At 58.4% G+C, this 57303-nt stretch carries 56 protein-coding genes and 1 pseudogene (2 of these 57 running past the window's edge); 10 read left to right on the top strand and 47 right to left on the bottom strand.

Features of this window, described 5'->3' with window-relative positions:
• The 3 genes in view from traG to traC are tightly spaced (at most 4 nt apart) and all read right to left on the bottom strand, a layout consistent with a single transcriptional unit that may run on beyond the window.
• A protein-coding gene (traG, locus tag IEI95_RS00535) for a Ti-type conjugative transfer system protein TraG (RefSeq protein ID WP_194415508.1) crosses the window boundary here: on the bottom strand, positions 1-477 show its start. The gene continues 1500 nt to the left of window position 1, outside the view; 477 of the gene's 1977 nt are visible here — the first part of the coding sequence; its start codon is at positions 475-477; its stop codon lies off the left edge, out of view.
• Positions 464-679 (bottom strand): type IV conjugative transfer system coupling protein TraD, encoded by a 216-nt coding sequence (traD, locus tag IEI95_RS00530; protein ID WP_194288292.1) that lies wholly within the window; start codon positions 677-679, stop codon positions 464-466. Before traD ends, traG begins: the two co-directional genes overlap by 14 nt.
• A 4-nt stretch (positions 680-683) precedes the next feature.
• On the bottom strand, positions 684-980 hold the full coding sequence (traC, locus tag IEI95_RS00525) for a conjugal transfer protein TraC (RefSeq protein WP_194415506.1): 297 nt from the start codon (positions 978-980) through the stop codon (positions 684-686).
• Positions 981-1237: 257 nt separating this feature from the next.
• On the opposite strand from traC, the gene traA reads away from it, so the two are divergent.
• From traA to IEI95_RS00500, 5 genes are all read left to right on the top strand, one after another.
• Positions 1238-4540, top strand: coding sequence for a Ti-type conjugative transfer relaxase TraA (gene traA, locus IEI95_RS00520; RefSeq protein ID WP_194415504.1), 3303 nt, complete (start codon positions 1238-1240; stop codon positions 4538-4540).
• Complete coding sequence (traF, locus tag IEI95_RS00515) at positions 4537-5064, top strand: conjugative transfer signal peptidase TraF (RefSeq protein WP_194415502.1); 528 nt, start codon at positions 4537-4539, stop codon at positions 5062-5064. Before traA ends, traF begins: the two co-directional genes overlap by 4 nt.
• Positions 5065-5080: 16 nt before the next feature.
• A complete protein-coding gene (locus tag IEI95_RS00510) occupies positions 5081-6250 on the top strand; it encodes a conjugal transfer protein TraB (protein ID WP_234934138.1) in 1170 nt (389 codons plus the stop codon).
• A gap of 13 nt (positions 6251-6263) precedes the next feature.
• Entirely contained in the window at positions 6264-6893 is a 630-nt protein-coding gene (locus IEI95_RS00505) for a TraH family protein (protein ID WP_194415500.1), read from the top strand.
• A gap of 525 nt (positions 6894-7418) precedes the next feature.
• Positions 7419-7727, top strand: a complete 309-nt coding sequence (locus IEI95_RS00500) for a transcriptional repressor TraM (RefSeq protein ID WP_068950872.1) — start codon at positions 7419-7421, stop codon at positions 7725-7727.
• A gap of 782 nt (positions 7728-8509) precedes the next feature.
• Here IEI95_RS00500 and traR (IEI95_RS00495) read toward each other — a convergent pair.
• From traR (IEI95_RS00495) to IEI95_RS00410, 18 genes and pseudogenes are all read right to left on the bottom strand, one after another.
• Positions 8510-9214 carry an autoinducer-binding transcriptional regulator TraR gene (gene traR / locus IEI95_RS00495; RefSeq protein WP_060716482.1) on the bottom strand — a complete coding sequence of 235 codons (705 nt, stop codon included), beginning with the start codon at positions 9212-9214 and terminating at the stop codon, positions 8510-8512.
• Between the two features lie 120 nt (positions 9215-9334).
• Entirely contained in the window at positions 9335-10801 is a 1467-nt protein-coding gene (gene gtfA, locus IEI95_RS00490) for a sucrose phosphorylase (protein ID WP_194415499.1), read from the bottom strand.
• Positions 10802-10965: 164 nt separating this feature from the next.
• Positions 10966-12000, bottom strand: coding sequence for an aldose 1-epimerase (locus tag IEI95_RS00485; RefSeq protein WP_194415498.1), 1035 nt, complete (start codon positions 11998-12000; stop codon positions 10966-10968).
• Between the two features lie 15 nt (positions 12001-12015).
• Complete coding sequence (locus tag IEI95_RS00480; RefSeq protein WP_194415497.1) at positions 12016-13686, bottom strand: Na/Pi cotransporter family protein; 1671 nt, start codon at positions 13684-13686, stop codon at positions 12016-12018.
• A gap of 359 nt (positions 13687-14045) precedes the next feature.
• Positions 14046-15020: a DUF4432 family protein gene (locus IEI95_RS00475; protein WP_234934137.1), complete on the bottom strand. Its 975-nt coding sequence runs from the start codon at positions 15018-15020 to the stop codon at positions 14046-14048.
• Positions 15021-15040: 20 nt separating this feature from the next.
• Positions 15041-15937 (bottom strand): TIM barrel protein, encoded by an 897-nt coding sequence (locus tag IEI95_RS00470; RefSeq protein WP_194415495.1) that lies wholly within the window; start codon positions 15935-15937, stop codon positions 15041-15043.
• 22 nt (positions 15938-15959) lie between these two features.
• Positions 15960-16544 (bottom strand): NUDIX hydrolase, encoded by a 585-nt coding sequence (locus tag IEI95_RS00465; RefSeq protein WP_371419014.1) that lies wholly within the window; start codon positions 16542-16544, stop codon positions 15960-15962.
• Between the two features lie 143 nt (positions 16545-16687).
• Positions 16688-17506, bottom strand: a complete 819-nt coding sequence (locus IEI95_RS00460) for an inositol monophosphatase family protein (RefSeq protein WP_153517137.1) — start codon at positions 17504-17506, stop codon at positions 16688-16690.
• Positions 17499-18299, bottom strand: a complete 801-nt coding sequence (locus IEI95_RS00455; RefSeq protein ID WP_194415494.1) for a glycerophosphodiester phosphodiesterase family protein — start codon at positions 18297-18299, stop codon at positions 17499-17501. The genes IEI95_RS00460 and IEI95_RS00455 overlap by 8 nt, the downstream gene beginning before the upstream one ends.
• A gap of 92 nt (positions 18300-18391) precedes the next feature.
• The gene (locus IEI95_RS00450) at positions 18392-19093 is read right to left on the bottom strand and encodes a glycerophosphodiester phosphodiesterase (protein ID WP_234934136.1); all 702 of its coding nucleotides are present in this window, start codon (positions 19091-19093) and stop codon (positions 18392-18394) included.
• 192 nt (positions 19094-19285) lie between these two features.
• Positions 19286-20161 (bottom strand): ABC transporter permease, encoded by an 876-nt coding sequence (locus IEI95_RS00445; RefSeq protein ID WP_041723951.1) that lies wholly within the window; start codon positions 20159-20161, stop codon positions 19286-19288.
• Positions 20162-20172: 11 nt separating this feature from the next.
• Entirely contained in the window at positions 20173-21099 is a 927-nt protein-coding gene (locus tag IEI95_RS00440; RefSeq protein WP_194415492.1) for an ABC transporter permease, read from the bottom strand.
• The gene (locus tag IEI95_RS00435) at positions 21093-21965 is read right to left on the bottom strand and encodes an ABC transporter ATP-binding protein (protein ID WP_012654932.1); all 873 of its coding nucleotides are present in this window, start codon (positions 21963-21965) and stop codon (positions 21093-21095) included. The genes IEI95_RS00440 and IEI95_RS00435 overlap by 7 nt, the downstream gene beginning before the upstream one ends.
• Entirely contained in the window at positions 21962-22822 is an 861-nt protein-coding gene (locus IEI95_RS00430; RefSeq protein ID WP_194415641.1) for an ABC transporter ATP-binding protein, read from the bottom strand. Before IEI95_RS00430 ends, IEI95_RS00435 begins: the two co-directional genes overlap by 4 nt.
• 10 nt (positions 22823-22832) lie before the next feature.
• Positions 22833-24392 (bottom strand): ABC transporter substrate-binding protein, encoded by a 1560-nt coding sequence (locus tag IEI95_RS00425; RefSeq protein ID WP_194415649.1) that lies wholly within the window; start codon positions 24390-24392, stop codon positions 22833-22835.
• Between the two features lie 189 nt (positions 24393-24581).
• Positions 24582-25355, bottom strand: a complete 774-nt coding sequence (locus IEI95_RS00420) for a DeoR/GlpR family DNA-binding transcription regulator (RefSeq protein ID WP_012654935.1) — start codon at positions 25353-25355, stop codon at positions 24582-24584.
• 486 nt (positions 25356-25841) lie between these two features.
• Positions 25842-27394 (bottom strand): annotated as a pseudogene (locus tag IEI95_RS00415) (ABC transporter substrate-binding protein).
• A 200-nt stretch (positions 27395-27594) separates the two neighbouring features.
• Positions 27595-28368 (bottom strand): DeoR/GlpR family DNA-binding transcription regulator, encoded by a 774-nt coding sequence (locus IEI95_RS00410; RefSeq protein ID WP_071208344.1) that lies wholly within the window; start codon positions 28366-28368, stop codon positions 27595-27597.
• 159 nt (positions 28369-28527) lie between these two features.
• Here IEI95_RS00410 and IEI95_RS00405 point away from each other — a divergent pair, with 159 nt between their 5' ends.
• On the top strand, positions 28528-28680 hold the full coding sequence (locus IEI95_RS00405) for a hypothetical protein (RefSeq protein WP_153517141.1): 153 nt from the start codon (positions 28528-28530) through the stop codon (positions 28678-28680).
• A 122-nt stretch (positions 28681-28802) separates the two neighbouring features.
• Positions 28803-29360 carry a P-loop NTPase family protein gene (locus IEI95_RS00400; RefSeq protein WP_071208345.1) on the top strand — a complete coding sequence of 186 codons (558 nt, stop codon included), beginning with the start codon at positions 28803-28805 and terminating at the stop codon, positions 29358-29360.
• 88 nt (positions 29361-29448) lie between these two features.
• On the opposite strand, the gene IEI95_RS00395 is transcribed toward IEI95_RS00400, so the two are convergent.
• Genes IEI95_RS00395 through IEI95_RS00370 form a run of 6 tightly spaced genes read right to left on the bottom strand, consistent with a single transcriptional unit; the run spans position 29449 to position 35503 of the window.
• Entirely contained in the window at positions 29449-30345 is an 897-nt protein-coding gene (locus IEI95_RS00395; RefSeq protein WP_194415639.1) for an ABC transporter permease, read from the bottom strand.
• Entirely contained in the window at positions 30342-31274 is a 933-nt protein-coding gene (locus IEI95_RS00390) for an ABC transporter permease (protein WP_153517143.1), read from the bottom strand. Before IEI95_RS00390 ends, IEI95_RS00395 begins: the two co-directional genes overlap by 4 nt.
• A 2-nt stretch (positions 31275-31276) precedes the next feature.
• Positions 31277-32002: a glycerophosphodiester phosphodiesterase gene (locus tag IEI95_RS00385; RefSeq protein ID WP_153517144.1), complete on the bottom strand. Its 726-nt coding sequence runs from the start codon at positions 32000-32002 to the stop codon at positions 31277-31279.
• Positions 31999-32838 (bottom strand): ATP-binding cassette domain-containing protein, encoded by an 840-nt coding sequence (locus IEI95_RS00380; RefSeq protein WP_153517145.1) that lies wholly within the window; start codon positions 32836-32838, stop codon positions 31999-32001. The genes IEI95_RS00385 and IEI95_RS00380 overlap by 4 nt, the downstream gene beginning before the upstream one ends.
• The gene (locus IEI95_RS00375) at positions 32835-33863 is read right to left on the bottom strand and encodes an ABC transporter ATP-binding protein (protein WP_071208349.1); all 1029 of its coding nucleotides are present in this window, start codon (positions 33861-33863) and stop codon (positions 32835-32837) included. Before IEI95_RS00375 ends, IEI95_RS00380 begins: the two co-directional genes overlap by 4 nt.
• Positions 33863-35503, bottom strand: a complete 1641-nt coding sequence (locus tag IEI95_RS00370) for an ABC transporter substrate-binding protein (RefSeq protein WP_234934143.1) — start codon at positions 35501-35503, stop codon at positions 33863-33865. Before IEI95_RS00370 ends, IEI95_RS00375 begins: the two co-directional genes overlap by 1 nt.
• A 216-nt stretch (positions 35504-35719) precedes the next feature.
• Here IEI95_RS00370 and IEI95_RS00365 point away from each other — a divergent pair, with 216 nt between their 5' ends.
• Both IEI95_RS00365 and IEI95_RS00360 read left to right on the top strand, forming a co-directional pair.
• Positions 35720-36367: a histidine phosphatase family protein gene (locus IEI95_RS00365; protein WP_153517147.1), complete on the top strand. Its 648-nt coding sequence runs from the start codon at positions 35720-35722 to the stop codon at positions 36365-36367.
• A gap of 23 nt (positions 36368-36390) precedes the next feature.
• On the top strand, positions 36391-37386 hold the full coding sequence (locus IEI95_RS00360) for a sugar-binding transcriptional regulator (protein WP_234903552.1): 996 nt from the start codon (positions 36391-36393) through the stop codon (positions 37384-37386).
• 34 nt (positions 37387-37420) lie between these two features.
• On the opposite strand, the gene traR (IEI95_RS00355) is transcribed toward IEI95_RS00360, so the two are convergent.
• The 17 genes from traR (IEI95_RS00355) to IEI95_RS00275 all read right to left on the bottom strand — a co-directional run bounded on the left by traR (IEI95_RS00355) (position 37421) and on the right by IEI95_RS00275 (position 53342).
• Positions 37421-38125, bottom strand: coding sequence for an autoinducer-binding transcriptional regulator TraR (traR, locus tag IEI95_RS00355; RefSeq protein ID WP_080868310.1), 705 nt, complete (start codon positions 38123-38125; stop codon positions 37421-37423).
• Positions 38126-38166: 41 nt separating this feature from the next.
• Positions 38167-38508: a hypothetical protein gene (locus tag IEI95_RS00350; protein WP_194415637.1), complete on the bottom strand. Its 342-nt coding sequence runs from the start codon at positions 38506-38508 to the stop codon at positions 38167-38169.
• A gap of 24 nt (positions 38509-38532) precedes the next feature.
• Entirely contained in the window at positions 38533-40095 is a 1563-nt protein-coding gene (locus IEI95_RS00345) for an ABC transporter ATP-binding protein (protein ID WP_194415635.1), read from the bottom strand.
• On the bottom strand, positions 40092-40907 hold the full coding sequence (locus IEI95_RS00340; protein ID WP_194415633.1) for an ABC transporter permease: 816 nt from the start codon (positions 40905-40907) through the stop codon (positions 40092-40094). The genes IEI95_RS00345 and IEI95_RS00340 overlap by 4 nt, the downstream gene beginning before the upstream one ends.
• Complete coding sequence (locus IEI95_RS00335) at positions 40904-41914, bottom strand: ABC transporter permease (RefSeq protein WP_194415631.1); 1011 nt, start codon at positions 41912-41914, stop codon at positions 40904-40906. The genes IEI95_RS00340 and IEI95_RS00335 overlap by 4 nt, the downstream gene beginning before the upstream one ends.
• A gap of 57 nt (positions 41915-41971) precedes the next feature.
• Positions 41972-43528 carry an ABC transporter substrate-binding protein gene (locus tag IEI95_RS00330; protein ID WP_420481783.1) on the bottom strand — a complete coding sequence of 519 codons (1557 nt, stop codon included), beginning with the start codon at positions 43526-43528 and terminating at the stop codon, positions 41972-41974.
• Positions 43529-43556: 28 nt separating this feature from the next.
• Positions 43557-44501 (bottom strand): homocysteine S-methyltransferase family protein, encoded by a 945-nt coding sequence (locus IEI95_RS00325; RefSeq protein WP_060718071.1) that lies wholly within the window; start codon positions 44499-44501, stop codon positions 43557-43559.
• 318 nt (positions 44502-44819) lie between these two features.
• Positions 44820-45881 (bottom strand): ornithine cyclodeaminase, encoded by a 1062-nt coding sequence (gene ocd, locus IEI95_RS00320; protein ID WP_070149162.1) that lies wholly within the window; start codon positions 45879-45881, stop codon positions 44820-44822.
• 28 nt (positions 45882-45909) lie between these two features.
• Positions 45910-46830, bottom strand: a complete 921-nt coding sequence (gene rocF / locus IEI95_RS00315; protein ID WP_070149163.1) for an arginase — start codon at positions 46828-46830, stop codon at positions 45910-45912.
• Between the two features lie 55 nt (positions 46831-46885).
• On the bottom strand, positions 46886-47230 hold the full coding sequence (locus tag IEI95_RS00310) for a RidA family protein (protein WP_070149164.1): 345 nt from the start codon (positions 47228-47230) through the stop codon (positions 46886-46888).
• Positions 47227-48735 (bottom strand): opine oxidase subunit OoxA, encoded by a 1509-nt coding sequence (ooxA, locus tag IEI95_RS00305; protein WP_070149165.1) that lies wholly within the window; start codon positions 48733-48735, stop codon positions 47227-47229. Before ooxA ends, IEI95_RS00310 begins: the two co-directional genes overlap by 4 nt.
• Positions 48732-49055, bottom strand: coding sequence for a (2Fe-2S)-binding protein (locus tag IEI95_RS00300; protein ID WP_071208361.1), 324 nt, complete (start codon positions 49053-49055; stop codon positions 48732-48734). Before IEI95_RS00300 ends, ooxA begins: the two co-directional genes overlap by 4 nt.
• Positions 49036-50151, bottom strand: coding sequence for an opine oxidase subunit OoxB (ooxB, locus tag IEI95_RS00295; RefSeq protein WP_070149167.1), 1116 nt, complete (start codon positions 50149-50151; stop codon positions 49036-49038). The genes IEI95_RS00300 and ooxB overlap by 20 nt, the downstream gene beginning before the upstream one ends.
• 73 nt (positions 50152-50224) lie before the next feature.
• Complete coding sequence (gene occT, locus IEI95_RS00290) at positions 50225-51055, bottom strand: octopine ABC transporter substrate-binding protein OccT (RefSeq protein WP_070149168.1); 831 nt, start codon at positions 51053-51055, stop codon at positions 50225-50227.
• A gap of 55 nt (positions 51056-51110) precedes the next feature.
• Positions 51111-51899, bottom strand: a complete 789-nt coding sequence (occP, locus tag IEI95_RS00285; RefSeq protein WP_070149169.1) for an octopine ABC transporter ATP-binding protein OccP — start codon at positions 51897-51899, stop codon at positions 51111-51113.
• Positions 51892-52629, bottom strand: a complete 738-nt coding sequence (gene occM, locus IEI95_RS00280; RefSeq protein ID WP_070149170.1) for an octopine ABC transporter permease OccM — start codon at positions 52627-52629, stop codon at positions 51892-51894. The genes occP and occM overlap by 8 nt, the downstream gene beginning before the upstream one ends.
• On the bottom strand, positions 52629-53342 hold the full coding sequence (locus IEI95_RS00275; protein WP_156538716.1) for an ABC transporter permease: 714 nt from the start codon (positions 53340-53342) through the stop codon (positions 52629-52631). The genes occM and IEI95_RS00275 overlap by 1 nt, the downstream gene beginning before the upstream one ends.
• Positions 53343-53491: 149 nt before the next feature.
• On the opposite strand from IEI95_RS00275, the gene IEI95_RS00270 reads away from it, so the two are divergent.
• Positions 53492-54394 carry a LysR family transcriptional regulator gene (locus IEI95_RS00270; protein WP_060718061.1) on the top strand — a complete coding sequence of 301 codons (903 nt, stop codon included), beginning with the start codon at positions 53492-53494 and terminating at the stop codon, positions 54392-54394.
• 22 nt (positions 54395-54416) lie between these two features.
• On the opposite strand, the gene traR (IEI95_RS00265) is transcribed toward IEI95_RS00270, so the two are convergent.
• The 3 genes from traR (IEI95_RS00265) to IEI95_RS00255 all read right to left on the bottom strand — a co-directional run.
• Positions 54417-55121 carry an autoinducer-binding transcriptional regulator TraR gene (gene traR / locus IEI95_RS00265; RefSeq protein ID WP_114387043.1) on the bottom strand — a complete coding sequence of 235 codons (705 nt, stop codon included), beginning with the start codon at positions 55119-55121 and terminating at the stop codon, positions 54417-54419.
• Positions 55122-55241: 120 nt separating this feature from the next.
• Positions 55242-56708 carry a sucrose phosphorylase gene (gtfA, locus tag IEI95_RS00260; protein WP_156538717.1) on the bottom strand — a complete coding sequence of 489 codons (1467 nt, stop codon included), beginning with the start codon at positions 56706-56708 and terminating at the stop codon, positions 55242-55244.
• Between the two features lie 44 nt (positions 56709-56752).
• Positions 56753-57303 carry the 3' end of a Na/Pi cotransporter family protein gene (locus IEI95_RS00255; protein WP_060718059.1) on the bottom strand. It continues 1111 nt past the right edge of the window, so 551 of the gene's 1662 nt are visible here — the last part of the coding sequence; its start codon lies off the right edge, out of view; its stop codon occupies positions 56753-56755.

Below are 57303 nucleotides of genomic sequence, written 5' to 3'. Positions count from 1 at the left end.
ATGCAAAGCCCGCTTGCCGCCGATCCGTTTGGGCGCTGTTGTTGCGAACGCGGCATTGCCCTTGATCGCGACACGCAGCGCGAACATTCCGCTGATGAAGGCAGTGCCTACGCCGATCATCGTCACCGGATCGGCATAGGCCAAAACCGATTGTTCGGCAGGCACCCTGCTTGCGATGCTATTCAGGCGAATTACCTCGCGCAGTGTTGCGATGGTGATGACCACGCCGTTTCCGGCCAGCACGCTCAGACCGGCGGCCTTGATGTTGGCCCATCCGTTCGCGGCGAAGAGGCCAATTATGCCGATCGCCACCGCAGCGATGTAGGGGAGCGCGAGCCCGGCGCGTCCCAGCATCAGCTTCGCCTGCGGGGACGTTCCGAATGCCGCCAGTCGCTGCTCCATCCCGGATGTCGCGAACATCGCCGCGAGCATTATGATTGCCGGCAGGATCAACAGCAAAAGCCTATTCATCGTCATGGCCGAACGCCTCCGCGCCGATGGCGGTCAAGCGTGACCGCTCTTCTTCGTCGCCCTTGAGCCGGCGGCCGCCGTCGATCAAGAGCCCGAGCAGCAGCGCCCGCTTTTCGTAGCGCAGCCCGGCTTTCACGATCAGCCCGCCGAGCTCGATTTTTTCGCGGGTGTCCTTCTTGCGTGCGTCTGACGTCATCGACTTTGCCATCCGTTCAAGCCTCGCCAGACCCGCCTTCATTCGCGCCAGACGCGAGCGCCGCGGACGGCTCGCTACCGGTCCGGCTTTCTCCGGCTTGTCTCTTTCCGGTCGCCGAGCCCTTGCCGCCGCGAAACCGTTTGGCGACTTCTTCGAAGGCTGACTGAAGCTCGGCCTCCTCGATCTCGATTTCCCCAAGCCCGGCCCTTAGCGCGATCCGGCCAATGCGCTCGGCCTCGCGTGTTTCGGCCTGTTTCAGCTGGTCCTGCAATCTGGCGATTTCTTCCCTGATCTTCGATGACGGTTTTTTCATTCCGGTTGGTTCTCCTTGAGATTCTGGCGTTGCACTCGCGACGTCAGAATTCCTCCGGATGTCATGAAAGGGAATGTGCAGATCTGCACATCGGCAGATTGCACGCTTTGGTGGATGATCCCAGCCGTTCCGAAGGAGCGGCTTCCAAGGGCGCAATTATACGTCGCTGATGCGACGTGCTTGCTTACAGCGCTGGCGGGGCCGGGCTGTGCCGCCACTCCCGACGAACGATGTTCGAACCTGGAGTTTCCTGCGCCGTGGCCATCGCCCACTTCTCAGCCAGCATCGTCAGCCGCGGCGGCGGCCGCAGCGTGGTGCTGTCGGCGGCTTACCGGCACTGCGCGAAGATGGAATACGAGCGCGAGGCCCGCACCATCGACTACACCCGTAAGCAAGGTCTGGTGCATGAGGAATTCATGCTCCCGGCCGATGCCCCGAAATGGGTCCGCGCGATGCTCGCCGACCGCTCTGTTGCCGGGGCCTCTGAGGCCTTCTGGAACAAGGTCGAGGCTTTCGAAAAACGCTCCGACGCGCAGCTGGCTCGCGACCTGACGATCGCACTGCCGCTGGAGCTTACACCCGAGCAGAACATCGTCCTGGTTCGTGATTTCGTGGAGAAACATATCCTTGCAAAAGGCATGGTCGCCGACTGGGTTTACCATGACAATCCCGGCAATCCGCATATCCATCTGATGACCACATTGCGGCCGCTGACCGAGGAGGGCTTCGGGCCGAAGAAGGTGGCGGTCATCGGTGAGGACGGCCAGCCGGTTCGCACGAAATCCGGGAAAATCCTCTACGAACTCTGGGCCGGGTCGACGGATGACTTCAACGTCCTGCGCGATGGATGGTTCGAGCGGCTGAACCATCACCTGGCGCTTGGCGGCATCGATCTCAAGATCGATGGTCGTTCCTACGAAAAGCAGGGCATCGAGCTCGAGCCGACCATCCATCTCGGCGTCGGCGCCAAGGCGATCGAGCGCAAGGCGCAGGAGCAGGGCGTCCGGCCAGAGCTTGAGCGCCTCGAATTGAACGAAGAGCGGCGGAGCGAGAACGCCCGGCGCATTCTTCGTCGTCCTGAGATCGTGCTCGACCTGATCACGCGGGAGAAAAGTGTCTTCGATGAGCGCGATGTCGCCAAGGTTCTGCACCGCTACGTCGATGACCCGGCTGTCTTCCAGCAACTGATGTTACGCATCATCCTGAACCCCGAGGTTCTCCGGCTGCAGCGCGACACAATCGATTTTTCCACCGGTGAGAAGGTGCCGGCCCGCTATTCGACACGGGCGATGATCCGCCTCGAGGCGACGATGATGCGACAAGCGTTATGGCTGTCGAACCGGGACGGTCATGCTGTCTCTGAAGCTGCTCTGGACGCAACGTTCCGGCGGCATGAGCGTCTCTCGGAAGAGCAGAAAACCGCGATTGAGCGCATCGCCGGTCCAGCCCGGATCGCCGCTGTGGTTGGACGTGCCGGTGCGGGCAAGACCACGATGATGAAAGCCGCCCGCGAGGTTTGGGAACTGGCCGGATACCGGGTTGTCGGCGGCGCGCTTGCCGGCAAGGCGGCCGAAGGCCTGGAGAAGGAAGCGGGGATCCAGAGCCGGACGCTCGCGTCGTGGGAACTGCGCTGGAATCGGGGCCGTGACGTTCTCGATGACAAAACCGTCTTCGTCATGGACGAGGCGGGCATGGTCGCCTCAAAACAGATGGCCGGCTTTGTCGATACCGTCGTCAGGGCAGGCGCCAAGATCGTTCTGGTCGGCGATCCCGAACAGCTCCAGCCGATCGAGGCGGGTGCTGCCTTCCGCGCCATCGTTGACCGGATCGGTTACGCCGAACTGGAGACCATCTATCGCCAGCGCGAGGACTGGATGCGCAAGGCGTCGCTGGATCTGGCGCGGGGCAATGTGGAAAAGGCGCTGACCGCCTATGATGCCAATGTCAGGATCACGGGAACGCGCCTCAAGGCCGAGGCGGTCGAGCGGCTGATCGGTGATTGGAACCACGATTACGATCAGACGAAGACAACGCTGATTCTGGCACATCTGCGCCGCGACGTGCGGATGCTGAACATTATGGCTCGCGAAAAACTCGTCGAACGCGGCATTGTCGGTGAGGGCCATGTCTTCAAAACGGCTGACGGCATTCGCCAGTTCGACGTGGGCGACCAGATCGTCTTCCTGAAGAACGAGACCTCGCTCGGCGTCAAGAACGGCATGATCGCTCATGTCATTGAGGCCGCACCGAACAGGATCGTTGCTGTCGTCGGAGAGGGTGATCAGCGCCGGCAGGTCATCGTCGAGCAACGCTTCTACAGCAATCTCGATCATGGTTACGCCACGACGATCCATAAATCGCAAGGCGCTACCGTCGACTGCGTGAAGGTGTTGGCAAGCCTCTCCCTCGACCGGCATCTGACCTATGTGGCGATGACCCGCCATCGCGAGGATCTGCAGCTCTATTACGGACGTCGCTCCTTTTCCTTCAATGGAGGCTTGTCCAAGGTACTTTCCCGAAGGAATGCCAAGGAGACGACGCTCGATTATGAGCGCGGTCGGCTCTACCGCGAGGCGCTCCGCTTTGCCGAAAACCGTGGCCTGCACATCATGCAGGTGGCGCGAACATTGCTGCGCGACAGGCTCGACTGGACGCTGCGCCAAAAAACAAAACTTTCCGATCTCGTTCATAGGCTTCGTGCGCTCGGTGAGCGCTTCGGCCTCGACCAATCCCCGAAAACCCAAACGATGAAGGAGGCCGCGCCCATGGTTGCAGGCATCAAGACATTCTCCGGTTCTGTTGCCGATACGCTTAGTGACAAGCTCGGCGCCGATCCTGCCCTGAAGCAGCAATGGGAGGAGGTCTCGGCGCGTTTCCGCTATGTCTTCGCCGATCCCGAAACTGCATTCCGGGCGATGAACTTCGATGCCGTACTGGCCGACAAGGACAGCGCTCGTCACGCCCTGCAGAAGCTGGAAGCCGAGCCGGCATCGATCGGGGCGCTGAAGGGCAAGACCGGAATTCTGGCCAGCAAGACTGAGCGAGAGGCACGCCGCATCGCCGAGCTCAATGTGCCTGCCCTGAAGCGCGACCTCGTGCAATATCTGCGGATGCGAGAGACCGCGACGCAGCGCATGGCGACTGAAGAACAAGCCCTGCGTCAGCGCGTGTCAATCGACATCCCGGCGCTCTCGCCGGCCGCACATGTTGTGCTGGAGCGCGTGCGCGACGCAATCGACCGGAACGATCTGCCGGCGGCCATGGCATATGCACTGAGCAATCGGGAAACCAAGCTGGAAATTGACGGGTTCAACCAAGCCGTCACCGAGCGCTTCGGCGAGCGCAGCTTGCTCACCAATGCTGCGCGTGAACCGTTCGGAAAGCTCTTCGACAAATTCTCCGACGGGATGCAGCCTGAGCAGAAGGAGCGTCTGAAGGAAGCCTGGCCGATCATGCGCACGGCCCAGCAGATCGCCGCTCACGAGCGCACCGTCCAGACCCTGCGGCAGTCCGAGGGTTTGCGTCTTAACCAGCGCCAGACGCCGGTGCTGAAGCAATGAGGCGGCGCGTCCTCCTGTTTCTGGCCGGCGCTGGCGGGGTGGTCACCGGTCTGGCGGCGATCGCATATATGGGCGGCTTTCGGTTGAACCTGACGCCGAGCGAACCGCTTGGGCTCTGGCGCATCGAAGCTCTCCATCGTCCGGTCGAAATCGGTGATCTGGTGTTCGTCTGCCTGCCGGTGACAGCAATCTTCGAGGAGGCCCGTCAGCGCGGGTATCTGCGCCGCGGGCTTTGCTCTGGCGGCTTTGCGCCGCTAATCAAGACAGTGGCGGCGCTTCCCGGACAGCATGTCGCGATCGGTGCGAATGTCGCGGTCGACGGCAGAATTCTTCCTTCGTCGCTCCTCAGACAGAGCGATGGCGAGGGCAGGCCGATCACACCGTTCGGAAGCGGCATCGTGCCGCCGAAAAATCTGTTTCTTCACTCATCCTTTGCGAGCTCCTATGACTCACGGTACTTCGGGCCGGTTCCGGACACGGGCCTTCTCGGCCTGGCGCGGCCGGTCCTCACTTTCGAACCGTAAACGGCAGAGCTCCTGCTTGCTCATCGCCGCATCTGTCGCCTGCGGCTGGATTGCCTGGAGCGGTCATGTGCTGGCCCTTCCGGTCGCGGTGCTGTTTCCGGCGCTCTGGGCGTTGTCGCCGTCGCGCCTGGCGGCAGGGCTCGTGTCGGCCGGATATTTTCTGGCTGCCTCGCGTGGGCTGCCGCAGGGTGTTGCCAATTTCTATGCCGCCGATCTCTGGCCTGGACTTTTGCTCTGGGCAGCTGCTTCGCTCTCCTTTGCCGGCGTGCATGCGGCGCTCTGGAAGGCGCGACCGGAAGGGAAGTCTCCGGGAAAAGGTCGACCGGGAATGGGCAGGGCGGCGCGTTATCTGGCGGCGGCGCTTCTCATGGGACTTCCGCCCCTCGGCATAACCGGCTGGGCACATCCGCTGAGCGCTACAGGCGTGCTCTTTCCGGGATGGGGATGGTGGGGGCTGGTCGCGATGACAGCCGGCCTGGCGACAATGACATCGCGATACTGGCCGGCTGCCGCCATTGTCCTGGGAGGATTTTGGCTCTGGTCCGCCGCTACGTGGACTTCACCGAATCTACCGGAGGGATGGAAGGGCGTCGACCTCGAACAGGGTCAGAAACTCGGAAGAGACGGCTCGCTTGGCTATCACCGTGACCTGATTGCAACGGTGCGCGCGGCTGCGGGTGAGAAAACCCGCTTTGTCGTCCTTCCTGAAAGTGCGCTCGGCTTCTGGACGCCAACGATCGAGCGCCAATGGCGAGAGGGCTTGGGCGGCGGCGACATCACCGTGATCGCCGGCGCGGCCGTCATCGGTCCGACCGGCTACGACAATGTCGTGGTGGCGATTTCGGCTGACGAAGCACGAATTCTCTATCGCGAACGCGTGCCGGTCCCGGTGTCCATGTGGCAGCCATGGCGGGCATGGACCGGGCAGGGCGGCGGAGCCCGCGCCAACCTCTTCGGCAATCCAGTTGTGCAAAGCGACGGCCAGAAGCTCGCCGCGCTGATCTGCTACGAACAGCTCCTCCTTTGGCCGGTCCTGCAGTCGATGCTGCATTCCCCGACCGCAATCGTTGCCCCGGGCAACGGATGGTGGACCGCGGGAACGTCGATCGTCGCCATACAAAACGCGAGCGTGATGGCCTGGGCAAAACTGTTCGGCTTGCCCGTCGTTACGGCGTTCAACAGATAAGGAATTATTCGCGATGGTCGATGCCGCTCTCATCAAGGAATGCAGCGATCCCGGTCTGAAACCGGCGATCGTCGAGCAGTTCATCGAGCGGGCAGGGGCACCGGACCCGCTTGCAGTCACGGTCCGCTCGGGCAATCGTGTCGTGCTCGTCCCGAAGCCCGCGACGGCGGACGAGGCAATGAACCTCATCGCCCAGCATGTCGGCCGAAACGTCGTGCGCGTCGGCGTCACGCAATATCCGGCCGGGCTCGGTGTCGTGGAAGCCGGCCAGCTGAAATCCGACATGGTGGATGCTTGCGAGAACATCCGGATGGGCACGGCGCTGTTCGCCAAGGTCTATCGCATCGTTACCAAATGGTACGGCAATCCGACCGACAAGGACGTTCTGCCGCAGGTGTTCGACGATGCGATCATTGCCTGGCAGACCGGGTATTTCGAAGGGACAGCCGTGTTCCGGGCAGTAGATCCGGGCGACGTGAAGCTGCCAGAGCCGGAACCAACGATGGAATCGGAAACGTCCGAAGTCGGCAGTTACAAGATGAAGGGCGGCAACGTCGATCCTGCACTTGGGGCGGAGCGGGTCGACCCGAACAAGGCCGGTATTCGGATCGACCTTTCTGGCATCGGCGCGCGCGAGAAGTGAGGAACAAGCTCCTCGCTTCTGCGTGGATGAACGCGGGTCAGGAGGAAAAAATTGTTCGGTGCGCGCGCCAGGCGAATCGCTCCTTAACGAGAGCATGGCGGAAAACAACCACGTGTCGCCACCCTCAACAATGCATTCTATCTTCGGTCGCAAGGAGCTATGATTTCTTCTTCAAAATTGCCGGCATTAGGGTATTTCGTGCCTTCCGTCGCCGCAGGCATGTGAAGATTTGCACCCTCAATCGGTCGTTCGGCGCTGGCATCTCTTTGGAATGGCTCTTATAAGGGGCGCGACGCAGTACGCGCTGTGTTGGGGCTTAGAATCCCCAGATGAACGGTTGGCGCTGACCGAAATGGCGCCAGGAACCCTCTGACCTTGTGGCCGGGGGCCTGCGACGCATGTCCAGGCGCCTCGGTGCTAAAGGTCTCAGGGCCGATTCATCTCGGATTCTAACCCCCGGCTTGGGTTCAAAGGGTTCAACGTCAGCGGGGGCGCACCGCAGACAAAACCAGGGTTAGGTCAGGAATGGAATCGGAAGATGCAACATTGACGAAGAAGGTCGAGCTTCGCCCATTGGTTGGGCTGACGCGTGGACTACCTCCAGCGGACCTGGAAGCAATCACGATCGATGCTATCCGGACACACCGGCAGTTGGTGGAAAAAGCTGATGAACTGTTCCAGGGTCTGCCAGAGACCTACAAAACCGGAAAAGAAGCCGGCGGCCCTCAGCATATCCGTTACATAGAGGCGAGCATTGAGATGCATGCGCAGATGAGTGCCGTGAATACGCTGATCAGCATTCTTGGTTTCATCCCCAAGGTCCTCGTGAACTGAATTGGTACAAGAACGCCGTTTAGACGGCCCATAACCCTCGGGCCGTCGCATCGTGCCCGAGTGCGTGACTGCAGTTCAGGAGCTCTGGTCGGCCGGGACAAATCACACTTGATTGAGCGGGCATGGAACCGGGACTAAAGCGCCCTCAGCCGGCCTTTGCCGGTCCGAGCGCTGAGCCCTGGGTCGCGGGAAGCGGGACCGCCCGGAGCCGTCGCCGGGCAGTCCCGTCGGCTGGGCGATGGTGCACGCAGTTGCTGGAGGTTGGCGCGTGCTTTGCATCATAGAACCCGAATTGCTCCAGCACTTCGAACAGCGCCGTGCTTCGCATGCAAGACTATGGCCCGCCGTCGTTTGCTCCTCGACCATGCCGTTTGCGCGTTCTCATATTAGTCGACGTTGTCGATGGTCTCGATGATTTCGCAGCTTTCGACGAGCGTCGAGACGCCCTGGTTCAGCAAGACAACCAGAACATCCGTCGTAGGCACGGCAATCTCGATGAGATTCGTCTCATCCTGATTGCCGCGCTACAAATCTCTCGTTTCTCAAGATACATAGGCTCCCACACGTGCTCAGGATCTCTCTTCACTTCGCGCTTGAGGTGGAGAACCGCCGGGCGGGCAGCCTCTGCAGTTCCATAGAAATGCCGTTGACCCCCGTCTTCGTGCCAGCGCTGCTTGTGCTGAGCGGTTGCCGGCGAATAACTGTACATTGTGCAATGCAATCCATCTGCCATTTCATTCCTCCGGGATCCCGAGTGTGCGGCGGTCAAAATCGCAATCCGTTCAGATCAGTTTTCTTCGAATTGCGAGCGCGGTGAGATGAGCTTTGCTGCGGACGTCGAAGCGCTTCATGGCCTCGCGAAGCTTGACGCGGACACTATTGTACTTGACCTCTTCCACGTCTGCGATCTCCTCCATCGTCTTGCCGACGGCAATCCATCTCAGATAGGTCGCCTCTTTCGGATCGAGCCATGCGGCATCTTCAGCGGTGGGCGTGATCCGAAGGAAGGAGATGCGGGCATGGAGCTGCCCGACGGCCGCCGCTGCTGCAACCGCATCGATCTCCCGATCAAGCGGGATTGCCGTCCTCTCCGACGCCAGCGTGAACATCGACATCGAACCGTTGGCGGTCCTGATGGGGATGGTGATGCCGGAGCGGATGCCAAAATCGGCCGCTTGTGCATAGAAGGCGCGTTCTTCCTCCGATAGCTTCGGCCTCTCCTGTTCGCCAGACCAGGCGAAGACCTGCTTCCTGGATCTTGCGCGTTTGACGACCGGGTCGAGAGCGTCGAATTTCTTGTCGAAGTAGAGCGACCGCCAATCGTGATGATAGTTGGTCACGGCGATGATGTGCTTGTGCTGGATGTGGAGATAAGCATAGCCGGTGAAGCCGAAATGGTCGGCGACGTCCGCCAGCCCTGTTTTGAGGATGCACCCATCGCCCTCAATTGCCGTAAGATCGGTCAGCTTGTCCAGCCAATGCTGCATTCTCTATCTCCTTCTAGGTGTCGCCAGTATCCTCGTCGTCGCTGTTCGTCCGACAGTATATCGAGGACATCGATGGCTGAACTTTAGATGGGATGTGGCTTCCCGGTCTCACCAGGTTGCTCATGCGATCGCTCCTGAGAATGTGAAATCGTAGCAGCCTGAAGCCGTGATCGTTGCCTTGCCTTGAGAGAACGAAACTACTAGTTGAGCAAACTCGGTGTTGAGATTCCAGCTTAAAACAAGGCTTCCGGTGTCATCGGTTGCTACCTCGAACGATCCATTGAAGGCCGGATGGGTGTTACGGAAGCGGATCAAGTCCGACAGTCGTTTGACGAGCGGCGATTCAAGAGCGAGATCAATTTCCCGGTCTTCGTAAAAGTGCCGATTGATGTCACGCCCGACGCCCGTCTTTCCCAGCAATTCCATGTCATTGATCCCGCCCAGGAGGCCGACGTAATAGACTTGCGGGATACCGGGTGCGAAAAACTGGATTGCGCGGGCGATGAGGTAGTCGTCGTCGTTACGGCCGAGCGCGTCGTAATAGGTGCAGTTCACCTGATAGAGGTCCAGGTTAGAGGCTGCAGCGCCTGTTGCCAAACGGCTCTGTCCCTCTGAGCGCCTGTGAATCTCCTCGACCAGATGGTCGATTGCCTGCGGTTCCAAAAGTCCGGGTCGGCCATCACTGTGCGCGCCGACATCGATGACGCCGATCCCGTCGTGAGTGTCGAGGACGGTGATTGCGTTGTGAGGGCTGATCTCCAGCCAACGCGCCAGCGCTGTCGCATCGCCCGTGAACAATGAATGCAATATCAGTGGCGGCAGCGCGAAATCGTAGACGCGGTCGACCTTTTTGGCGATTTCGATCTGGTCACGATAGTAGCTGTGAATTTCGACAAGAACCTCCATCCCGCGCTCCCGTGCCTTCTCGGCGAGCTTGGCAAGGAAGGCATAGGTTTCATCAATCATAAAGCAACTGGTTCCGGCCTTCTTGATCGCGTAGCCGGCGGCATCGAGGCGGATTGCCGTTACGTTGGCTTCAGCAAAACGATCGAGGATGGTCTCCAGGTATGAGGCGCCATGAGCACTGTGGATGTCGATGTCGATCTGGTGCGAGGTGAACGTGGTCCACAGCATCCGCTGGCTGCCATCTGCAAGCGTGACCTTTGAAAACGGCAGGCCAGGGCGCGGCCGATAGATATTCAGGAGGTTCTGTTCGCTGGCACCACTGGGAAAGACCTTGTCGAATGTCATGAACATGTCTGCAAATTCTGATTCAGGTCCCTTTGCGATGAAGTCCCGGAACCAGCTCGATTGCGCCGAGACGTGGTTGACGATGAGATCGGCCATGATCTCCACGGAACCGGACAGGGCGCGAACGTCATCCCAGCTACCAAGGCGAGGATCGACAATCGTGTGATCGGTGGGATCGAACCCGGCATCAGCGCCGTCGATCGGGTTGAAGAACGGCAAGGCATGGACGCCGCCGAACAAGCCTTGCAGCTTTCCGTTGAATAAGGCTCTCAACTCCGGAAAACCGCCACCGCTGAGCCGGTCGACATAGGTAATTAGCTGTACTTTATTTTGCATTTCGAAACTCTCGGTCTTTGGTCTGGCACGTGAGGGCACGTTGGCATTCTGGTTCTCGAAGTTGCCCGGTTTGAGGATGGTCGACTTTCTCCAGAACCGCTATCGATCCCGATCCACTCGTCCGAGGAATACAATTGAAAAGAGCCTCATTGATGCGCCTGCTGTCATGGTCTCTCGCCTTCCTCGTAGGTGAAGCCACACCGGAATGTTCGAGTTTTCTCCGGATCGAGAAGCAACGGATCGATACGGCCAGGCAGGTTGAAGGCGTTTGTCAGATCTTCGACGGGTTCGAGCGCGATGGAGCCGCGTCGATCCCTCGAAAGGGTGTCACCCGTAAAAACATGCATGTGCCCGCGCTCTTGCCATACCGACAATTGAGCCCCGGAGCCCGGATCGCCCAGGATCGTGGTGGAGGTTCCATCGTCTTTGACAACGAGCTTCGTAAAGCAGCAATCGAGAACCCGATCGCCAATTCTTGTTGGTCGAAGGAATGTATCATTGTCTCGAAGGTCCAACTCCCCGTTCGACGCGACTTTGGGAATTAGATCAATGGTTTCCACAACGGATCGCGATGGAACCTGCAAAATCAGGTCATCGATCGCGGTGGTTCCGGGCAATCTGAAATAGGGGTGCCACCCAGCAGCATAGGGAGCTCGCTGCTCGCCAAGGTTCGTGGTAGCGATCTGAAGCTCGACCTCATGTCCAGCGAACATATAGACAACGGAGATTCTAAGATTGTACGGGTAGCCGGTGGCGCCAACATCTGCCGTTTCATGGATGAGCTCGATCCGGAGATTGTCTCCGTAAGAATCGACCTGACCAAGCGCAAAAAGCCTGACACGTGCAAATCCGTGATAAACCTCATCTTCGCCTTCGGCGATCGGCGAAAGCTCGTGGACAAGGCCGTCGAAATAGAATCGGCCACCTGTGAGGCGATTGGTAAACGGAGCGAGGATTGCATTGCGGACGCCGTTTTGCGACTTCAGTTCGCGCAGGTCGCGATAGCCGTCAACGAGGCTTTCATCTTCCAGACCGTCGACGCTTCTTGGCCACCAGTCGAGAAGCGTGGCGCCTTGCAAAGCTATTCGGGCACGGTACCGGGGCCCTGTAACTTCGATCATTTCGATCCCCTGTATCGTCTTCGCCGATATCGTCGTATGGCTTTGTCCTGACTCCGTGCTGACCACCGTTTTCTCCATAATCGAGCCTTGGGCTCATAGATTGTTCCTATGCGCAGGTGCGGAAGTGCTGGTGAGAAGCCGGCTTTCTCCGAGCAGACCCTCCTCGTCCATGATTGGATGCGCCACCGAGGTGATGTGAGCATTGATCCTTTTGAGATCGCGAAGGATGTCGAGATGAAGTGAACTCGTTTGCAGGCTGTCAGCGCGCCCGTCGCGCAAGCGTTCCAGATGACGCTCCGAAGAGCGCTTCTCCATGCGGCGAACGTCGATCTTCCTTTCCATCAGCTGCTTGGCGAGTTTTATGTCGCGAGTAATCAGGATCGTTTGCGCGATCCTGAGGTTGTCGATCGTCAACTGGAAAAGCTGCTGGAGTTCCTCGAAACCATCGTCTGAGAACTTCAGGCCCTGCGCGACCTTTTTCGTGACTTCGGGCACCAGGCCTTTTTCGATGATGTCGCCGATGTGTTCGAGATTGATGGCGTAGTCGATGATGACAATCGATCTGCGCCCCTCTTCCTCCGACAGGCCGTTACGTCCCAGCTTTGAAAGATAGACTTTGATCTCCTGCTGCAACCGATCGACCTGACGCTCGAGAGAGGGAACGTCCGTCAGTCCCGTGGTGGTGTTCCGGTCGAAGGCATCGGAAACCTTCAGGAGCATCTTCTCGACAATATCGCCGACACCGAGCACCTCTCTCGCTGCACTGGCCAGAGCGACGACCGGAGTCGAAAGTTCGTCCGTGTCGAGGTAGTTGGGTGTGTTTTCCGCCTGGGTTTGATCCGGGATGAGAACTGCCATCCAGCGAGCGATAAGCCTTGAGCATGGCCAGGCGAGCGCCGCAAGCGCAAGGTTGAAGGCAAGATGCGCATCGACGGGAAGTTTCGATGGCGGGAGCGGTATCAAGGCGAGCCATTCAGCCAAGGGCTGGGCGATTGGCAATGTCAGCAAACAACCAATCGCCCGGACGATCAGGTTGCCGAGGGTCACACGCCTCGCGGCGCTTGATCCTGACAGCGATGCAATCACGGGCGGAATGGCTCCGCCGAGATTTGCACCAAGGACCAGTGCGACGATGAGGCCACCCGACAGCATGCCTGCAGACGTCAGTGACAGAATGAGGATGACGGCGGCGAGGCTTGACGATGACACGAAGGCAATGACGGCTGCGAAAATCATAGCCACCGGCCAAGCGTTGTCGAGCAAACCGATAAAGGCTGCAAGCGCCGGAGAATGCCGCAAAGGCTCGGTCGCAGTGCTCAGCAGATGGAGAGAGAGCAACATAAGGGCTATGCCGATCAGAGCCGCTCCTGCGCCTTGGCGAGATGCCGAGCCACTCCGATGAAGTATGATGCCAAGAAAAAGGAGAACGGGTGAAATCCATTCTATGCCGGTTGCCACAATCCATGCCGTGACAGCCGTTCCAACGTTGGCACCGAGCAGAACGACCTGCGCCATCCTAGGCTTGATCAGCTCCCGTTCCACAAAGGACGAGACCATCAGTGCTGTTGCCGTGGAGCTTTGAAGGGCGACAGTTGCGGCGAAGCCGGACAGGAATGACCGGGTACTGCTGCGCGTTCCCGTTGCGAGACCAGATCGCAATCTGGCTCCCAATGCGCGGGTCGCGCCGTCCTTCACTTGAGAGAGACCGAACAAAAGCAATGCCACGGCGCCAAGTAGATTGATCATGACGATGGTCGATTCCAACGGCTATTCCTTTCTCGATCGGCCGGGCACACCGCACGACTGAACGTTGACCGCTGAAGGTGACGGTTTGGTCGACGCGCGTCGCGCGATGAGGATCTTCACGTATTTCGTCGATCCAGCAGCTTGAAAAGGTCGGTAGGCAGCAAGGGAGGATCGCTGCCCACCGTTATCCTGCCGACTTTGCCACGCGGGCAGGATAAGTGTTTTGTGTTGGCGAAAGGCACTGGCCCTTGCGCGGGCGGCCGCGACGAGTTCGACCTTGCCAGTCCGTTGAGTCGCATCTGCAGACACTGGTCGCCGAGGAGCGCCGGCCGTCCTGCAAGCCTCCTCGCGCGAGGCTATGTGTTTCGTTCCCGCCGTCATTCGGGCGCAAAGCTCAGTTGCAGAGAATAGCTGCGGCTCTCACCCGGGCGGAGTTTTCCCCCTTCAGCCGGCCGAAGATCCGAGCGCGGCTCGATGCCAAGCGCAAAGACTCCTGACTGATATGCCCGCCATGCCGCGAACTTCGGAAGGGCGCTCCGGTCATACTTCAAAGAAACAGCAAATCCACACGTCGGGTTATGAAGTCTGATTGGCGTCTCGTGTGGAGTTATACGGAAATCGACATGGTCGACTTTCTCGCCGAAGTCGTCCTGAGCAACGGGGGGCCCGGAATTTATCTCAGCGAGGATCTGCTCCGGAAGTCCGGCGATCTTCAGGGACTCGTCAAGGAACGGGTAGCCGAAGTTCAGGTGATAGAGGATCGCATGGTCCGAAGGCCGGAAACTACGGTTTGCAATCGTGTCATCAATGATCAGCGTGGTTTCGAAAATGGGGACGGTGATCTTGCGATACAGCTCCAGAACCTCGCCAAAGACGCTTGCCTGGCGCACGGTCCCCTCGCACACGATATTGAAGTTTTCCGGTTCCACGCCATATCGATGCAGACGCGCTTTCTCAGTCGAGATCCTGCCATGTTGCGGCATCCTCCGGGTTGTCAGATTGGGATAGTTGTAGTGGCCGACATCGGCGTCATAAGGCCTGCTGTATTGATCCAGGCCGCATGTGATCATGAAGCCGTCGAAATTGCGAAAAAAGCCCAATCCTTCCTCGGAGTCGGGATCGTGGGTCGGAAACACCATTTGAGTCGGAGAATGCCATCCGACATTGGTGCCTCTGAACGACAGGCCCGAAACATCGAAGCCTCGATCGACCGCGATTTCGAATGCGACGCCTTTTGCATTTCGGCCGATCAAAAGTCGCTGGCCGCGCCCTGGTCCATCGTCCAGCGTCACAAGCCGAATATCTGCCAGAGCACGCAGATCTGCTGTTCGTCTTAGGAGATCAGTATCCATGTCGAAGCCCTCGGCCATCTTCATCGACCTCGATTTAAGTCGATCAGCTCATGGGCGCGCTGAAGGCAGTCCGGTTGTTCGCTGCGATAGCGAGAGTTGATCTCCATCATCAGGATGGTTTCCGGAAGGAAGTCGAGTTCGGCAAAGATTTCGTCGAAAGGGATATCGCCCCACTCGAGAGGCATGTGTAAGTCGCCGATACCCAGTGCCGTGTATTCCTGAGGGAAATGTCCCTTGTAGAATTCAAACGGTCGGCCAAAGGAATCGTGGACATGCAGATGACCAGCGACCGGGGCCATGGCGCGGAGCTGATCGCGAAAATCAAGGCCCCGATAGGTTGATTCGAGATAGGCGTGGCTGAAGTCGATCAGGGCTACGACATTCGGGTGGTTGACGGCCTTTACCGTCGCCGCAACCTCGGCCGGAGTTTGACGATACTGGCCTGGCTCTGTGGTAAAAATATTCTCGAAAGCGATGCGAACACCGTATCCTTTGGCATGCTCGCCCAATTCGGACAGGGCTTCGCGTTGGCGCTCGTCAGCGCTGGCGCGTTCAGCAACCTGGTCGGCGCGAAGAAACCCCGCGTGCTGGACGAGGACGCGCGCGTTAATGCTGTCGCATATCTCGACCAATGCCTTTGCAGCATCGACCTGATACCGGTGCGTGGCGGGGTCCATGAAGTTCGAGGACACTAGGCCGTGGACGGTATAGCGAAAGGAGAATGTCTGAAGCAGGGTCCTGAGCCGATTGGCGCGCTCTTTGATGATACGGCCGCCCGCGATCAGATCGAGGCTGGAAAGGGCCAGTTCGACCGTGTCGACGCCGATTGACTGAAGCCGGCGCAGATCTCTCTCGAGGCTGCCAAGCTCGCCGTCTGTCGATGCCGTATTGAAGCCGGTTGCAATGATATTGCTCATAGTGATTTCCGCTCCTCAAGTTTCAGCCCGCCTTGGAGGCGCCGCCTGCGGTCCGTTGCTTTTCTCGTTGTTCCAGCCTCGCGAAGAGGCCGCGCAGTTCCGGCTCTCCGACCGCAGATGCCGCCATGCTCGGGCTGAACCATTGAAGATCGCGCTGATGGCGCTCCGGAAAGTCGTCTTCCATTGTCTGGACATCGAGAAGATGAACCTGCACCATTGCCGGGATGAGGTCACCGTCATCGAGCCTCTTGACATAGGTGAAGTGGCCCCAAGCCTTTTTTCGGACGCGCCCCCGGACACCTGCCTCTTCCCAGGCCTCCTGGCTTGCGACCTCGTGCGGCTTCTTTTTCCCCATTGGCCAACCTTTGGGTATGACCCATCGACCGGTCCCGCGGCTGGTGATGAGAAGAATCTCAATTGGGCATGAACTTTCGCCGGTTCGCCGGTAGCAGATCGCCGCGTACTGGGGCCTGCTCTCTCTGTTCCAGAGCTTGTCTGCTACCAGGGTCAACCGCGTTAAAGCTGTTTGTCCTGCAGGTTCACCGGGCATGGCGTGATCCACCCTCAAATTGAGAAAGCGATGGCGGCCATCCTCGGTGAGGGGCACGCTCAACGAACTGAATGTTCCTTTCCGAAGCAGCATCGCCCTGAAACAAGGGACCGCGCCCGGCTTTTGAGGGGCGCCGCGACCAGCAATGACGCGGCGCCCGGATTGCGAAGAGGTGTCCAATCAAACCGCCAAGGCCGCGACTATGCAGCCGCAGAGACCTTTTCGATCAGCGGGCGCACCTTGCTGAGGAATTCCTCGCTTCCACACGCAAAGCGGAGCTTCGAAGAGAGATCGATGTTGTCCCAGTCGATCGTATTGGAGATACCCAGATTGCTGAGTATCGGCAGTGCTGCCATCACATCCCAGGTCGAATCCCCGAGCGACACGTAGCCGTCGGTCTCGCCCATCGCCACTTCGATCATCGACAGCGTCGCCGCCCCGCAGAACCGGAAGCTGATATTCAGGTCATCCGAAATAAAGCGAATGACCTCCAGCCGGTCAGCCGTCGATGCCGAGGGGTGATAGCTAAAACCGGTCGAGGCGCGCGACATATCAAGCGCAGGCAGCGGCTTGATCGGTTGACCGTTGAGTTGAGTCGGAACAGTCTTCCCGCCGACCAGAGTCAGATCTCGAACAGGCGCATAAATCACCCCAAATGATGGACGACGGTTCTCGTAAAGGCCGACCGAGATTGCCCAGTTCTGGCCGCCGCGGACGAAGTTGAATGTTCCGTCGATCGGATCGATGACCCAGACGCGACCGGAGGTACCAGCGATCTCGCCACTCTCCTCACCCATGATGCCGTCATCCGGGAATGCCTTTCGCAAGCTGGCAATCAAAAATTCCTCAACGTCCTTGTCAGCCTCGGTAACGAGATCGAGGTGTCCCTTTGTCTCTACCGGAAGGCTCGACAGGGAACGAAAGTGAGCAAGGGCGCGCTCGCCGGCTTTGCGCGCGATCTTCTCGACAATGGCCGCGGTATCTTGACCCGCAGACTTCGGATTATTCTGATCAGCCATTTGCTTCTTCTTTCAGCCTTGCAACCTGTGCGACGTCGTCTCCGAGTAGCTGGTCGAGCTGACCATCGCGAATCCCCTGAACGACCTGAGCTTCGACATTGACGCCGTACTGCATCAGCTTTTCGTGATGTCCGGCTGGCAAATAGCAGAATGCCGCGAAGCCCTCGTCCCGAAGCTGGCGCGCCTCGCCGCTGGCGAAGTGGTAGATCTCGATGTTCATCGCATCGAGATTGGCCTGGCGGGCAATAGCGGCAGGGTCGATCAGGCGGGAGTGCATGAGACCAACGGTCGGCACTTCCGGTATCGCTGCTTTCACGGCCTTCAGCTGGACATAATCGAACGAGGAGAACTGGAGAAGGTCGGCACAACCCAGTTCGTCGATGAGCGCTCTCAGCTTCGGGAAGAAGATGTCATTCTGGTCGTAGATCTTGAGCTCGAGCTGGTAGATCATGTCGAGTTCACGGGCGAGATGAAGGGCATCTTTCAGCAGCGGGATCCGTTCGCCGGCGAATTGTTCGCCGAACCAGCTTCCGGCGTCGAGCCTGGAAATCTCCGAATAGGTCATGTTCTGGACGAGACCGCGACCGTTGGTGGTCCGGTCTACCGTCTTGTCGTGAATGAGGACCAGTTCGCCATCGCGCGTGATCGAGAGGTCGGTCTCGCAGGTGACCTTGGGGCCTCCGAATTCGGATGCCTTTCTAAAGGCTGTGAGCGTATTCTCCGGAGCGCCGGCGCTGTGGCCGCGGTGACCACCAAGACGCAGAGTCTGTGGCGTCATTCTAAGCGGATTCATTTTCTTTCCTTTCGTTCAACCGAACTGCGCGTTGGGAGATCACGCAGGTAATTTCTGTCGGCATACAAAAACTGCCCATCTCCGGGCGGATGTCAGCTTGCGCTGCGCACGACGCGTTCGACCCAGGCGACGTCGTCGCCCAGCAATTGGTCGATATGTCCATCTGATATCCATTCGGCCACACGGCGTTCGATATCGTCGCCATAGGAGGCTCGACGCTCGATCTCCTTTTGGGTTGCGATGACGACGACAGTGGCTGCGATGCCATTCCTGTGGAGCTGGATTGCCTCCTCTGGCGAGAACCTGTGCCAATCGAACTGAAGCGCATCGAGATGCGCCTCTTTCGCAAGCGCGACCGGATCGATGAAGCTGGTGTGGCTGAGACCGACGGTCGGGACCTTCGGGATCTGTCTCTTTATGTCCCGAAGTTGCCTGAAGTCGAGCGACGAAAACCACACGACATCGTGGGCATCCAGCTCATCGAGCAACGCAGCCGTCTTCGGAAAGAGCAGGTCGTCCAGTCCCTGAACCTTCAGCTCAAGTTGCAGCAGCATCCCGTTCTCCCGGGCAAACACGATGGCCTCGCGCAATGTCGGTACGCGCACGCCTTCAAACTCCGGAGAAAACCAGCTGCCGACATCGAGCGCCTTGAGTTCAGCCAGCGTCATCTTCGATACGAGGCCTTTGCCGTTCGATGTGCGGTCGACCGTGGCATCATGGAAAAGGATCAACTCACCGTCGGCCGACAGGACCAGATCAGTCTCGCAGATGGTTGCACCGAGCTTCTTTGCCATGCGGAAGGACGCAAACGTGTTTTCAGGCGAAGCGACAAGGTGACCGCGGTGTCCGCAGATATGAACTGTCCCGGTCTCTGATCGTAAAATCGACATAGTATAAATCCTGTCACTGGCTAAGTACGCCGTCCGGACGCCGGTTGTGGACTATCTGGCCGGAGCGGGGAGTCAGACGAAATTAAACCGTTCCGGTCATTTCAGCGTGGGATCGAAGATGTCGCGCAACTGATCGCCGATAAGGCTGATGGTCAGTCCAAGTACGAAAATGACGACTCCGGGAACGATCGAAATCCACCATTCCGTCATGATGTAGTCGCGGCCCGCACCAACCAGCGATCCAAGGCTGACCATCGGTGGCTGCACACCGAGCCCAAGGAAGCTCAATGAAGATTCCAGAATCAGAACCTCGGGCATCACGACCGTGAACGTGACGAGCACGATGGCAAGAATGTTGGGAAGAACGTGCTTCACCGCGATACGGAAGCTGCCGGCGCCATTGCGATGCAAAGCAGCGATATACGGTTTTTCCAGTTCAAGACCGGCCATGGTCCGCGTCAGTCGCGCGAAACGCTCCCAGCCGAACAAACCAAGCAGGCAGATGAAGAGCGTCAGGCTGTTTCCGAGGAAGGCCAATACCGTTAGTGCGATGATGATAAACGGCATGGATGCCTGGAAATCGACAGCTACCCGGATAATGGCATCGGCGAGACCACGGCGGAAGGCGGCAATAAGGCCCAGCGTGGTGCCGATAGTCATGCTGATGATCGCCGCACCGAGCGATATCATGATGCTCATGCGCAGTGCATAGAAGATGCGGCTGAGGATATCGCGCCCCATCTCATCCGTGCCGAACCAGTGCACGGCGCCGGTCCCGACGTGAAGCGGCGGCATCTTACGCGCCTTCAGGTCAATCTGAGCAAATCCGTATGGTGCCAGTTTGTCGGCGAAGACGGCCAGGCAAATAGCTGCAACCATCACGAAAAGGCACATGGCCAGCAGAGGGTTGATGCGCGGCAGCTTCGAGACGAGGTCGGAGCTCTTCGGTGTAGCGGGCGTAAGATCTGTCATGGATGCCTCCTTCAAGACCGGTTCGAGTAGCGCAGGCGCGGGTCAGCCAGCGTCTGGAGGAAATCGACGAGCAGATTTGCACTGACCATGGCGATCGTGATGAGAATGACGATAGCCTGCACGACCGCGACATCGCGGGATGCCACGGAACTGATGAGGAGGAGGCCGACGCCGGGCCATGCGTAGACGGCTTCAACGACCGCCGATCCACCAATCATTCCACCAAGCAGAAATCCGAGCAGTGTCAGAAGTGGGAGGGCCGCGTTCGGCATCACATGCCTGCCGATAAGTCCCCACTCCGAGACACGACGCGCGCGCGCCGCGAGGATATAGCGTTGGCCCATGACCTCGAGGGCGCTGGAGCGAACGAACCTCGCGATGACTCCCGCGTTGTAAAGACCGATTACCAATGTGGGCATCACCAGGTGAGCGAGCGTCGATCCTCCGCCGGACGGCAGGATCCGCAATTTCACGGCGAAGAGCTGGATGAGGAGAATTCCGGTCAGAAAAGTCGGGACGGAATGGGTCAGCACAGCAAGGCCAATCACGGTCCGGTCGACGATACCGCCACGGTAACGTGCGGCCACGATGCCGAGTGGAACACCGACGACGAGAGCAAGTACAAGTGCTGCCGCCATGAGCTGCAAAGTGGCCGGAAGCTTTCCGAGGACTGTACCGAGCGCGTCTTGGCCGCTACGTAGCGACACTCCGAAATCCCCGGTCAGCATGCGCCCGATATAAGCGAAATACTGTTCGGTGACAGGACGATCCAGGCCCCATTGCTGGCGCAGCATCTCGATGACCTGGGGTGGGGTTTCGACACCAAGAAGCGAAGTCATCGGATCGCCGCTGATGCGAAGCATGACGAAGGTGAAGGTGATGACGAGCCAGACCGTTAAGATTGCGCGCAGGACTGCGCTGGTCATTGTGTTCAGCATGATGCAGCCTCCGTAGGTATCTGGCGGTTGGATGCGAAATCCGCCGAATTTGCCCGGCGCCTGCCTTTCGGGACGGCCGCGAGCAGTTTCACCGTGTAGGGATCGGAGGGCCCGGCAAAGACTTTTGCGGTCGGTCCTGTCTCCACCACGCGACCGGCCTGCATCACGACGACGCGATGCGACACATGCCGCACCACGCGCACATCATGGCTGATGAACAGGATGGAGAGACCGCGCTTCTCCTGAAGATCGAGCAGGAGATTGAGAACCTGTGCCTGGACCGACACGTCCAGCGCCGAGACAGGTTCGTCGCAGAGCAGGATCTTCGGTTCGGCAACGAGCGCCCTGGCGATGGCGGCGCGTTGCCGCTGGCCGCCCGACATCTGATGGGGATAGCGGTCCAGCATCGCGCTTGGAAGTGCGACTGCATCGAGCGCATCCCTGGCCATATCACGCCGATCTGTCTTGCGTCCGATCGAATGAATGGCGAGCACTTCCTCGATCTGGTGACCGATCGTATGGCGCGGGTCGAAAGCGCCAAGCGTATCCTGGGCGACGACTTGAAGGACACGTGCCAGGCGCCGACGGTTCGGCCGGAGATACGTTTTGAATGGCTCGCCGAACAGCTCCAGCGATCCGCTATCGGGATTGCGGTCACCGCAAAGAAGTGCGGAAAGGGTCGATTTACCGCATCCAGACTCACCGACCAGACCGAGCGTTTCGCCCTGGCCGAGGGTGAGGGAGACGCCGCGGACGGCATGGTGACCCTTGCGGCTATTCGGCAAAAGTGAAAAGCCGGATTTGTAAGTGAAATCGAGATCGCGGGCTTCGAGAACGGTCGTCCTGCCCAATGTTTCCAGACTCATGGCGAGAGCTCCGTTTCGTTTGTTGATGCTACGGCTTCGAGCCGCCAGTTCTGAGGCATTTCCACCAACCTGGTCAGCGGTTCGCCGTGTCCTGGCATCGCGTCCAGCAGGAGGCGTGTGTAGGGATGGCTCGGCCGCTCGTAGATATTCTCAGTCGTATCGATTTCCATGATTTCGCCGCCGTACATGACGACGATGCGATCACAGACCTCGGCGATTAGATCGAGATCATGGCTGATAAAGATCATGGCGATGCCGCGTTTACGGACCAACGAAACGAGAAGCGAAACGACCTGGGCCTGAACAGTAACGTCCAGGGCCGTCGTCGGCTCATCTGCAATGACCAGGTGCGGTTCAAGAGCAAGGGCCGTTGCGATCATGACGCGCTGGCACATGCCTCCGGAAAATTGCGAGGGGTAGTAGTGATAACGCTTTTCAGGCTCGTCGATCGCGACGTCCTTCAGGAGCTGCAGTGCTATCTTGCGAGCTTCTTCCGCAGAGTGTCCGGCACTTCTCGCGGCCTCGGCGATTTGTTCGCCAACAGTTCGCACCGGATTAAGACAGGAGACCGGCTCCTGGAAAATCATACCGATCGGTGGAAGCATTTTCGACGCAAGTGCCCCTGGCAGATCGGAGGCTTCAAATGCGTGGCCGCCGATCGTCAAAGTACCGGAAGCATGAGCCATAGCCGGCAGGAGGCCGGCTATGGCGAGGCAGGAGAGCGATTTTCCCGAACCGCTCTCTCCCACGATCCCAAGAATTTCGCCTTCCTTGACATCGAAAGAGACGGACTTGACTGGAGTCAGTTTCAAAAAGGAAATGCTCAAGTCTCGAATGGAGAGAACGGGTTCACTCATTGGCGCAACCTCATTTGGTGGTGTTTGCGAAGGACAGGCTTTGGGCGCCGAGGTCCATGGCGAAAGTCTGCTTAGGCTCCCACTTCACCTTGTTGGAAATCCCGTAGAAGACGGCGTTCTGGTGCAGGACGGTGATGCCCGGATCCTTTAACTCGATGATGTCCAGCATGTCGGAAAAGATCTTGGCGCGATCGGCTGGATCGATGGCCTGTTCGAGCTTCGCACCGAGGGCGTCGAATTCCGGGTTCTCCCAGATCTTTTGTGTACCCATCGTTGCGGTCTTTGCGAACGAAAGCGCGTACACGGATACATAAGGATCCGAAACGATGGCAGTGCTGGACCAATTGCCCGTCGCGCGAGCATTTGTGTTTTCGAATAATTTGCCGGCTTCGACAAATTCCAGCTTGGCATTGATACCCACGGCCTGCCACATAGCGACAATGGCCTCGCTGACCGGGTTTTCTGCCGTGTAATAGTTGTTCTGCGACCGGATCGTGATCTGCTCGCCGTTATAGCCGGCGTCCTTCAGGAGCTGCTGCGCCTTTTCTGGATTGTACTCGGGCTTTGGACGATCCTTCAGGTAGATCGGTCCGAATTCCTTGAACTGCGCGCCATTCGGGACGACGGTTTTTCCATCCCAGATGGAGTCGACGATTGCCTGTCGATCAATGGCCAGGCTTAGCGCCTGGCGAACGCGCGGATCCTTGAGCACAGGATTGTTCTTGTCGTAGAACAGGATCCGATTATTCGGAACCGGACCGCCGACGATCTTCGCCTCAGTTGATTTGTTTACAACGTCGAGCTGGTCCGGCGGAAGATCGGTGACGATGTCATAGTCGCCCGCGAGAAGACCGGCGATGCGCGACGAGACCTCCGGCACCACTTTGAAAGTAACGGTTTTAGCATTGGGCTTACCGCCGAAATATAGATCGTGAGCAGCCAGCGTGACATGATCGTTCGCGATAGACTCAACGACCTTGTACGGGCCCGCGCCGATTGGCTTCTGCTTCCACTTGACCCAGTCGCCGCCCATCTTCACCCAGGCGTCCTTGCTGATGACAACGGCGGAATAGTTCGCCAGACGCTGCAACAAGACGGGATCCTTGAACTTCGTGACGAAGCGCACTGTTTCCGGATCGACAACGTCGACATGATCAAGGCTGCTAAAGCTTGTCAGGTAGGTTGGATATCCAGGCGCCTTTGGATCAGTCAAGCGTTCCGGGCCAAACGAAAATGCCACGTCGTCTGCGGTCATTTCACGGCTGTCGTGGAAGATGACGCCCTTGCGAAGCTTTATTTCCAGGGTCGTGTCGTCGATCCATTTCCACGAGATCGCAAGGTTCGGCCGAACCGTGTAATCGTTCAGGTCGAGCTTTAGCAAAGTTTCGTGGATCGATGGGTTATTGCGGAACGCGGCGTTGGATGCCTGGTCGACCGGCTCCTGGGTCTCGGGGTTTTTCTGAACTGCTATTCTCAAGTCGCGACGATTGTCCTCCTGAGCGACGGCTGCCCCGGCCGCCAGCGAGGCAATGACGAGTGCCGTCGACGCAATGAATGTTCTTCTCTTCATATTCTCCACTCCCTGACGAGGCCGGTCAGCTGGGCTGTACCGAGCCGGTGCTTCTTGCTTTCACTCCCTGTCGCCGACGCTATGTTGGCGACTTCCCCCACGCTTTGATCCGGCGAGAAGAGACCTGAGACGGGCAATCAATGCCCATCGAACTCTGTTCGAGGATGGACGCACACCGAGCGTGGACCCTCACGTTGCAATCACGAACTTCTTGCGCAGCTTCTCTGGAGCGGTGTCGATCATCGACTTGGCGCCCGCATCGGTGACGATGACGCCGATGTCTTCGATCTTTGCTGCCACCGACAGACTGGACTTTGTGAACTTCGAATAATCCGCCACGACGATGACACGCCGGGAAACCTCGATCATGGCGCGAGCGATACTCGCGTTCACGGGCGTTGAGGTGCAGATCAAACCACGATCTATGTCGATCGACGCCGCGTTAAGGATAAGCTTGTCGACATTGAACTGGCGAATGAACTGCTCCGCCAGCGGCCCCCGGAAAGAGCGGTTCGCTTCGGAATATTCGCCTCCTACCGAGTAAATGCTCTGCCTTTCGGCACGCGTCAGTTCGGCAACAATGTCGAGGCCGTTGGAAATAAATGTGAGGGTGTTGCGTCCAGCGAGGTGCTTGGCGACTTCCAATGCTGTCGTGCCTGCATCAAGAAGAACAGTGTCGCCATCGACAACCATCTCAGCCACGGCAGCGGCAATGGCCGCTTTCTCGGTCTGGTTTGAGACGGCACGGGCCGCGTTGGATGCGTCCATCGCGACCTGGTTGATATTGACGGCGCCGCCGTGCGTCCGGCGCACCAATCCGGCCGCTTCCATCTCGCCAAGGTCACGGCGGACAGTCGCGACCGAGATGTCGAGGTGCTCCGTCAGTGTACGAATATCCACGAAATTACGCGTCCGCAGCAGGTCGACAATTTTCGCTTGGCGATCTTCCGCTTGGGTCAACACGCGTTTCCTCCTCGTCCGTATGTGATGCTTATCGATCAATCGTGAGCGATATCTACCTCCCGTAGATGACAGCTATATGACAGCTTTCTTGGCTTTTGCATAGTAAATCTGCTGACGAACTGAATTAATTGTGTGCTGCATCGCACAAATCCTGCTGTATGTTGAGCGAAATCGATCATAGGAAAAGGCAAATCAGGCTGATGGTGGTTGTGTCGTCAGGTTGCCCGAGATCCAAAGCTTCGGGGCAGCACCCCGGGATTGACGCCGACGCGTCAGCCAATCAGGTGAAACAGGGCCCGAAACCGCGGATAGGAGGCTCGCATTGTCGACAGAGCTGATTTTGCTCTTGAGCCCCCGCATGATCCTGGCTTGACCGTTGGGCGTGGTCTCCCCATTCGCCTTGAAAAGCAGTGGCCATGGCCGGCACAATACCGGCCACGGCAAGGCATGAAAGCGGCCGCCGAGAAAAGCGTCCGCTCGCAGACTTTACCGGGTGTTTCCGAAGGAGAGGCTCAGGGGGCCAAGGTCCATGGCGAAACTCTGCTTCGGTTCCCACTTCACCTTGTTGGAAATCCCGTAGAAGACGGCGTTCTGGTGCAGGACGGTGATGCCGGGATCCTTCAACTCGATGATATCAAGCATGTCGGAGAAGGTCTTGGCGCGATCGGCTGGAGCGACGGCCTGTTCGAGCTTCGCACCGAGGGCGTCGAAATCGTCGTTGATCCAGATCTTCTGCGTGCCCATCGTCGCGGTCTTTGCGAACGAGAGCGCATAGATTGAAACATACGGGTCCGAAATGACTGCGGTGCTCGACCAATTACCGGCTGCACGGCCATTGGCATTGTCGAACAGCTTGCCGGCTTCGACAAATTCCAGCTTGGCATTGATGCCGACGGCCTGCCACATGGCGACTATCGCCTCGCTGACCGGGTTTTCTGCCGTGTAATAGTTGTTCTGCGAGCGGATCGTGATCTGCTCGCCCTTGTAGCCAGCGTCCTTCAGGAGCTGCAGTGCCTTTTCCGGATTGTACTCGGGTTTTGGGCGATCCTTCAGGTAGACCGGTCCGAATGCCTTGAATTGCGCGCCATTCGGGACGACGGTCTTTCCATCCCAGATGGAGTCGACAATCGCCTGTCGATCAATGGCGAGGCTGAGCGCCTGACGGACCCGCGGATCTTTCAGCGCCGGGTTGTTCTTGTCGTAGAACAGGATACGGTTGTTTGGAACCGGGCCGCCGACAATCTTGGCGTTGTCCGATTTGTTGACGACGTCGAGCTGATCCGGGGGAGATCGGTAACGATGTCGTAGTCGCCCGCGAGAAGGCCGGCGATACGGGACGAAACTTCAGGCACGACCTTGAACGTGACGGTCTTTGCGTTCGGCTTTCCACCAAAATACCGGTCGTTGGCAGCCAGTGTGACATGGTCGTTCGCGACAGATTCGACCACCTTGTACGGCCCGGCGCCGACGGGCTTCTGCTTCCACTTGACCCAGTCGCCGCCCATCTTCACCCAGGCGTCCTTGCTGATGACAACCGCCGGATAGGCGGCGAGGCGCTGCAACAGAATAGGATCCTTGAACTTTGTCACGAAGCGCACGGTTTCCGGATCGACAACCTCGACATGATCGAGGCTGCTAAAATTCGTGAGATACGATGGATAACCGGGGGCCTTCGTGTCGGTCAAACGTTCCGGGCCGAAGGAGAAGGCGACGTCGTCAGCGGTCATTTCGCGGCCATCGTGGAAAATGACGTCCTTGCGGAGCTTCAGTTCAAGGGTCTTGTCATCGACCCATTTCCTAGAGATTGCGAGGTTCGGTTGTACCGTGTAGTCACCGTTGAGGTCGAGTTTCAACAGGGTCTCGTGGATCGAGGGATTGTTGCGGAAAGCAACGTTCGATGCGGTATCCACCGGTTCTTGCGTTTCGGGGTTCTTTTGAACTGCAATGCGCAGGTCCGGACGCGTCTGAGCGAAAGCGATTCCACTGGAAAGCGATACGGCAATCGCAGCAGCCGTACCGATAAAGGTTCTTCTCTTCATTGAAGCCACTCCTTGAGAAAGCGGGCTGGTCTTGCCGTACCCGCGAATGATCTTGTTTCACCAACCACAACCGCCGGTACGGCGGTGTCTTCCCTCATGCACAGATCTGCGACGGGGAGATTTGAGCGAGCAGAACCGTGCCCGGATTGCTCCGAGCCGTTTCAGCTGGGTATTTCTGTGTGTCGTCCTGGTGCGGGACGTCAGCTCGCGATGACGAACTTCTTCCGCAGTTTTTCCGGAGCCGCTTCGATGATGGACTGAGCACCGGCGTCGGTCACGATGACGCCGATGTCCTCGATCTTTGCGGTGACCGACATGCTAGACTTTGTAAACTTGGAGTGGTCCGCCACGACGATCACCCGGCGAGAAACTTCGATCATGGCACGCGCGATACTCGCGTTGACCGGCGTCGAGGTGCAGACAAGTCCGCGATCCACATCGATGGACGCGGCATTGAGGATGAGCTTGTCGACGTTGAACTGGCGAATGAACTGCTCGGCTAACGGGCCACCAAACGAGCGGTTCGCCTCAAAGTATTCCCCACCGACAGAATATAAGTTCTGCCCCTCGACACGGGTCAGTTCCGCCACGATGTCGAGGCCGTTTGAGATGAACGTGAGGCTGTTGCGTCCGACCAGCGCACGCGCCACTTCCAGCGCCGTCGTGCCGGAATCGAGGAGCACTGTGTCGCCGTCGACAACCATTCCAGCCACGGCAGCAGCGATTGTGACCTTCTCTGCGTGCTTCCACACGAGCCGGGCCGCGTTCCCCGCATCCAGCGCGACCTGGTTGATACTGACCGCGCCACCATGCGTCCTGCGCAAAAGTCCAGCTCCTTCGAGTTCTCCCAAGTCGCGACGAACGGTTGCGACGGAGATATCGAAGCGGTCCATCAGCGTGCGAATGGCGACGAAATTTTGCGCTCGTACCATGTCCATGATCTTCGCCTGGCGGTCTTCGGCCTGTGTCAGCAAGGGCGCTTCCTATCCTTCTAATGATGTTCATCGAGCATTTACGAGCGATATCTATCTTCGCCAAATGACAGTCGTATGACGATAAAGCTGAAGCCGTGTACCACGGATTGGTAAGGTTTCATCGGATCGACATCCATTGTGACGCGAGCGGAATGCAAAATGAGCGAGATCGATCAATTTGGCATTGCCGTGGCCTTTGATCTCTGCCAATCCAGTAACGTCACCCAGGTTTTCAGCGCCTCGTTTATCCAGCGGTATCATTTCATGTCACCATCGCTTCCAAACCGACAGCCGGACGGGAGCGTGATATGATTCATAATTGCCACCGCCGACTATTCCCGTGCAACACCCCAGTCCAATTACGGTTATCTCAATGGAGAGATTTGAGGGGCTGTTACTGTCAAGCTGTCTCGGTCATTAATGAAAGGCAGAAAATGAAACGCGTTCTGATTGTTGGCTGCCCCGGTGCCGGAAAGTCCACGCTCGCGAAGCAACTGGCCAAGGTCACGGGCCTTCCTCTCGTACACCTTGATAAGCTCTATTGGCTACCGGGTTGGCAACGGCCGGACAGCGCGACGTGGCAAAAGACAATCGAGGGCTTGGTCTCGCGGCGCGCGTGGATCATGGATGGCAACTATAGCGGTACACTTGAGCAACGGCTAGCATCGGCAGATACGCTGATCCATCTGGATTATCCAACCTGGCTGTGTCTGTGCAGGGTGATCCGCAGAACCATAGGCGGCTTGGGCCGCAATCGGGATGATGAACTTGCGCCGGGATGCCCCGAACGCTTCGATTGGTCATTCCTACGCTTCGTCATTAATTACCGGAACGACCAAAGGGAGAGGGACTTGGCGCGAATGGCAGGCTTTCCTGGCCGTGTTTTCCGCTTCTCGTCGCCGTCCCGCCTATCGTCGTTTGTTGCTGCGATTGAATTAGCTGCCGATAAAAGATCACGTCAGGACACAGGCACCAACAGCCGATCGTTCTAAGTCTGATAGCGCCGCTTGAAGTCATTCGACCAGCCCACAGTTGATTTTCGGATGCCCAGTCATCTTGGGCAACGTGGTGTGCTGAGAGCTATGAACCCGACAATTGAAGCGTTGGATCCAGTTTGTCGCGCAACCAGTCTCCCACCAGGCTGATCGATAGCGTCGTCAGGAAGATGACGATGCCAGCTGGAATGCCGGTCCACCATGCCGTCGCGAGATAATTTCGCCCCTCACCGAGCATCAGGCCAAGGCTCGTTTGGGGTGGCTGAATGCCAAGGCCGAGAAAGGAGAGTGCCGTTTCCACAAGGATCAGTTCAGGAAAATTTAACGTCACCTGCACGATCAAAACGGGAAGAATATTGGGCAGGATGTGCCGGGCGTAGATGCAGAACGGGTGAACACCTAGCGTGCCGATCGCAAAGGCATAGCCCTGGCCCTTTGCCTGCAGCACGAGGCTGCGCGTCAGACGAGCGTATACTTCCCAACCGTAGAGACCGACAACGACAAGGAAAAGCTCGAAATTGTTGCCGAAGAACGCGAGCACCGCGAGTGCGATGATGAAGAACGGCATGCTCGCCTGGAAATCAACGAAGACCATGATGATGTCTTCAATCAATCCGCGAAAATGTGCCGCCAGAAAACCGAGTAGAGTGCCGACGGTCGCGCCGATCATCGAACCGACGATGGCAATCAGCACGCTCATCCGCATTGCGTAAATCAATCGGCTTAAAACGTCACGACCGAGGCCGTCCGTACCAAGCAGATACTTTGGATCGCCGCCGAGGAATGCCGGCGGCTTCAGACGGTTGAGGAGACTCTGTTCAGTATAGGCGAAGGGTGCCAGATAATCAGCGCCGAGCGCGACAACCAGCACGAGGATCAGCCAGGCGATGCAGAGCATGATCAGGAAAGGCAGGCGATGAATGCTTCCAAGGCTAAGCCAACGTGAGCGGGCAGCGGGGCCGGATTGTTCGATGCTCATCATGCCTCCTTGCTTCTGCGATTCTCGATACGGGGATCGAGCCAACCATACGTGATGTCGACGATGAAGTTGGTGACGACCATTGTGAACGCCACGAGCAATACAATCGTCTGGACCACCGGCAGGTCGCGCTGGCTCACCGCATTGACGAGCATCAGCCCAATACCCGGCCACGCGTAAACAGTTTCAATTACGACCGAACCGGCGATCAACCCGCCGAGACGCAGGCCGAGAACGGTCACGATCGGGATCGCAGCATTGGGGATCGCATGCGACATTATTCGCCGGGTCAATCTTAGCCCCTTGGCGCGGGCGGTACGCATATAGGGCTGATGCAAGACCTCAAGCATCGAGGAACGGGTAAAACGGGCTACCGTGCCGGCATTGATGATTCCGAGGGTCACCGCCGGTAAGACGAGATGCCACCATGTTGTTCCGCCCGAACTCGGCAGCAAGCGCCACGACATCGAAAAGAGCATGATCATCAGGATGGCGAGGAAGAAGTTCGGTATGCTGTGCCCGAAGATCGAAAAGGCCATAACGACATGGTCGACGCTGGTGCCGCGCTTCAAAGCCGCCGCAATACCCGCGAGCAGTCCGACAACAACGGTAATAGCGAAACTGGAAAGACCGAGCAGCAACGTCATCGGTACCCGTTCGACAACAACCGTCACAGCCGGTCGATCGTCGCGAAAAGAATACCCGAGATCGCCATGTAAGGCGGACCAGATGAACCGGACATATTGCTCTGGCAGTGATCTATCGAGACCCCATGCTGCTCGATATTCTGCGACGATCTCCGGCGGGGTGTCGTCCGGTAGCATCATCGAAACCGGATCGCCCGACATCCGCAGGACGACGAACACGAAGGTAACTGCGAGGAGCAGGGTAAGGAAGGCCCGTGACAGCTTGATGAGGATAAATTGAGCCATTGCTACTCCCCGGCGGCGTCACGAAAGACTTGTCTAGCCGAAACCGGGTCGTTGACCGAAAATCCGGTAGCGCCTTCACGGAACATACGCAGCAACTCGTCGGAATTGTATTCTCCCGTGCGTCGGCCTGTGCTGCCGTCCCCCGTGGAGATCCACACGGGGCGGCCGCGACTGACATGCGATGCAATGCGACCTTCGGCCGTATCCCATTCCCATATGCGAACGATGTCGCCGCCCGCGTTGAAAAACGCCTCCTCGTCAGCGCTCGTGACCAATCCGAGGATTTTGCGGGACCAACCGGCGTCGCGCGCACATCGGACGGTGGCTGGATCGTGCAAGGCAAGAACAAGTTCGCGGCCAGGCTCTTGCGCCAGCGCGGTCAGCAGGATGTCGAGCGACCTGGGTTGTTCATCCTTGACGTCCAACAGGATAGATTGATTCCTGGGTACGGTCTGAAACAGCAACCGGAGCGATGGTACCGCTGGAGACCCATCAACCTCTATTTTCGCCAGTTCCAGATCTGTCGAGCCTGAAACAGTGTCGCCACGGCCAGTCAGACGATTCAGATCGTTATCATGAGAGCAAACGATCTGGCCGTCCCTGGTTATCCGGACGTCCACCTCGATATGATCGGCGTTTGCCTCGATAGCTCCGGCCCAGGCTGCAGGCGAGTTTTCGCGGTAGAGAGCCGAATATCCGCGGTGGGCGATGATGGATGGCGTTGTCATGATAGCGTCCTTTGTTTTTTCGATGTGTGTTCTCTAGGGCGGCGTTCGCCGGGCATCGCCGCCGGAACTGCCGCCAGCAGCGAGCGCGTATATTCGTGCTGCGGGTTGGCGAAGATTTCGGCCGCCGGACCGGTCTCGACGACCACGCCCCTCCGCATGACCGCGATGCGATCGCTGATATGCCGAACGACGCCAAGGTCGTGGGAAATGAACAGGTAGCCCATCCCGAACTTCGCCTTGAGGTCGTTCAGAAGATTGATGATCTGCGCCTGGACGGAAACATCGAGAGCGCTGACCGCCTCGTCGCAGACGACGACCTTGGGATCGAGGACGAGCGCACGGGCAATGACGGCGCGCTGTTGCTGACCGCCGGAAAGCTGGTGAGAGTAACGGTCACCCATGCCGGGCAGGCCGACCAGTGACAACATCTCTTCGCGACGCGCTATGCGGTTCACGTTCGTGATTCCATGCGCCTGCATGGCTTCGTCGATCTGGGCACCGATCGTCATGCGCGGATCGAGCGCCTTGGACGGGTTCTGGAACACCATCTGCACGCCGCATCGTTCCCGCCGCCAGGCGGCAGAGCCGATCCGGGCATAGCACTTCCCTTCCAGGGTAACTGTGCCGGAGGTGGGCGCTTCTATGCCGGCGGCGATGCGCCCGAGCGTCGACTTGCCGCTCCCGCTTTCTCCAACGATGCCGAGCGTCTCTCCGGGCTCTAGCGTCATGCTGACTCCGCCGACTGCGCTCACAACTGCTTTGCCTCCGAAGAGATGGCCCCCGGAGCCATAGAACTTGACGATATCCTGCAGGACGAGCCTGCCTTCGCCACTCATGCAAAGTCTCCTGCGAAATGACACGCTGCCCGGTGATCGCCGACAACAGGCAAGAGCGCCGGCAATGAGCGGCAAACGTCCTTTGCGAACGAACAGCGCGGCTGGAAACTGCAGCCCTGCGGCCTTCTTGCCGGACTCGGAACAGTGCCCTCGATCGCGGCGATGCGGCCGTGGCTCGGTGTTGCCGCGTGCAGGCGGCATGCCATCAGGCCGCGTGTGTAGGGATGCAACGGGTTTTCGAACAGTTCGTTGACTGTTGCGGTTTCGACAACTCGCCCTGAATACATCACCGCCACCCGGTCGGCGATTTCGGCGACAACACCGAGATCGTGGGTGACGAAAATCATTGCGGCGCCGGTCTCGGCCTGTAGTTCTCGCATTAGCCGGAGGATCTGTGCCTGCGTCGTAACATCGAGGGCGGTCGTCGCTTCGTCGGCGATCAATAGCTTCGGCCGACAAGCGAGCGCCATGGCGATCATGATGCGTTGACACATGCCACCGGAAAGCTGGTGCGGAAAGGCTTTCGCACGCGTGTCCGGTTCGGAGATGCCTACTGAGGCAATGAGTTCAACCGCGCGCCGCTCTGCCTCTCTCCAACTGAGGTCGCGGTGCACGACCAGCACTTCGGCAATCTGCGTGCCAACGCGGCGTACCGGATTGAGGGCAGCCGTTGCATCCTGAAAGATCATTGCCATATCGCGGCCGCGGATATCGGCAAGCCGGTTCTCACTGAGTGTTGTGAGGTCCTGTCCGAGGAAAGAGATTCTGCCGCCTTTGACTACCAACGGCTCGGACGTCAGCCCCATGGCCGCAAGACAGGTCAAGCTCTTGCCACAGCCACTTTCCCCAACGAGGCAAAGTGTCTCGCCAGCCCGGACCTCGAGTGAAACATCGATGACGAGATCCAGGTGGCTAATCCCGACTGTCAGGCCTTCCACTGAAAGTGTGGCCTCGGCCTGGGGGATGGCACCGTTTCTCCTCCGATCAGAAACCGCGGGGTGGGTGTCGGTGAGGAGGGCCGTCATTAACGCTTGGCCCCAAACGAAAGATTATAAGGGCGAAGGTCCATGTAATAGGACGTATAGGGCTTCCACTCGACTGACTTGTTGACGCCATAGGTTTCGAGCGGTTGATACAGGATCGTTCCAGGCGCTTCGTCTTCCCATACATCCAGCATCTTCTGGAAGACTTCGCGGCGTTGAGCGATATCCGTCGTCCGGTCGAGTTTTTCTCCGAGCTCATTAAATTCGGTCGGCTGCCAGTCTTTGGTCATCTGGATTTTGTTGTAGGGACCCCAAAGGTTCCAGAGGCCGCCGGCGGGATCCGGATAACGGATCGTGTTCGAGTTCGTGATGACGCCGCGCGCGTCACCCGAGACCTGGTCAACGTTTTCAACGATATTGAGTTGGCCGTTGATGCCAACTGCCTTCCACATTTCCATGATGGCCTGTGCGGCCGGTACTGCATTCAGATAATAGGCGGCATGTGTCGCGTAGTGGATCACTTCACCCTTGTACCCCACCTCCTTTAGCAGCCGTTTTGCCTTTTCTGGGTCATAGACGAGACCCGCGCGATTTTCGTCGTACAAAGCTCCGTATTCAGGAAACTGATGGCTTTTCGGCACGACGGCTTTGCCGTTCCAGAGAGCCTCCACCAAAAGCTGCCGATCGATCGCAAGGTTCATCGCCTGACGAACGCGCTTGTCTTTGATGATCGGGTTCTGTGTATTGTAGACGAGCGTGTGAACGTTACCAAGGACAACGCTGCGTGCTTCGACATCAGGGTAGCTGTTGATCTGGTCAATCTGATCCGGTGCAATGTTCGTGGCTATATCGAACTCGCCGCTGACCAGGCCGGCGATACGTGTGGCCTGCTCCGGCACGTTACTGAAAGTCACCGAAGCGGCTGTAGGTCTGCCGCCGAAATAGTCGTCAAAGGCGACGAGCTTGACCGACTGATCTTGCTTGTATTCTGAAAGTTTGAATGGACCGGTCCCGACCGGAAATCTCGGGAACTTGCCATTGGCATGTTCCAACCAATCCTTCTTGTTGACAATCCAGGCTGCCCAGGAGGCCAGCCGCTGTTCCAGGACTGGGTCGGGGTTTTTCGTGGTGAAGCGTACAGTCAGTGGATCGATCACCTCAACTTCTTCGAGAATGCCAAAGTAGGCCGGACCTTGCTTCATCACGGCATTCGCCCCGCTTAGCCGTTCGGGCGAGAAGGTGAAGGCGACGTCGTCAGCGGTCATGACCTCGCCGTTGTGGAACTTGACCTCGGGGCGCAACGTGATTTCCAGCGTCCGGTCGTCGATCCGCCTCCAGCTTTGAGCCAGCGACGGCACCAGTTTGGCTCCGTCGCCGTTCGGTGAGGACAGAAAGTCGCGGCGGATCAGTGTATCGAACATCGAGTAGGTGATCCGCACGGTCACATTCCCTAGCTGGTCGGCCGGTTCAAGCGTGGGTGGCAGAGCTGCGACTGCCACGGACAGATCCGGACGGTCTTGCGCGAGGGTAGGAAAGCCGGACGCAACAGAAATGAGGCAGGCGGCGAGCGCGGTGCGAGAGATACGGAAGAATATCTCCTGGGCGTAAAGCTTGTCTCCTTGGGGCGCGCGTCGCCGGCTGCCCGACCATGGCCTGGCAAGCTCAGTGTGTGTCTGTGGCATTTCCATCCTCCCAAATGGTGCGCTGGTCTTTGGGCTCTTCCCAAGTGCGTCAGCTCTATCGTTAGTTCTAACAACAAAAATAAACTTTTGACAAATTGTTTTTCAGATGTTCAATTCCGGTTGTTACAAATTTGTCATATCCGGCGACGGATTCCGGTTCGCGTAAGCAGTGATCTGCGTGCTTTCGCCTCATCGGCAACATACTAGGGGTATTCCATGACACACACTGGCGCCGATTGGGCATTGACTATCGAGAGCGAGCTGAAAGATGCCCTTATCCAGCGCGCTGCGTTTTCCGTGAACGCGCAAAGCTTTTTGTTTTTGCGCCACGGTCGAACCAACTCGAACGTCAAGGGCATCATCCAGGGTCAGCTCGATGTTGCGCTGGATCAGGTGGGACGCGAGCAGGCAACACATGCCGGCGTGCTCCTCAAGCGTTCCGGCGTGACCAGGATCGTATCAAGCGACCTGTCCCGAGCCCTTGAGACAGCAAAAATTGCAGCGAGGGAAATTGGTATTAGCGCCCCGTTGGTCGACGCCCGGCTGCGTGAGCGGAGCTTTGGCGCTCTTCAGGGAAAGATCAAAACTGATCTTGCCTGGCTCTCGGGGGACCGAAGTGTCGAGACAAGCGCTGTGTTCGCAAACCGAACACTCGACGGAGTCGAGGCCGCGGTGCTCAATTCCACGACCCTCATATGTGCTCACGGGGGCAATCTACGCGTTCTGGCCGCAGCTCTTGGACTGACGCTCGGACAGTCGCTATACGAGAATGCAACGCCGTTGCTGTTCAGGCTTTCCGATGGAAGGTGGTCTTGCCAACGGTTGATTGATATCGAAACTATCGCAATCCCTTTGAACGCATGAGCTTCAGGGCAAGGAACAGACGGATGAGGCGGACAAAAGACGAGCCGAATGAGGATAATTGGGAGCCTCCCGAGTCGTTCGCCGGGGGGCGCGAGCAATTGCTGGCGCGCGTGGCCTGGCTTTATCATGTTGAGGGCCTGACCCAGCAAGAAGTTGCCAGCGAACTCGGCATGCACCGGCTAAAGGTAAACCGCCTTCTCGCCCGGGCACGTCAGGATGGCATTGTCCAGGTTAGCATCAGGTCGCCATACGTTAGCAGCCCGCTGCTGGAAAAAGAGCTTGTTGCAAAATTTGACCTTCGCAAAGCGGTCGTGGTTCCGGCTCCTGTTCGGTCCGATTCGACTCCTGAGGCGGTCGGAGCTGGCATCGGCCAATACCTTAATGCTCGTCTCTCCGATCAGATGAGTTTGGGAATTATCTCGGGGCGGACTTTCCATGCCGCCCTGTCTGCACTGGAAGCGCGGGCAATACCGGGCCTCTCTATTGTTTCGATGATTGGCGGACTGACTGTGAAGGCGGCAATGCGCCCCTACGAAGTCGCTCATCAGCTCGCGCAGATCTATCAAGCGGAATGCTACTATATGCCGGCGCCAACCTACGCCGAGTCCAAGAAGGCGCGGGATGAGTTTCTAGCGCAGTCACTTGTTCAGGAGATCATGCGACGAGCTGCGGCAGTGGATATTGCTATCATCGGAGTGGGCCGACTGACCGAAGATGGTGTGATTCGCGCCTATGATCTCTTGCAGGAAGAAGAGATGGATTCGCTCGTAAAAGCCGGGGCTGTAGGTTCGTTTGTCGGCTGGTTCATCAACAAGGATGGGACGCTCGTCGATCACGCCCTTAACGATCGAGTGATCGGCCTGCCGTTGGACCGCCTCAAGGACGTGCCAGAAGTTGTTCTTTGCGGAGGTGGGATCGGGAAGGCACAGGCCCTGGCGGCCGTTCTTCGAGCTGGATATGCCGACGTGCTCATCACGGACGAAGCTGCCGCCAGACGATTGGTCTCCAGCGATTTCTAGCTGGCACCAAATTGAATGCTCGACCGCTATTCGTTCAGATCAGTTTTCTTCTGATCGCGAGCGCGGTGAGATGAGCCTTGCTGCGGACGTCGAAGCGCTTCATGGCCTCGCGAAGCTTGACGCGGACACTGTTGTACTTGACCCCTTCCACGTCCGCGATCTCCTCCATCGTCTTGCCGACGGCAATCCATCTCAGATAGGTCGCCTCTTTCGGATCGAGCCATGCGGCATCTTCCGCGGTGGGCGAGGTGCGAAGGAAGGAGATGCGGGCATGGAGCTGCCCGACGGCCGCCGCTGCTGCAACCGCATCGATCTCCCGATCAAGCGGGATTGCCGTCCTCTCCGACGCCAGCGTGAACATCGACATCGAACCGTTGGCGGTCCTGATGGGGATGGTGATGCCGGAGCGGATGCCAAAATCGGCCGCTTGTGCATAGAAGGCACGCTCTTCTGTCGATAGTCTCGGGCGCTCCTGCTCGCCAGACCAGGCGAAGACGTGCTTCCTGGATCTTGCGCGTTTGACGACCGGGTCGAGAGCGTCGAATTTCTTGTCGAAGTAGAGCGACCGCCAATCGTGATGATAGTTGGTCACGGCGATGATGTGCTTGTGCTGGATGTGGAGATAAGCATAGCCGGTGAAGCCGAAATGGTCGGCGACGTCCGCCAGCCCTGTTTTGAGGATGCACTCATCGCCCTCAATTGCGGTAAGATCGGTCAGCTTGTCCAGCCAATGCTGCATTCGTCGTCCTCCGTCTGGCGTCGTTGATATCCTTGTCGTGGCTATCTGCCCGGACAGTTGGCAAACTCGAACGGTAACCAGACGGTGGTCTTCAACTCCTTTGTCAATTTAATCTGTGCAGTCGATTCGAAGCGCAACAATCCGCTTTTTCTATCCGCAGCGTTGGTTTCGATCTCGATTGGGCGAAGTGCCGTTAAAATTTGCCGCCCGGACCTCATAGGATTGTCCTGCAGGATGCAAAAATGTGAATATTCCCTGGATCTGATGAAAAAGAGGACTGCAATCACCGCGTTTGTGATTGAAAACACATAGTCCCCAGCAGCACCGGGCTTGCTCTCCGCGTCGTTGATCGCCGCTCGGTCGTTCTGGACTTGCGTAGCCATATCGATATCCTCGCTGTCTCCGGCTCAAGGGAACCAAGGGATAGACTCGACGAGCGCCGCTGCATGTGAATCAGAGGGCTGGCGAAGCACTTCGGCCGTTGCCCCTGACCGCACGATTTGGCCGTTGTCCAGAACGGCAGTGCGACCGGCAATGGCGCTGACAATGTTCAAGTCATGGGTGATGAAGAGGCATGCGATGCCTTCGTCCGCCTGCAGGCGCATGAGAAGTCCGAGTACCTCGCGGGCCACCAGTGCATCCAGCGACGACGTCGGCTCGTCGCAAACAAGCATCAGAGGACGGGCGGCAAGCGCTCGCGCGATGGCGACGCGCTGTTTCTGTCCGCCGGATAGCTCGGCTGGGAAGCGCCCCGCCATACCGCGGCCAAGCTCCACCTGGTCGAGCATCTCCTCGACGCGACGATCGCGCTCCCGGCCGCGCAGACCCTCGTAGAGGGCAAAGGGTCGACCAATGATTTCTCCTACGCGGTGCCTCGGATTAAGCGCGGTGTCTGGCGTCTGGTGAATGGTCTGGATGGCCCTGCGGTGTGCAAGGGGGCGGTCATGGATAGAGGCGGCGAGGGGTTTTCCTTCGAACAATATCTGGCCGGAGGTTGGAAGGAGCAGCCCGTTTACGATCCGACCGAGCGTCGACTTCCCTGATCCCGATTTCCCGACGAGCGCAAGCGTTTCTCCCCGGCAGACACTGAGCGAAACGTCATTTACTACCGGCCGCGTTCTGTTGTAGCCGGCAGTAACGCCCTGCACTTCCAGAACCGACTCGCTGGTCTCGGGAGGCGCGGTAAAACTGAGAGTTCCTGCTGAGAGCAAAGCCCTGGTGTAAGGGGCAGACGGGTTGCGGATGAGGGTTGTCACCGGGCCTTCCTCGATACTTCGTCCCCGGCGAAGGACGTGCACGCTGTCGGCGATCTGTGCGACGAGCGGCAGGTCATGACTGATATAGATAGCCGCTGCCGATTCGAGCGCTATTGCCTTGCGGATCGCGCCCAAAACCTCCCGTTGCGTCCCAACGTCCAGCGCGGTGGTGGGTTCATCGAATACGACAAGATCCGGCTTGGTGCAGAGTGCCATCGCTGTCATGGCACGCTGCAGCTGGCCTCCCGAGACTTCATGAGGAAACCGGACCGCAATTGCCTTTGCATCGAGGCCGAGCACATCGAGCAGGGCAAGGGCGCGGTCGGTCGCTGCCGCCTTACTGAATCGGCCGCTACGCAGGCTCGATTCTATTATCTGGTCGATTAGCCGAAAGGCTGGGTTGAACGACGCCGCAGCCGACTGTGCAACATAGGCGATCCGCTGGCCGCGCAGCGCCCGGCGCTGCGGCTCAGGCAGGCGGAACAGGTCGATCCCGTCGAATTGCACCGATCCACCGATGCGTTCGGTTCCGGGTCTCACATATCCGAGGGCGGCAAGGCCAATGGTGGACTTTCCTGCGCCGGATTCACCTATCAGGCCGAGAACGCTACCGCGTTCGATGCGGAGCGAGACATTCTCCACGATCAACGCCGATACTGAGCTGCCGGTGGGTCGAATGGTGAGGTTGCGAATGTCGAGAAGAGTGGGGTTCATGTTTTCGGCCCACCATCGCGCCCGGCCGAGACCCAATCCACCACTGAGCTGACGGCAATGGCGAGCACTGCGATTGCCGCTCCCGGTACAAGGGCTGCCGTGACCCCGAACAGCAGCCCGTCCTTGTTCTCTTTGATCAGGCTTCCCCAGTCGGTTACCGGCGGTTGGACGCCCAGCCCCAAAAAGGACAGGGTGGACAGGAAGAGAACTGAGAAGACGAAGCGCAGGCCAAGCTCGGCCAGAAGTGGCGCCATGCCGTTGGGAAGGATCTCGCGCAGAATGATCCAGCTCGTTTTCTCGCCACGTAGATACGCTGCCTCGACATAGTCGAGAGCCGCTGTATCAGCCGCGATCAACCGTGCCAGGCGAAAGAAACGGGTCGCCTCCACGAGCGCTATGATCGCCACGATGAAGAAAACCGAACGCGGCAGGATGGTGAGAAGCACCATTGCCAGAATGAGTGTCGGCATCGCCATAACGAGATCGACGAATCGCGACAGCACCATGTCAAGCCAGCCCTTGCGCAGCCCCGCCAGAAGGCCGAAGCCGGTACCCGCCACAAAGGCGATGAGGACGGCGGCAGCTGCAGTCAGTACGGTGACGCGAGCGCCCCAGATGAAGCGTGACAAGAGGTCTCGGCCGATCATGTCAGTGCCGAACAGATGGGACGCGGACGGTGGCTCCCAGCCGGGTCCAACGATCTCGTTCACGCCGTGGGGCGCGATGAAGGGCGCGGTGAGGGTAACGAGGAGGCAAACCCCAATCGTCAGGAGTGACAGGATGACGGAAAGTGGAAGTTTGACGGCGCTCACGATTGAAACCCCAGACGGGGATTGGCGAGCACGGAGAGGACATCCGCGCAGAGATTGAGCCCGATATAGACACTGGCGAACAAAAGTGCGGTCGCCTGGACAACGGGCACGTCGCGATTGACGACGCTGTCGACCATGAACTGGCCCATGCCGGGATAGACAAATATGACCTCCACCACGACGACACCGGCGACGAGATACGCAAGATTGACCAGCACGACGTTGATGATTGGCGAAAGAGCGTTCGGTAACGCGTGGCGCCAGACCACCGTGCCGTGCGGCACCCCCTTCAGCACCGCCATTTCGATGAAGGGCTTCTCGAGAACATCCAGCACCGAGGCGCGCACCATTGCGGCGATATGGCCGGTGACAACGAGGACGAGCGTTAGGCTGGGCAGCGTAATCGCGGCGATACAGTTGCCAAGGCCCATGTTCGCGAACACCGTGCTGCTGCTCGCGAACCATCCGAGCGAGATCGAAAGCACATAGATAAGCAGGTATCCGATGAAAAATTCCGGGAGCGCCACGAAGGCGCGCGTCAGGAGCGAGATCGTCCTGTCGATGATGCTGCCACGATATCGAGCAGCCAGAAGTCCGAGGAGCACGGCGAGGGGCACGGACATGAAGGCTGCGGTCCCGGCGAGGAATAGCGTATTGCCCAGTCTTGCGGCGATGCTTGCGGCGACGCTCCTCCCGTTGAGGAGGCTTGTGCCGAGATCGCCGTGAACGAATGCGTTCAGCCAGGAGAGATAGCGGATGGGAAGAGGCTGATCGAGGCCAAGCCTTTGGCGTAGTTCTGCGACCGCTGCAGGCGTGGCCGAGCGTCCAAGAAGTGCGGTTGCCGCATCGCCAGGCAGAAGCTCGCTGCCGACGAACACCAGGCTCGACAGCACAAGCAACAGGCCGATCCCTGCGGCGAGGCGCCGCAAGATATAGGCGGCGAGCCCGCGTCGCCTTCTGTTTGTCTGCTCGGTCGCCAAGGCGTCGTTGGGCTCGGCAATGGTCATCAATCTGTCTCCATGAGGGGAGCCGGCAGGAAAGTCAGCCTGCCCGGAAGCTCTTGCCTATTCGTCGAACCAGACCTTTTCGGCGGTGCGCGGCCCGATCTGACCTGGGATTGCCTTGAACCCCTGGAGGTTGGAGACGGAGGCGCTGATCTGTGCGGCATAGGCCGGGATGACCGAGCTGTTTTCCTCGACGATCAGCACCTGGGCATCGTGGTAGAGCTTCTTGCGCTTGTCCTCATCAAGTTCGCCGCGGGCCGCAAGAACCAACTCGTCAAAAGCGCTGCTCTTCCAGCCGGACTCATTCCATGGGGCGTCAGACAGATAGATCAGCGACAGCATAGCGTCCGCGGTCGGCCGCGCGGCCCAGCCGGAAGCGACGAAGGGATGCTTCAGCCACACATCATTCCAGTAGCCGTCGGCTGGTACGCGATTGACCTCGAAAGGGATGCCGGCCTTTTCAGCCGACTGCTGGTAGAGCTGGGCTGCATCAACAGCGCCGGAGAAAGTCGCACCATCGGCCGCCGACAGGACGATCTTTCCGTCAAAACCCGCTTTTTTCCAATGGAACGCTGCCTGTTCCGGGTCGTAGGCGTGCTTCGGCACGTCGTTCGTAAAATAGCGATTGGAGGGGAAGATCGGATTGTCGTTTGAGGCCGTCCCGGCTCCATTGAGGATGGAGGATACGATCTGTTCACGGTCGATGGCGTATTTCAAAGCCAGCCTGACGTCGATATTCTTGAAGGGGTCGGCGTCGGCGCGACCGACAAACAGGACGATCGAGGAGTCCGCTTCTGTTTGGAGCGTGATGCCCTGGTGTCCCTTCAGGCGCTGTGCGACGCGGGACTCGACATTGTTCACTACATGCACCGACTTGCTGAGCAGTGCGGCGACACGCGCGGATTTGTCGTTGTAGGCGACAGTCTCAACGGAATCGACGTGTCCGCGTTCCGGATCCCAATAGTTCGGATTGCGCTTGGCCAGTGTGCGTACGCCGGGCTGGAAGTCCTCCAGAATGAAGGCTCCAGAACCTATGCCCTTGTCGAAATTCTCACCATCCGGCGTAATGCCGAAATGTACGTCTCCCAACAGATAGGGGAAGTCGGCGTTCGCGCCGTTGAGCTTGAAGGTGACTTCATTCGGTGCTGACTTTACGATGTCGGTTACGCTCAAAAGATAGCCTTTGCCAGCCGATTCCGATTTCTCGCCGCGGTGATGATTGAGCGAATAGATGACGTCCTCTGGCGTCAGTTCCTTGCCGTTGTGGAACTGCACGCCCTTGCGAAGCCGGAAGATCCATTCGCTACCGCCCTTCGCAGGCTCCCAGCTTTCGGCGAGACCAGCGCGCAAGCTGGAATCGTCGTTGAGGTCGGTCAACGTGTTGAAAAGCTGGAGGCCCACATTATAGGTATAGGCTTCGAAATAGTAGGCCGGGTCGAGGCGGTCGGAGGTCGAGGCGTTGTCGATCCCGAGGATCAGGTGGCCGCCTTTCTTCGGCCCGGCGGCGCGCGCCATGCCGGGAAGGAGCAATGTGCTGGCAGCGACGGCGGCGCTTGCCTTGAGAAAACGGCGGCGGCCCAGTTCCAGAGGGGCGCTAAGATGCGGGTGCTGTGTCATGATCGGCTCTCGAAGAGGGGGGTGAAGGTCAGGCGGCGACTGGCCGCGGATCGAAGGTTTGACGGAGTTCTGCGATATGTTCCGGGCCAATGCCGCAGCAGCCGCCGACGATCGTGGCGCCGGCCTCGACCCAGCGACGAGCAAACAGCAGGTAGCCGGGAGGATCGAGATCGTCGCGGAGACCGCTCAAGCCAGCATTGGCAGGCAATGTCGCGTCTGGTTCCGGTTTCGGCACGAAGGCGTTGGCATAGACGCCGATCGGCGTTGAGTAGCCGCTAGTATTGAGTGCCCTGCGCGCAGCTCTGATTGCTGCCTCCATGATTTCCGCCTGGCTGCAGTTGAACAGCAGCGCGCCGGCGCCAAGTTCCACTGCCTTTACCGCCGCATCGGCCACGGCTTCGCCAGATCGAAGCGTCGGTAGACTGCGCCCGGAAATTACATCCTCGACCCCCTTGCCATCCTCAAGGGTGAACGAGAGCCAGAGCGGACGGGTGTCGTTGCCCAGAACCGCGCGGATTGTTTCGACCTCGCGGAGTGAACCCTGGGTCTCCGCCAGCCAGAAATCCACGTAAGGGCCTAGCCCCTGGACGAGGACGCTGAGAATCTCTGGAGCCTTGCCCGGATCGAACAGATCGGGACGATAGGAGCCAAAGACCGGGGGCAGCGATCCGGCTACACGAACGTGGCCGCCAGACTTCGCGGCTGCTGCGCGAGCGAGCTTTCCAGAGAGGCTTACAAGCGCAAGGCCATCTTCGGCGAAGCGTTTGTCACCGACGTGGAAGGGCACCACGGCATAGCTGTTCGTGGTAATGACATCCGCGCCTGCTGCGACGAAAGCGTCATGCGCCTTTTCGACGAACTCCGGGGCTTCAATCAGCGCAAGCGCGGACCATTCGGGCTGTCGAAACGGCGCGCCGCTGCGCAGCAATTCGCGACCCATACCCCCGTCTAGAATAGTGACTTTTGATGACATACAGGCGCCTTTCATGAGTTCATAATTGTAAGCTGCGTCGTTTCGCAATGGCGCTATATGACCTTGTGCCTTCAATAAAGAAAAGTGCATTTAGCCTATAGATTTGATGTATTTTAGAAAAAGACACCTCATTTAGATTTATGTGTCCAATATTCATTGTATATCCGTAAAATTTTCAGACGTTTATTCTAATTTGCATCGTTGTTATTAGACAAGCAGCAGCATTCTCTTGAAAAAGCGGCGGGTCACTGTCCATGTGCAAGAAGAGTTTCCTCATTCTCCTATACAACATGGCTGATTTTCTGGCCTCAATTGGGCCTATGCCAGCTCGAGCTTCTTCTCACAGCGCAGGAGCATGCCATAGAGGTCACGAGGCTCGTCTGGATCTGCCAGCAAATCCAGCTCGGTAAACAAGGCGAATTCGGCAATCTTGCCGCGGACATAGCGCAAGGCCGAGAAGTCCTCGATTGCGAAGCCGACACTATCGAACAAGGTGATCTGCTTATCATTGCTTCGGCCGATCGCGTCGCCGGTCATAACCTGCCAAAGCTCAGTAACCGGATGCGACGCAGGAAGCTGCTGAATGTCACCTTCGATCCAGGTCTGCGGTGGATACTCTATGAAGATGTCCGAGCGCAGCAGGACCTCTTTGCTGATCTCCGTCTTGCCGGGGCAATCGCCGCCTACAGCGTTGATATGAACACCTGGTCCGACATGATTGTCAGACACGATTGTTGCGTACTGTTTGTCGGCGGTGACAGTGGTGATGATGTCTGCGCCCTCAACGGCGTCGGCGACCGATTTGCATTCAACGATGTTGAAGCCAAGTCCGGTAAGATTGCGTGTGCATTTCCGCGTCGCAGCTGGATCAATGTCGTAGAGACGCAGTTCCTGGATTCCGAGGAGCGCTCTGAAGGCGCGAGCCTGGAACTCACTCTGGGCGCCGTTGCCGATGATGGCCATCGTTCGTGAGTTCGGTCGCGCCAGATATTTCGCGGCAAGAGCGGATGTCGCAGCAGTGCGAAGCGCGGTCAGTATCGTCATCTCCGAAAAAAGCAGCGGATAGCCGTTTCCGACATCGGCAAGGACACCGAAAGCGGTGACCGTCTGGCGGCCGTCCCGCGTGTTTTTCGGATGGCCGTTGACGTATTTGAAGCCGTAGAGTGCACCATCGCTGGTTGGCATCAGCTCGATGACGCCCTCGCTGGAGTGGGAGCCAACCCTGGGCGTCTTGTCAAAAATGGGCCAACGGCGAAAGTCTTCCTCGATCGCCGCTGCCAGTTCAGTGAGAAAGGTATCAATACCCACCTTGAGCACCAGTTTCATCATGTGATCCACGCTTACGAACGGAACCACGTTTAGCTTGCGATCGACGGTCATTATTCCTCCAGTCATTCGACGGTAGATTTCAGGCAGCGCGGGTTGGTCTATCCATGACCCGCTTGCCCATGAGACTTGCAACGATATCTACGATGAGCCGTGCGGTCTTCCCGCGCTCATCGAGAAAGGGGTTCAATTCGACGAGATCCAGGCTGGTGACGAGACCGCTGTCGTGAAGCATTTCCATGATCAGGTGCGCTTCGCGGAACGTCGCGCCGCCGGGGACAGTCGTTCCAACGGCGGGTGCAATTTCCGGATCGAGAAAGTCGACGTCGAAGCTGACATGCAACATCCCGTTCGCGGCGCGGACGCGCTCGAGGAACGTTCGGGTCACGCTGGCGACCCCGTGTTCATCGATGGCACGCATGTCATGCACGGTTATCGACGAGGACCGCAACGCGTCCCGCTCTGCGGGATCAACGCTCCTGATGCCGATCATGCATAAGTTTTCGGGCGGGACGGCGTGGTTCAGCGCTGGAAAGAAGCCCTCGAATCCACGCCGGCCAGTATAGTAGGCCACGGGCGTGCCATGCAGGTTTCCGCTGACGGTGGTTTCCAGCGTATGGAAATCGGTGTGGGCGTCAAGCCAGAGAACAAAGAGTTGGCGACCGTTCTCCGAGGCGCGCCGTGCAATTCCCGGGATCGTTCCTGCGGAGATCGTGTGATCGCCGCCAAGAAAGATCGGCACACTGTTATTGCTGTGTTCGTAAGCTGCCGCCGAAAGCAGCTTGATCCATGCCACCGTTTCACCGAGGTGATGGACGGAAGCGTTGGCATGGGCGATTGCCGGAACAGACTTCGAACCCAGATTGCCGAGGTCCCGAACCCTGTGCCCCAATTCTTCAAGCGCGCCGGCAAGACCGGCGATCCTGAACGCGCTCGGACCCATCTCGCAACCGAGATGTCCTGCCCCAATTTGCAGCGGTGCTCCGATCAATATGCATTCCATAACAATCTCCAGCAACGACTGCGATCTTGCAGCCGCCTCCAAGGCTTCGCCAGGTTCAGTAGTGAGCGGTGGCGATTAGCTCGATGAGCGTCGTGTCGCCGAGATCAGCGACGCCGATGGTCGCGCGGGCGGGCAACTCCGCCGGCGCGAACCATTCCTTCCAGACCGCATCCATTTGCGACTTCACGTTCATGTCGGTGATAAAGATCGTGGCGGAGAGCAGGTTTGCGCGTTCTGAGCCTGCCTCTTTGAGATATGCATCGAGCTTGGTCAGGACCTGACGGGTCTGCCCTTCCATGCCGAGGCTTTCATCGTCAGCGACGATCCCGCCGATGTAGGCGATGCCGTTATGCTTGACGACGCGATGCAATGTCGGCATCCGGATAAGTCGCTCTGTCATGAGAAATGTCCTGCTTCGTTGGTGTCATGATCGACAGGATCCCTGCCGGTTACCGCCTTCAGCGCGTGGGGCGTGTGCGGGAGATGTGCAAGTTCAGCAAGCCGAACGGGCTTGACTGGCGAACGAAGGCGATAGGTTCCCACTTCGCCGGGGCTGATCTTTCTTTCTTCCGCCATGATTTCTGTGACGGTCGCTGCACAAAGACGGCCCTGGCATTGGCCCATTCCGCAGCGAACAAATGTTTTCAACTGGTTCGGACCGGGCGGTCCAAGCGCAATGGCCTCCCGCAGCTTGCGCACTGTGATTTCTTCACAGCGGCAGACGATTGTTTCGGGGTTTGCCGGTGCGAGGAAGCCCGAACGGGGTGTGTAGAGAGCATCCAGAAACGCCCTTCCGCGCAGGAAGCGGCGGGCTTTCTTGTGCAGAGATTTGATCGGCGTAGGCACTGCCGTCGTACTGCCAAGCCCCAAGTCAGAAAGTGCCGCAAGTGCAACGATGCGTCCGCTGACCTCCGCGGCTTGAGCACCTGCGATCCCGGCTCCGTCGCCGGCGACATAAATGCCTGCCTTGGTGGTCCGACCTTCATGATCTGCGACAGGCTCGAACGCACGCTGTTCGTCATTCCATTTCAACTCACAGCCCGCTGCATTGGTCAGGCTCGTCGACGGAATCACCCCCTGGTGCAAGAGCACCGAGCTGGCAGGGAGGACTTGTTCGTTACCGGTTGTGGTGAAACGCACGCCTTCAGCGCGCTCGATGCCGGTGATCGCAATGGATCTGACGCCGGAAACCACGCGTGCATGACGTTTTACCTTCGCCAGCAAGCCTATGCCTTTCAACACGTAAGGTGAAAGCATGAATTCGGGCATGTGTCGGAGCACGCCGAGCCGGAAGGGAGATTGAGCAGTATCGAGCACGGTGAGATCAGATACGCCTGCATCGACGAGCTGACTTGCCAGCAGATAGAGAAGTGGTCCGCAACCAGCCATGACCACAGGTCCCGATGGCATCGCTCCGGCTGCCTTGAGGGCGATCTGAGCAGCGCCCGCGGTCATCACGCCTGGCAAGGTCCAGCCGGGCACCGGCATGGGACGCTCCTGTGCGCCGGTGGCAAGAACAACAGCCTCAGCTTCAATCATTCGGGCCGAGCCGGCCACGGTCACGCCGACGACATTGCGTGTCTGATCCGCCGTTTCGTCCCGGTTTTCCAGGCTCCAGACCGTGGCGCGTGGCGCATAATCGACGTTGCTGAGACCGAACGCTTCTGCGAGCGGCTTTCCCTTCCAATAGTCGGGACCGAGAAAGATTCTTTTGTCGGGACTGTTTCGTGTGATCTCGCGGTAGATCTGTCCGCCCGGACGGGGGTTTTCGTCCAGTACCGTAACGCGGGCACCAGCCGCAGACGCTTCGACAGCGGCCGCCATACCTGCAGGTCCCGCGCCGATGACGAGAAGGTCGTAAAAAGCCAGAAGGTCCGATGCTGTTGAGACTTCGCGAAGGCTCATGGGACTATCCCCTCTTCGCTTGTCGCGAGCTTCGGGAATGTGGGCGCGCCCATCTGGCTCATAACCGTCATCCCGTCTTCGACCTCGGTCAGACAAGCTTGACGATTCTGCACGCCATCCACGGTGACCAAACACTCGAAGCAAACGCCCATCAGGCAGTAGGGCGCGCGCGGGCTCTTGCTAACGACGGATTGCCGAACGTGGTCGATCCCCGCGGCCAGCAAAGCGGTGGCGAGCATATCTCCCCGCTCAGCCTGGATGATCACGCCATCGAAGGTGAACTGGACGGGTTGCTCTATCCTATGCAGCCTGTTGAGCATGGAACCTCCGGGCGGAAAAGGCTGACAGATCGTCGTCAAGCTTACCCGCGGCAATCTGCGGTGCCACGATCAGTGCGTGATTGGCAGCCAAGGTTACGCCAGAATGGCAGGCGACGAGGAATGCACCCGGGTGGCGCTCGGAATGATCGTAAATGGGTATTCCATCCGCCGTTTTGACCCTGAAACCCGTCCAGCTGCGCAGGACGTTCAGATCAGAAAGGGCGGGGAAAATTCTTAAGGCCCGGCTGGCCAGCACGGCGCTGATTTCGGATGACGATGAGATTTTGGCGCTGTCGGTCTCTTCGCTATCGCCGATCATGATACCACCTTCGTCGGCCTGCCGCATTCCGGCAGAGAGGCACGGCAGGGCGGTCTGGCTCTTTTCCGTGACGAGGATCTGGCCCTTGCTACGCTTGAGCGGGCAAGACAGCCCGACCATTGGCGCCAGCCTCTCGTTTTCGAGGCCGGCGGCGAGAACGACCCGGCGTGAAAATATGGAAAACCCATCACCCTTGAGAATGAAGCCTTCAGTCTTTGGTTCGATGGTTTGAACATGATGGTTTGGACGATAGGTCACCCCTTTCTTTTCCATCGCTGCGTGAAGCGCGTGGAAGAGGCGAAGTGCATTCACGTGTCCGTCCGCAGCACAATAGATCGAGCCTACAACCTCCGCGCCGATACCCGGCACGCGGTCAAGCGTCTGCTGGCGATTCAATACCTCAAATTGCGGAGCTCGCCCGTTTGTTTCGAGCGCAATGCTTTCCATATCCTCGCGATTGACCTCGAGTTCCTCTTCAGAGAGTGCGAAGGTATATGCTCCGTCCTGTTGAAGACCGACGTCGATGCCGCTGTCGTCGAACAGGGCTTTTGCCATCGTCGGCCATCTCTTGGCGGACGCATCTGACCAAAGAGCGTAATGGGGCGCATGCAGCCCTTTACCCTGCACCCAGACCAGCGCGAAATTGGCGCGCGATGCACGCAGATCCAGATCCGCGCCGTCGAGGACGAGAGGCTTCGTTCCTGAGCGTGCTAGACCCCAGGCAATCGAGGCGCCGACCAGGCCGCCTCCGATAATGGTCATATCAACTTCGTACATCGTATCTCGGCGTTCTTGTTTATTCGCAGCACCGGGATACGGCGCGAACGCCGTATCCCCTGGAAGCGACCGATCAATGGGGGGTGACGTCCACCTTGAACCACTTCAACGAGAGCGTCTTGATGGTGCCGTCTTCGCTTGCCGCCTTGATGGCTGCGTCAAAATCAGCCTTGAGTGCGGTGTCTTCCTTGCGAAGGCCAACAGCGACCACGCCGAACTCGCCACCGGAGAAAAGCGGCCCGACGAGCTTCGCGCCCTTCATTTCCGGCTTTTCAATTGCCGCGGCGAGTACGGTTGCGTTTGCCAAAACAGCATCCAGTCGACCGCTCGTCAGGTCGAAGTTGTGCTCCTCGACGGACTTGTATTCCTTGATATCCACGGCACCCTTGAAATACTTGTCCAGGAAAGTCGATGCTGTGGTCGATCCCTGCACGCCGACCGAGGTGCCGTTCAGGAAGCTCGATATGTCGGCAATAGCCTTTTTGGCGGCATCTGCCTGGCTGTCGAGCGAATAGGTTTCGCCCGTGCCTGGCATGTCCGCCAGCTTGCTGTCACCCATGACGGCAAAACCGTTGATGCCTGCTGCGTACGGAGTCGAGAAGCCGATCACTTCCTGCCGTTTTGGGGTGATGCTCATGGCGGCCATGATCGCATCGTACTTTTTGCCGGTCAGCGACGGGATAATGCCATCCCAGTTCTGCGCGACGATCTGGCATTTCGCCTTCATCTTCTCGCACAGGGCGTTGGCGAGATCGATCTCGAAGCCGTCGAGCTTGCCGCCTGGTCCCGAAAAGTTCCAGGGCGCATACCCGCCCTCGGTCGCGATTGTAATCGACTTTTCCTGGGCTGCTGCCTGACCGGCAACAAGGAGAAGCGCTGCGCACAGAATAGTTTTGAGTTTCATAAGTTCACCTCTGTTCATTTGTTTCCTGGACACGCGAGCCGTGACGAATTGATCGTCAGTGGGATGTACCGCCGTCGCGCCGCAGGAATTGCCGGAAGCGATCCGTGCGGGGGTGGGCGAACATTTCGGACGAAAGGCCTTCTTCGGCGATGACACCTTGGTGCAAGAAGACTGTGCGCGATGAAACATCGCGGGCAAAATCCATTTCGTGAGTGACGATCAGCATGGTTCGGCCCTCGGCCGCCAGATCACGCATAACCTTTAGAACTTCACCGACGAGTTCCGGATCAAGAGCCGACGTGGGCTCATCAAACAGCATGACATCCGGTCGCATCGCCAGGGCACGGGCAATTGCTGCACGTTGCTGCTGGCCGCCGGACAGCTCGGATGGGTAGGCATCGCGCTTGGAGCCAATACCAACGCGCTCAAGCAATGCCTCAGCCTCATCGCGGCACGACTTCCGGTCACGGCCCTGAACATGCAAGGGCGCTTCCATAACATTCTGGAGTATCGTCAGGTGTGACCAGAGATTGAAGCCCTGGAAGACCATTGCGGCCCGCTCCCGGAGCCTGTTGACCTGCTTGATATCCTTTGGACGAGCGGGCCGGCCGGCTCGATGCTCCAGGGCAATCTCTTCGCCCATGATCGCAACGCTTCCGGCATTCGGGACTTCGAGCATATTGACGCATCGCAGAAGCGTCGACTTGCCAGAGCCCGACGAGCCGAGGATCGAGATCACTTCTCCCTCGTTGGCCGTCAGCGATACACCGTGGAGGACCTCCAGGTTACCGAAGTTTTTCCTGATGTCTGTCAGCTGAACAGCTGGGCGAGCAGGGTTAGGCATGGATTTCGCCTTTTCGATCGACGGGATCGGACGTGCGTCTCCCTTTGCGTCGCTCGGGCCACAAAGCCCATTCGAGCAACGTGAAGAGACGCGCAACGATGAAGTTGAGGATGAGGTAGATTGCGCCGGCACAGGCAAAAACCTCGACGGTGCGATAGCTTTCCGAGATCAGTTTCGCGGCAATTCCGGTGATTTCCATGATGGTGATGGTGGACGCGAGAGACGTCGACTTGACCATCAGGATCACTTCATTGCTGTAGCCTGGCAGCATCTGGCGTATCGCCTGCGGGATGACGATCCGCCGGAACAGTTTTACCCTGCCCATACCGCAGGCTTTGGCGGCTTCAATTTGACCTGCGGGCACGGAGAGCAGTCCGCCTCGCATGATTTCGGCACTGTAAGCAGCCGTATTCAATGCAAGCGCCGTCATCGCGCACCAATAGGCATCGCGCAGGAATGGCCAGATGAAACTATGCCGAAGCTCCGGAAACTGGCTGAGGCCATAGTAGATGATGTAGATCTGGACGAGGAGCGGCGTGCCGCGAAACGCGAAAATGTAGAACCGCGCTGGCAGATCAAGCCACCAGCGGCGCGACACACGCATCAGAGCCAATCCGAAAGCAAGGACCGTACCTGCCGCAACCGAAAAAACCGCGAGCTTGAGCGCGAGCGGAATACCGGCCAGCAAAGCAACGAAGGTCTGCCAGAGGAATGCGGGATCGAACGGCATCACACGCCCCTCCGCAATCCGCGCATTGAGCGCGCCTCAGCCAGGCGGAAAGCCTGTCCGGAGACAAAAGTAATAGACAGGTAGAGTGCTGCAGCAGTGAGATAGAAGCTGAACGGCTGGCGCGTCGACCCCGAACCGACCTGCGCCTGGCGCATCAGTTCGACAAGGCCGATTACCGAGATCAGTGCGGATTCCTTAAGAACCAGCTGCCAGACATTGCCAACACCCGGCAATGCATACCGAGCCGCCTGCGGAAGAACGATCCGGCGGAACAACAGGAAAGAACCCATGCCGTACGCTCGACCTGCCTCGACTTCTCCCTTGTGGAGCGCCAGAACCGCGCCGCGCAGTACCTGGGTTTGATAAGCTCCGGAAACAACGCCGATGGCAAGCGCGCCGATCAGAAACGACGGAGCTCCAACGAAACCGCTACTTCCGAAAAGTGAGGCAACACCGGAAATGACGGAGCTCGATCCGAAGTAAAACAGATAGATGATAAGCAGGTCCGGAATGCCACGAAGCGCTGTCGTGTAAGCGGATGCCGTTGCCTGAAGAGCGCGCGAGCTTGAAAAGCTTGCGGCGGCACCAAGGCAGCCGAAGACAAGGCCGATTGCGAAGCCGCTGAATGCCACGGCGACCGTCATCCCGGTCGCTTTGAGCATATCATAGCCCCAGCCGTCAGGGCCGAAGCCCATGAGTTGAAAATAATCCATATCGTTCCCTGCGCGCGACCGATTAGCCGCACGTCTGACCCCGGTTGGTCCGGAAGAGTTGTCATTTATGAGTTCAGGTTTACATTCGACCCGCATTAGGTCAAATTCATAATGGATAGGCGAGAATAAGCAGATGTTATGGTGAGGCTATGAACCTAAGGCAGGTTGAGGCATTTCGGGCCGTCATGTTGACTGGGCAGATGACAGCGGCAGCAGAGCTGATGTTGGTGACCCAGCCAGCCGTCAGCCGGCTTATCAAGGACTTCGAGCATGCAACCGGGCTTCATTTGTTCGAAAGGCGCGGAAACCACATAATTCCCACACAGGAGGCGACGACCCTCTGGAAAGAGGTCGACAGGGCATTCGTCGGGCTCAATCACATTGCCAACCTTGCGGCCGATATCGGCAGACAGGCGGCCGGCACCCTTCGCATAGCTGCGATGCCTGCTCTGGCGAACGGCCTTCTGCCACGGTTTCTCGCTCAGTTCCTGCATGACAAACCAAACCTGCAAGCGTCATTGACAGGCCTTCCTTCCACCATGGTCATGGAGGCTGTCGCTTCCGGCCGGGCCGACATTGGCTATGCCGACGGCCCTTCGGATCGTCCCGGCTTTCTTCTGGAAACCCGTTCGCTTGCTGCAATCGTTGCTGTTCCGATGGGACACAGGCTCGCCGGTCTCGAGCGGATAACTCCTCCGGACCTGGCTGGCGAACGGATCATAAAGCAGGAAACTGGCACACTCTTCGCCATGCGAGTTGACGTCGCTCTTGGCGGCATCCAACGGCGACCCTCTCTCGAAGTGAGCCTGTCGCATACGGCACTCAGTCTGGTCCGAGAAGGGGCGGGAATTGCAATAATCGATCCCGCCGCAGCCATCGAGTTCAAAGACAGGATTGTGCTGCGGCCTTTCTCGATTTTCATCGATGCAGGGTTCCTATTGGTACGTTCAAACAACGCAGCACCTTCGACCATAGTGGATCGTTTCGCGACCGAATTCTGGAGCTTCCACGATGACTTGATGTCACAAAACGGTCTGATGTGTTCGGCGTGAATCCCGCAAAGGGGACAAGTGTTCAAATCAGTTTTCTTTTGATCGCGAGCGCGGTGAGATGAGCTTTGCTGCGGACGTCGAAGCGCTTCATGGCCTCGCGAAGCTTGACGCGGACACTATTGTACTTGACCTCTTCCACGTCTGCGATCTCCTCCATCGTCTTGCCGACGGCAATCCATCTCAGATAGGTCGCCTCTTTCGGATCGAGCCATGCGGCATCTTCAGCGGTGGGCGTGATCCGAAGGAAGGAGATGCGGGCATGGAGCTGCCCGACGGCCGCCGCTGCTGCAACCGCATCGATCTCCCGATCAAGCGGGATTGCCGTCCTCTCCGACGCCAGCGTGAACATCGACATCGAACCGTTGGCGGTCCTGATGGGGATGGTGATGCCGGAGCGGATGCCAAAATCGGCCGCTTGTGCATAGAAGGCGCGTTCTTCCTCCGATAGCTTCGGCCTCTCCTGTTCGCCAGACCAGGCGAAGACCTGCTTCCTGGATCTTGCGCGTTTGACGACCGGGTCGAGAGCGTCGAATTTCTTGTCGAAGTAGAGCGACCGCCAATCGTGATGATAGTTGGTCACGGCGATGATGTGCTTGTGCTGGATGTGGAGATAAGCATAGCCGGTGAAGCCGAAATGGTCGGCGACGTCCGCCAGCCCTGTTTTGAGGATGCACCCATCGCCCTCAATTGCCGTAAGATCGGTCAGCTTGTCCAGCCAATGCTGCATTCTCTATCTCCTTCTAGGTGTCGCCAGTATCCTCGTCGTCGCTGTTCGTCCGACAGTATATCGAGGACATCGATGGCTGAACTTTAGATGGGATGTGGCTTCCCGGTCTCACCAGGTTGCTCATGCGATCGCTCCTGAGAATGTGAAATCGTAGCAGCCTGAAGCCGTGATCGTTGCCTTGCCTTGAGAGAACGAAACTACTAGTTGAGCAAACTCGGTGTTGAGATTCCAGCTTAAAACAAGGCTTCCGGTGTCATCGGTTGCTACCTCGAACGATCCATTGAAGGCCGGATGGGTGTTACGGAAGCGGATCAAGTCCGACAGTCGTTTGACGAGCGGCGATTCAAGAGCGAGATCAATTTCCCGGTCTTCGTAAAAGTGCCGATTGATGTCACGCCCGACGCCCGTCTTTCCCAGCAATTCCATGTCATTGATCCCGCCCAGGAGGCCGACGTAATAGACTTGCGGGATACCGGGTGCGAAAAACTGGATTGCGCGGGCGATGAGGTAGTCGTCGTCGTTACGGCCGAGCGCGTCGTAATAGGTGCAGTTCACCTGATAGAGGTCCAGGTTAGAGGCTGCAGCGCCTGTTGCCAAACGGCTCTGTCCCTCTGAGCGCCTGTGAATCTCCTCGACCAGATGGTCGATTGCCTGCGGTTCCAAAAGTCCGGGTCGGCCATCACTGTGCGCGCCGACATCGATGACGCCGATCCCGTCGTGAGTGTCGAGGACGGTGATTGCGTTGTGAGGGCTGATCTCCAGCCAACGCGCCAGCGCTGTCGCATCGCCCGTGAACAATGAATGCAATATCAGTGGCGGCAGCGCAAAATCGTATACGCGGTCAACCTTGCTGGCGATTTCGATCTGGTCACGATAGTAGCTGTGAATTTCGACAAGAACCTCCATCCCGCGATCCCGTGCCTTCTCGGCCAGCTTGGCAAGGAAGGCATAGGTCTCATCAATCATGAAGCAACTGGTTCCGGCCTTCTTGATCGCGTAGCCGGCGGCATCGAGGCGGATTGCCGTCACGTTGGCTTCAGCAAAGCGATCGAGGATAGTCTCCAGGTATAAAGCGCCATGGGCACTGTGGACATCGATGTCGATCTGTTGGGGGGTGAATGTGGTCCACAGCATCCGCTGGCTGCCATCTGCAAGCGTGGCCTTTGAAAACGGCAGCCCAGGGCGTGGCCGATAGATATTCAGGAGATCCTGCTCGCTGGCACCACGGGGAAAGACCTTGCCAAATGTCATGAACATGTCTGCGAATTCTGAATCAGATCCTTTTGCGATGAAGTCCTGGAACCAGCTCGATTGCGCCGAGACATGGTTGACAATGAGATCGGCCATGATCTCCACGGAGCCGGCGAGGGCGCGAACATCATCCCAGCTACCGAGGCGAGGATCGACAATCGTGTGATCGGTGGGATCGAACCCGGCATCAGCGCCGTCGATCGGGTTGAAGAAAGGCAAGGCATGGACGCCGCCGAACAGGCCTTGTAGCCTCCCGTCGAGCAAAGCTCTCAACTCGGGGAAACCACCTCCGCTTAACCGGTCGACGTAGGTGATAAGTTGTACACTGTTTTTCATACGGTCTCTTCGTCTGGGGCCCTCCACTGAGGAGGGCGCATGGGTCATTGGGGTCTTTCAGTTGAACTGCCGGTGATGAGACGGCTTTCTCCAAGCAGACCCTGTTCGTCCATGATCGGATGCGCAACGGAAACGATATGGGCGTTGATGCGTTTGAGATCACGCAGGATGTCGAGATGAAGGGAGCTGGTCTGCAGGCTTTCGGTCCGTCCGTCACGCAATCGTTCGAGGTGTCGCTCCGAAGACCGTTTCTCCATGTTGCGGACCTCGATCTTCCTCTCCATCAGTTGTCTCGCGAGGTTGACGTCGCGCGTGATGAGGATCGTTTGCGCGATTCTGAGATTGTCGATGGTCAGCTGGAAAAGTTGCTGGAGCTCGGCAAAGCCATCTTCGGAGAACTTGAGGCCGTGCCCGATCTTCTTGGTGACTTCAGTCAGAAGACCCCTCTCGATGATGTCGCCGATGTGTTCGAGGTTGATGGCATAGTCGATAATGACAATGGAGCGGCGTCCCTCCTCCTCGGACAGTCCGGTCCGCCCGAGCTTGGAAAGGTAGACCTTGACCTCCTGCTGCAGCCGATCGACCTGGCGTTCGA

Origin of the sequence: Agrobacterium vitis (assembly GCF_014926405.1) — a bacterium.
Taxonomy (GTDB): domain Bacteria; phylum Pseudomonadota; class Alphaproteobacteria; order Rhizobiales; family Rhizobiaceae; genus Allorhizobium; species Allorhizobium vitis_H.
The sequence above is the reverse complement of the archived record's forward strand: the minus strand, read 5'-3'. Positions and strand labels throughout refer to the sequence as shown.

Coding starts and splice junctions, on each gene's coding strand:
- traD (WP_194288292.1), bottom strand. CDS start 679: ATGGCAAAGTCGATGACGTCAGACGCACGCAAGAAGGACACCCGCGAA.
- traC (WP_194415506.1), bottom strand. CDS start 980: ATGAAAAAACCGTCATCGAAGATCAGGGAAGAAATCGCCAGATTGCAG.
- traF (WP_194415502.1), top strand. CDS start 4,537: ATGAGGCGGCGCGTCCTCCTGTTTCTGGCCGGCGCTGGCGGGGTGGTC.
- IEI95_RS00505 (WP_194415500.1), top strand. CDS start 6,264: ATGGTCGATGCCGCTCTCATCAAGGAATGCAGCGATCCCGGTCTGAAA.
- IEI95_RS00500 (WP_068950872.1), top strand. CDS start 7,419: ATGGAATCGGAAGATGCAACATTGACGAAGAAGGTCGAGCTTCGCCCA.
- traR (WP_060716482.1), bottom strand. CDS start 9,214: ATGCAGCATTGGCTGGACAAGCTGACCGATCTTACGGCAATTGAGGGC.
- gtfA (WP_194415499.1), bottom strand. CDS start 10,801: ATGCAAAATAAAGTACAGCTAATTACCTATGTCGACCGGCTCAGCGGT.
- IEI95_RS00485 (WP_194415498.1), bottom strand. CDS start 12,000: ATGGAGAAAACGGTGGTCAGCACGGAGTCAGGACAAAGCCATACGACG.
- IEI95_RS00475 (WP_234934137.1), bottom strand. CDS start 15,020: ATGGATACTGATCTCCTAAGACGAACAGCAGATCTGCGTGCTCTGGCA.
- IEI95_RS00470 (WP_194415495.1), bottom strand. CDS start 15,937: ATGAGCAATATCATTGCAACCGGCTTCAATACGGCATCGACAGACGGC.
- IEI95_RS00460 (WP_153517137.1), bottom strand. CDS start 17,506: ATGGCTGATCAGAATAATCCGAAGTCTGCGGGTCAAGATACCGCGGCC.
- IEI95_RS00455 (WP_194415494.1), bottom strand. CDS start 18,299: ATGAATCCGCTTAGAATGACGCCACAGACTCTGCGTCTTGGTGGTCAC.
- IEI95_RS00450 (WP_234934136.1), bottom strand. CDS start 19,093: ATGGCAAAGAAGCTCGGTGCAACCATCTGCGAGACTGATCTGGTCCTG.
- IEI95_RS00445 (WP_041723951.1), bottom strand. CDS start 20,161: ATGACAGATCTTACGCCCGCTACACCGAAGAGCTCCGACCTCGTCTCG.
- IEI95_RS00440 (WP_194415492.1), bottom strand. CDS start 21,099: ATGCTGAACACAATGACCAGCGCAGTCCTGCGCGCAATCTTAACGGTC.
- IEI95_RS00435 (WP_012654932.1), bottom strand. CDS start 21,965: ATGAGTCTGGAAACATTGGGCAGGACGACCGTTCTCGAAGCCCGCGAT.
- IEI95_RS00430 (WP_194415641.1), bottom strand. CDS start 22,822: ATGAGTGAACCCGTTCTCTCCATTCGAGACTTGAGCATTTCCTTTTTG.
- IEI95_RS00425 (WP_194415649.1), bottom strand. CDS start 24,392: ATGAAGAGAAGAACATTCATTGCGTCGACGGCACTCGTCATTGCCTCG.
- IEI95_RS00405 (WP_153517141.1), top strand. CDS start 28,528: ATGAGCGAGATCGATCAATTTGGCATTGCCGTGGCCTTTGATCTCTGC.
- IEI95_RS00400 (WP_071208345.1), top strand. CDS start 28,803: ATGAAACGCGTTCTGATTGTTGGCTGCCCCGGTGCCGGAAAGTCCACG.
- IEI95_RS00395 (WP_194415639.1), bottom strand. CDS start 30,345: ATGATGAGCATCGAACAATCCGGCCCCGCTGCCCGCTCACGTTGGCTT.
- IEI95_RS00390 (WP_153517143.1), bottom strand. CDS start 31,274: ATGGCTCAATTTATCCTCATCAAGCTGTCACGGGCCTTCCTTACCCTG.
- IEI95_RS00385 (WP_153517144.1), bottom strand. CDS start 32,002: ATGACAACGCCATCCATCATCGCCCACCGCGGATATTCGGCTCTCTAC.
- IEI95_RS00380 (WP_153517145.1), bottom strand. CDS start 32,838: ATGAGTGGCGAAGGCAGGCTCGTCCTGCAGGATATCGTCAAGTTCTAT.
- IEI95_RS00375 (WP_071208349.1), bottom strand. CDS start 33,863: ATGACGGCCCTCCTCACCGACACCCACCCCGCGGTTTCTGATCGGAGG.
- IEI95_RS00370 (WP_234934143.1), bottom strand. CDS start 35,503: ATGCCACAGACACACACTGAGCTTGCCAGGCCATGGTCGGGCAGCCGG.
- IEI95_RS00365 (WP_153517147.1), top strand. CDS start 35,720: ATGACACACACTGGCGCCGATTGGGCATTGACTATCGAGAGCGAGCTG.
- IEI95_RS00360 (WP_234903552.1), top strand. CDS start 36,391: ATGAGGCGGACAAAAGACGAGCCGAATGAGGATAATTGGGAGCCTCCC.
- traR (WP_080868310.1), bottom strand. CDS start 38,125: ATGCAGCATTGGCTGGACAAGCTGACCGATCTTACCGCAATTGAGGGC.
- IEI95_RS00350 (WP_194415637.1), bottom strand. CDS start 38,508: ATGGCTACGCAAGTCCAGAACGACCGAGCGGCGATCAACGACGCGGAG.
- IEI95_RS00345 (WP_194415635.1), bottom strand. CDS start 40,095: ATGAACCCCACTCTTCTCGACATTCGCAACCTCACCATTCGACCCACC.
- IEI95_RS00335 (WP_194415631.1), bottom strand. CDS start 41,914: ATGACCATTGCCGAGCCCAACGACGCCTTGGCGACCGAGCAGACAAAC.
- IEI95_RS00330 (WP_420481783.1), bottom strand. CDS start 43,528: ATGACACAGCACCCGCATCTTAGCGCCCCTCTGGAACTGGGCCGCCGC.
- IEI95_RS00325 (WP_060718071.1), bottom strand. CDS start 44,501: ATGTCATCAAAAGTCACTATTCTAGACGGGGGTATGGGTCGCGAATTG.
- ocd (WP_070149162.1), bottom strand. CDS start 45,881: ATGACCGTCGATCGCAAGCTAAACGTGGTTCCGTTCGTAAGCGTGGAT.
- rocF (WP_070149163.1), bottom strand. CDS start 46,830: ATGGAATGCATATTGATCGGAGCACCGCTGCAAATTGGGGCAGGACAT.
- IEI95_RS00310 (WP_070149164.1), bottom strand. CDS start 47,230: ATGACAGAGCGACTTATCCGGATGCCGACATTGCATCGCGTCGTCAAG.
- ooxA (WP_070149165.1), bottom strand. CDS start 48,735: ATGAGCCTTCGCGAAGTCTCAACAGCATCGGACCTTCTGGCTTTTTAC.
- IEI95_RS00300 (WP_071208361.1), bottom strand. CDS start 49,055: ATGCTCAACAGGCTGCATAGGATAGAGCAACCCGTCCAGTTCACCTTC.
- ooxB (WP_070149167.1), bottom strand. CDS start 50,151: ATGTACGAAGTTGATATGACCATTATCGGAGGCGGCCTGGTCGGCGCC.
- occT (WP_070149168.1), bottom strand. CDS start 51,055: ATGAAACTCAAAACTATTCTGTGCGCAGCGCTTCTCCTTGTTGCCGGT.
- occP (WP_070149169.1), bottom strand. CDS start 51,899: ATGCCTAACCCTGCTCGCCCAGCTGTTCAGCTGACAGACATCAGGAAA.
- occM (WP_070149170.1), bottom strand. CDS start 52,629: ATGCCGTTCGATCCCGCATTCCTCTGGCAGACCTTCGTTGCTTTGCTG.
- IEI95_RS00275 (WP_156538716.1), bottom strand. CDS start 53,342: ATGGATTATTTTCAACTCATGGGCTTCGGCCCTGACGGCTGGGGCTAT.
- IEI95_RS00270 (WP_060718061.1), top strand. CDS start 53,492: ATGAACCTAAGGCAGGTTGAGGCATTTCGGGCCGTCATGTTGACTGGG.
- traR (WP_114387043.1), bottom strand. CDS start 55,121: ATGCAGCATTGGCTGGACAAGCTGACCGATCTTACGGCAATTGAGGGC.
- gtfA (WP_156538717.1), bottom strand. CDS start 56,708: ATGAAAAACAGTGTACAACTTATCACCTACGTCGACCGGTTAAGCGGA.